The organism is Variovorax sp. Root318D1 (assembly GCF_001424835.1).
Classification (GTDB): domain Bacteria; phylum Pseudomonadota; class Gammaproteobacteria; order Burkholderiales; family Burkholderiaceae_C; genus Variovorax.
In genome coordinates this window covers 627,779-682,976 of sequence record NZ_LMCQ01000012.1, presented here as the reverse complement: position 1 = coordinate 682,976, position 55,198 = coordinate 627,779, and the positions used below count along the sequence as shown (strand labels likewise).

The 55,198-nt window shown below is 66.1% G+C and carries 49 protein-coding genes (1 of these 49 only partly in view); 31 read left to right on the top strand and 18 right to left on the bottom strand.

What is annotated here, in order from left to right:
* Positions 1-250: 250 nt before the first annotated feature.
* Positions 251-1,363, bottom strand: a complete 1,113-nt coding sequence (locus ASC78_RS13280) for a class I SAM-dependent methyltransferase (protein ID WP_055801811.1) — start codon at positions 1,361-1,363, stop codon at positions 251-253.
* Positions 1,364-1,389: 26 nt separating this feature from the next.
* On the opposite strand from ASC78_RS13280, the gene ASC78_RS13275 reads away from it, so the two are divergent.
* Genes ASC78_RS13275 through ASC78_RS13255 form a run of 5 tightly spaced genes read left to right on the top strand, consistent with a single transcriptional unit; the run spans position 1,390 to position 4,889 of the window.
* On the top strand, positions 1,390-2,175 hold the full coding sequence (locus ASC78_RS13275; protein ID WP_055801808.1) for an SDR family oxidoreductase: 786 nt from the start codon (positions 1,390-1,392) through the stop codon (positions 2,173-2,175).
* Positions 2,176-2,183: 8 nt separating this feature from the next.
* The gene (locus ASC78_RS13270; protein ID WP_021005694.1) at positions 2,184-2,558 is read left to right on the top strand and encodes a dihydroneopterin aldolase; all 375 of its coding nucleotides are present in this window, start codon (positions 2,184-2,186) and stop codon (positions 2,556-2,558) included.
* Between the two features lie 53 nt (positions 2,559-2,611).
* Entirely contained in the window at positions 2,612-3,550 is a 939-nt protein-coding gene (ttcA, locus tag ASC78_RS13265; RefSeq protein WP_055801803.1) for a tRNA 2-thiocytidine(32) synthetase TtcA, read from the top strand.
* A gap of 46 nt (positions 3,551-3,596) precedes the next feature.
* The gene (locus tag ASC78_RS13260) at positions 3,597-4,214 is read left to right on the top strand and encodes a DUF4136 domain-containing protein (protein WP_055801799.1); all 618 of its coding nucleotides are present in this window, start codon (positions 3,597-3,599) and stop codon (positions 4,212-4,214) included.
* Positions 4,215-4,235: 21 nt separating this feature from the next.
* Positions 4,236-4,889 (top strand): histidine phosphatase family protein, encoded by a 654-nt coding sequence (locus tag ASC78_RS13255; RefSeq protein WP_055801796.1) that lies wholly within the window; start codon positions 4,236-4,238, stop codon positions 4,887-4,889.
* Here ASC78_RS13255 and ASC78_RS13250 read toward each other — a convergent pair.
* Positions 4,886-8,062 carry an efflux RND transporter permease subunit gene (locus ASC78_RS13250; protein WP_055801794.1) on the bottom strand — a complete coding sequence of 1,059 codons (3,177 nt, stop codon included), beginning with the start codon at positions 8,060-8,062 and terminating at the stop codon, positions 4,886-4,888. The genes ASC78_RS13255 and ASC78_RS13250 overlap by 4 nt on opposite strands.
* The gene (locus ASC78_RS13245) at positions 8,059-9,189 is read right to left on the bottom strand and encodes an efflux RND transporter periplasmic adaptor subunit (RefSeq protein ID WP_055801791.1); all 1,131 of its coding nucleotides are present in this window, start codon (positions 9,187-9,189) and stop codon (positions 8,059-8,061) included. The genes ASC78_RS13250 and ASC78_RS13245 overlap by 4 nt, the downstream gene beginning before the upstream one ends.
* Positions 9,190-9,457: 268 nt before the next feature.
* On the opposite strand from ASC78_RS13245, the gene ASC78_RS13240 reads away from it, so the two are divergent.
* The 7 genes from ASC78_RS13240 to mdoH all read left to right on the top strand — a co-directional run bounded on the left by ASC78_RS13240 (position 9,458) and on the right by mdoH (position 17,362).
* Complete coding sequence (locus tag ASC78_RS13240) at positions 9,458-9,907, top strand: hypothetical protein (RefSeq protein ID WP_055801789.1); 450 nt, start codon at positions 9,458-9,460, stop codon at positions 9,905-9,907.
* A 96-nt stretch (positions 9,908-10,003) separates the two neighbouring features.
* Positions 10,004-11,368: a tRNA (N6-isopentenyl adenosine(37)-C2)-methylthiotransferase MiaB gene (gene miaB / locus ASC78_RS13235; protein WP_055801785.1), complete on the top strand. Its 1,365-nt coding sequence runs from the start codon at positions 10,004-10,006 to the stop codon at positions 11,366-11,368.
* A complete protein-coding gene (locus tag ASC78_RS13230) occupies positions 11,368-12,795 on the top strand; it encodes a sensor histidine kinase (protein WP_055801782.1) in 1,428 nt (475 codons plus the stop codon). Before miaB ends, ASC78_RS13230 begins: the two co-directional genes overlap by 1 nt.
* A gap of 115 nt (positions 12,796-12,910) precedes the next feature.
* Positions 12,911-13,522, top strand: a complete 612-nt coding sequence (locus ASC78_RS13225) for a hypothetical protein (protein WP_443082718.1) — start codon at positions 12,911-12,913, stop codon at positions 13,520-13,522.
* 31 nt (positions 13,523-13,553) lie between these two features.
* Positions 13,554-14,942 carry a sigma 54-interacting transcriptional regulator gene (locus ASC78_RS13220; protein WP_055801777.1) on the top strand — a complete coding sequence of 463 codons (1,389 nt, stop codon included), beginning with the start codon at positions 13,554-13,556 and terminating at the stop codon, positions 14,940-14,942.
* A 193-nt stretch (positions 14,943-15,135) separates the two neighbouring features.
* The gene (locus ASC78_RS13215) at positions 15,136-15,339 is read left to right on the top strand and encodes a hypothetical protein (protein WP_055801774.1); all 204 of its coding nucleotides are present in this window, start codon (positions 15,136-15,138) and stop codon (positions 15,337-15,339) included.
* A gap of 7 nt (positions 15,340-15,346) precedes the next feature.
* Positions 15,347-17,362, top strand: coding sequence for a glucans biosynthesis glucosyltransferase MdoH (gene mdoH / locus ASC78_RS13210; protein WP_055801771.1), 2,016 nt, complete (start codon positions 15,347-15,349; stop codon positions 17,360-17,362).
* A gap of 110 nt (positions 17,363-17,472) precedes the next feature.
* Here the strand turns inward: mdoH and ffh are convergent, their stop codons facing one another.
* Positions 17,473-18,861 (bottom strand): signal recognition particle protein, encoded by a 1,389-nt coding sequence (ffh, locus tag ASC78_RS13205; RefSeq protein WP_055802190.1) that lies wholly within the window; start codon positions 18,859-18,861, stop codon positions 17,473-17,475.
* A gap of 114 nt (positions 18,862-18,975) precedes the next feature.
* Here ffh and ASC78_RS13200 point away from each other — a divergent pair, with 114 nt between their 5' ends.
* The 8 genes from ASC78_RS13200 to ASC78_RS13165 all read left to right on the top strand — a co-directional run bounded on the left by ASC78_RS13200 (position 18,976) and on the right by ASC78_RS13165 (position 29,274).
* A complete protein-coding gene (locus ASC78_RS13200; protein ID WP_055801770.1) occupies positions 18,976-19,785 on the top strand; it encodes a cytochrome C assembly family protein in 810 nt (269 codons plus the stop codon).
* Positions 19,782-20,042, top strand: a complete 261-nt coding sequence (locus ASC78_RS13195) for a PP0621 family protein (RefSeq protein ID WP_055801767.1) — start codon at positions 19,782-19,784, stop codon at positions 20,040-20,042. The genes ASC78_RS13200 and ASC78_RS13195 overlap by 4 nt, the downstream gene beginning before the upstream one ends.
* Positions 20,043-20,058: 16 nt before the next feature.
* Positions 20,059-21,756 carry a two-component system sensor histidine kinase NtrB gene (locus ASC78_RS13190; RefSeq protein ID WP_055802188.1) on the top strand — a complete coding sequence of 566 codons (1,698 nt, stop codon included), beginning with the start codon at positions 20,059-20,061 and terminating at the stop codon, positions 21,754-21,756.
* A 4-nt stretch (positions 21,757-21,760) separates the two neighbouring features.
* Positions 21,761-23,326 carry a sigma-54-dependent transcriptional regulator gene (locus tag ASC78_RS13185; RefSeq protein WP_443082717.1) on the top strand — a complete coding sequence of 522 codons (1,566 nt, stop codon included), beginning with the start codon at positions 21,761-21,763 and terminating at the stop codon, positions 23,324-23,326.
* Complete coding sequence (ampD, locus tag ASC78_RS13180) at positions 23,319-23,930, top strand: 1,6-anhydro-N-acetylmuramyl-L-alanine amidase AmpD (RefSeq protein ID WP_055801765.1); 612 nt, start codon at positions 23,319-23,321, stop codon at positions 23,928-23,930. The genes ASC78_RS13185 and ampD overlap by 8 nt, the downstream gene beginning before the upstream one ends.
* A 350-nt stretch (positions 23,931-24,280) precedes the next feature.
* Positions 24,281-27,193: a ribonucleoside-diphosphate reductase subunit alpha gene (locus ASC78_RS13175; protein WP_055801762.1), complete on the top strand. Its 2,913-nt coding sequence runs from the start codon at positions 24,281-24,283 to the stop codon at positions 27,191-27,193.
* A 178-nt stretch (positions 27,194-27,371) separates the two neighbouring features.
* On the top strand, positions 27,372-28,550 hold the full coding sequence (locus tag ASC78_RS13170) for a ribonucleotide-diphosphate reductase subunit beta (protein WP_055801759.1): 1,179 nt from the start codon (positions 27,372-27,374) through the stop codon (positions 28,548-28,550).
* Positions 28,551-28,746: 196 nt separating this feature from the next.
* Positions 28,747-29,274: a histone H1-like DNA-binding protein gene (locus ASC78_RS13165; protein ID WP_055801757.1), complete on the top strand. Its 528-nt coding sequence runs from the start codon at positions 28,747-28,749 to the stop codon at positions 29,272-29,274.
* A 79-nt stretch (positions 29,275-29,353) separates the two neighbouring features.
* Here the strand turns inward: ASC78_RS13165 and ASC78_RS13160 are convergent, their stop codons facing one another.
* The 7 genes from ASC78_RS13160 to ASC78_RS13130 all read right to left on the bottom strand — a co-directional run bounded on the left by ASC78_RS13160 (position 29,354) and on the right by ASC78_RS13130 (position 35,688).
* A complete protein-coding gene (locus ASC78_RS13160) occupies positions 29,354-30,256 on the bottom strand; it encodes a carbohydrate kinase family protein (RefSeq protein ID WP_055801754.1) in 903 nt (300 codons plus the stop codon).
* Positions 30,257-30,306: 50 nt separating this feature from the next.
* Complete coding sequence (locus tag ASC78_RS13155; RefSeq protein WP_055801750.1) at positions 30,307-31,662, bottom strand: zinc-ribbon and DUF3426 domain-containing protein; 1,356 nt, start codon at positions 31,660-31,662, stop codon at positions 30,307-30,309.
* Between the two features lie 73 nt (positions 31,663-31,735).
* A complete protein-coding gene (gene prmA, locus ASC78_RS13150) occupies positions 31,736-32,620 on the bottom strand; it encodes a 50S ribosomal protein L11 methyltransferase (protein ID WP_055801746.1) in 885 nt (294 codons plus the stop codon).
* A 13-nt stretch (positions 32,621-32,633) separates the two neighbouring features.
* Entirely contained in the window at positions 32,634-33,983 is a 1,350-nt protein-coding gene (accC, locus tag ASC78_RS13145; protein WP_055801743.1) for an acetyl-CoA carboxylase biotin carboxylase subunit, read from the bottom strand.
* A gap of 2 nt (positions 33,984-33,985) precedes the next feature.
* Positions 33,986-34,447 carry an acetyl-CoA carboxylase biotin carboxyl carrier protein gene (gene accB / locus ASC78_RS13140; RefSeq protein WP_055801741.1) on the bottom strand — a complete coding sequence of 154 codons (462 nt, stop codon included), beginning with the start codon at positions 34,445-34,447 and terminating at the stop codon, positions 33,986-33,988.
* Positions 34,448-34,545: 98 nt separating this feature from the next.
* Positions 34,546-35,091, bottom strand: coding sequence for a TlpA family protein disulfide reductase (locus tag ASC78_RS13135; RefSeq protein ID WP_055801737.1), 546 nt, complete (start codon positions 35,089-35,091; stop codon positions 34,546-34,548).
* Positions 35,092-35,688 (bottom strand): hypothetical protein, encoded by a 597-nt coding sequence (locus ASC78_RS13130; protein ID WP_055801734.1) that lies wholly within the window; start codon positions 35,686-35,688, stop codon positions 35,092-35,094.
* Positions 35,689-35,788: 100 nt separating this feature from the next.
* Here ASC78_RS13130 and mpl point away from each other — a divergent pair, with 100 nt between their 5' ends.
* The gene (mpl, locus tag ASC78_RS13125) at positions 35,789-37,192 is read left to right on the top strand and encodes a UDP-N-acetylmuramate:L-alanyl-gamma-D-glutamyl-meso-diaminopimelate ligase (RefSeq protein WP_055801731.1); all 1,404 of its coding nucleotides are present in this window, start codon (positions 35,789-35,791) and stop codon (positions 37,190-37,192) included.
* Positions 37,189-37,698, top strand: a complete 510-nt coding sequence (locus ASC78_RS13120) for a cupin domain-containing protein (protein ID WP_055801727.1) — start codon at positions 37,189-37,191, stop codon at positions 37,696-37,698. Before mpl ends, ASC78_RS13120 begins: the two co-directional genes overlap by 4 nt.
* Here ASC78_RS13120 and ASC78_RS13115 read toward each other — a convergent pair.
* From ASC78_RS13115 to rodA, 4 genes are all read right to left on the bottom strand, one after another.
* A complete protein-coding gene (locus ASC78_RS13115; protein ID WP_055801724.1) occupies positions 37,695-38,813 on the bottom strand; it encodes a 3-deoxy-7-phosphoheptulonate synthase in 1,119 nt (372 codons plus the stop codon). The two genes, ASC78_RS13120 and ASC78_RS13115, sit on opposite strands and share 4 nt — an antisense overlap.
* 220 nt (positions 38,814-39,033) lie before the next feature.
* Positions 39,034-39,570, bottom strand: a complete 537-nt coding sequence (locus tag ASC78_RS13110; protein WP_082517515.1) for a hypothetical protein — start codon at positions 39,568-39,570, stop codon at positions 39,034-39,036.
* A 46-nt stretch (positions 39,571-39,616) separates the two neighbouring features.
* Positions 39,617-41,077, bottom strand: coding sequence for a metalloprotease TldD (tldD, locus tag ASC78_RS13105; RefSeq protein ID WP_055801721.1), 1,461 nt, complete (start codon positions 41,075-41,077; stop codon positions 39,617-39,619).
* 39 nt (positions 41,078-41,116) lie between these two features.
* Complete coding sequence (rodA, locus tag ASC78_RS13100; RefSeq protein ID WP_055801719.1) at positions 41,117-42,271, bottom strand: rod shape-determining protein RodA; 1,155 nt, start codon at positions 42,269-42,271, stop codon at positions 41,117-41,119.
* Between the two features lie 124 nt (positions 42,272-42,395).
* Between rodA and ASC78_RS13095 the strand changes: the two genes are divergently transcribed.
* Positions 42,396-44,474, top strand: coding sequence for a carboxypeptidase regulatory-like domain-containing protein (locus ASC78_RS13095; RefSeq protein WP_157634440.1), 2,079 nt, complete (start codon positions 42,396-42,398; stop codon positions 44,472-44,474).
* A 30-nt stretch (positions 44,475-44,504) separates the two neighbouring features.
* On the opposite strand, the gene ASC78_RS13090 is transcribed toward ASC78_RS13095, so the two are convergent.
* Positions 44,505-46,361 (bottom strand): sensor histidine kinase, encoded by a 1,857-nt coding sequence (locus tag ASC78_RS13090; RefSeq protein ID WP_235505076.1) that lies wholly within the window; start codon positions 46,359-46,361, stop codon positions 44,505-44,507.
* 5 nt (positions 46,362-46,366) lie between these two features.
* On the bottom strand, positions 46,367-47,095 hold the full coding sequence (locus ASC78_RS13085; protein ID WP_055801714.1) for a response regulator transcription factor: 729 nt from the start codon (positions 47,093-47,095) through the stop codon (positions 46,367-46,369).
* Positions 47,096-47,463: 368 nt separating this feature from the next.
* Between ASC78_RS13085 and ASC78_RS13080 the strand changes: the two genes are divergently transcribed.
* The 5 genes from ASC78_RS13080 to mtgA all read left to right on the top strand — a co-directional run bounded on the left by ASC78_RS13080 (position 47,464) and on the right by mtgA (position 52,757).
* On the top strand, positions 47,464-48,057 hold the full coding sequence (locus ASC78_RS13080) for a YqiA/YcfP family alpha/beta fold hydrolase (protein WP_055801712.1): 594 nt from the start codon (positions 47,464-47,466) through the stop codon (positions 48,055-48,057).
* A 65-nt stretch (positions 48,058-48,122) separates the two neighbouring features.
* Positions 48,123-50,186: a ribonuclease catalytic domain-containing protein gene (locus ASC78_RS13075; RefSeq protein ID WP_055801709.1), complete on the top strand. Its 2,064-nt coding sequence runs from the start codon at positions 48,123-48,125 to the stop codon at positions 50,184-50,186.
* Positions 50,187-50,268: 82 nt separating this feature from the next.
* A complete protein-coding gene (locus tag ASC78_RS13070) occupies positions 50,269-51,120 on the top strand; it encodes an energy transducer TonB (RefSeq protein ID WP_055801706.1) in 852 nt (283 codons plus the stop codon).
* 39 nt (positions 51,121-51,159) lie between these two features.
* Complete coding sequence (gene aroE / locus ASC78_RS13065) at positions 51,160-52,017, top strand: shikimate dehydrogenase (RefSeq protein ID WP_055801703.1); 858 nt, start codon at positions 51,160-51,162, stop codon at positions 52,015-52,017.
* The gene (mtgA, locus tag ASC78_RS13060; RefSeq protein ID WP_055801699.1) at positions 52,014-52,757 is read left to right on the top strand and encodes a monofunctional biosynthetic peptidoglycan transglycosylase; all 744 of its coding nucleotides are present in this window, start codon (positions 52,014-52,016) and stop codon (positions 52,755-52,757) included. Before aroE ends, mtgA begins: the two co-directional genes overlap by 4 nt.
* Here mtgA and ASC78_RS13055 read toward each other — a convergent pair.
* Positions 52,702-53,139 (bottom strand): ribosomal maturation YjgA family protein, encoded by a 438-nt coding sequence (locus ASC78_RS13055; protein WP_055802175.1) that lies wholly within the window; start codon positions 53,137-53,139, stop codon positions 52,702-52,704. The two genes, mtgA and ASC78_RS13055, sit on opposite strands and share 56 nt — an antisense overlap.
* 7 nt (positions 53,140-53,146) lie before the next feature.
* On the opposite strand from ASC78_RS13055, the gene ASC78_RS13050 reads away from it, so the two are divergent.
* The 3 genes in view from ASC78_RS13050 to ruvC are tightly spaced (at most 13 nt apart) and all read left to right on the top strand, a layout consistent with a single transcriptional unit that may run on beyond the window.
* On the top strand, positions 53,147-54,013 hold the full coding sequence (locus ASC78_RS13050; protein WP_055801696.1) for a lysophospholipid acyltransferase family protein: 867 nt from the start codon (positions 53,147-53,149) through the stop codon (positions 54,011-54,013).
* Between the two features lie 13 nt (positions 54,014-54,026).
* On the top strand, positions 54,027-55,016 hold the full coding sequence (locus tag ASC78_RS13045) for a phosphatidate cytidylyltransferase (RefSeq protein WP_055801693.1): 990 nt from the start codon (positions 54,027-54,029) through the stop codon (positions 55,014-55,016).
* 1 nt (position 55,017) lies between these two features.
* Positions 55,018-55,198 carry the start of a crossover junction endodeoxyribonuclease RuvC gene (gene ruvC, locus ASC78_RS13040; RefSeq protein ID WP_013539450.1) on the top strand. Its footprint extends 368 nt past the window's final position, so 181 of the gene's 549 nt are visible here — the first part of the coding sequence; it begins with the start codon at positions 55,018-55,020; its stop codon lies off the right edge, out of view.

Genomic DNA, 55,198 nt, shown 5'->3' with positions numbered 1-55,198 from the left:
AAGCCCCTCTGTATGCGCCGAGGAGCGCAGGGTTTCGCGGATCAGGGCTCGCAGCTGTCTGAGCGAAGCGAGTTCTGCGAGACCCCGCGAAACCCGAGCACCGCAGGTTGCCCGCAGCGAAGCGGAGGGTCGCAGACAGTGGGGTCGCCTTTTCTTTGCTTACTTTCTTTTGGCGAAGCAAAAGAAAGTGAGTCGCCCGCCGGGGCGAGTCCCGGCCTCGGGAAGCAAACAAGGCCAACAGCTCAAAGAGTCAGAGCGTATGACTCCGATCCCCCTCCACAAACCCCATTGCATCCCAAGGCTCACCAACAGCAAACCCCACCACCTTGAACAGCTCCCCCATCTCATGCTCATGAATGAGCCGAGCCGCCATTCCCCGCTCCGCAGTAGAGCCCTGCTCCATCCTCGCAAGCAACCCGCAGTTCAGCAGAAACCGCGCCTGGCTCGTGTAGCCCAGCACCTCGAGCCCCGCTTCCTGTCCCGCCAGCGCAATGCCAGTGAAGTTGACGTGCGCCGTGATGTCCTTGTAGCCCACGTCGGACAGCGGATCGCCGTCGGCCTGGTGCGCACGGTGGCACATCACCGTTCCCATGTGGCGCTGCGGGTGGTAGTACTCGCGCTCCGGAAAACCGTAGTCGATGAAAAAGGCCGCACCCTTTACCAGGCGGTCCGCCAGGGTGGCGATGAAGGCCTCGGCCTGGGGATGGATTTCAGTGAGATAGTCGTGCTCGCCCGGCACCTCGAAGGGCGGCCGCAGTTCCGTGGCGCGATCGGCCCAGGTCCAGCCATTGCCGCTTGCATTGCGAACCACGCCGCGCTCATGCCACTGGCCGCCCGCGCGCGCCAGCAGTTGCACCGGCATTGCATCGAGCACCTCGTTGCCAACCACCACGCCCTGCATCGACTCCGGCAGCTCGCCGAGCCAATCGACGCGGTCGGCATAGCGCACCAGCGCCTGCTGCTGCCGCTCGCGCAAGGTGCCCGACAGGTCGACGATGCGGTAGCGCACGTCGCCGCGGCCCATTTCGTCGAGCGCGTGCAGCAACTGCACCGCGAGCGCGCCCGAGCCGGCGCCAAACTCCCAGACCGTGTCGGTGCCAGTCTTCTCCAGCGCTTCGACCACCTGGGCCGCGAGGGCCTGGCCGAACATGGGCGTGAGTTCGGGCGCCGTCACGAAGTCGCTGCCCGAAGACGGCATGTGGCCGAACTTGGCGGAGCTGTTGGCGTAGTAGCCCAGACCCGGTGCGTACAAGGCCAGCGCCATGAAGCGGTCGAAGCCGATCCATCCGCCGGCGCGTTCCACCGCGCGGGCAATCAAAGTATCGAGGGCGATGGGTAAACTGTTTGTCGTCTTTATCGTCACGCCCCGATTCTCCCTTCTCTCTCCGCATGAGCACAGTGCCTCTTCCTCCTGTTACTCCGGCCCCCCGCACCGTCCTCGTCACGGGAGCCGGACGCCGGCTGGGCCGCGAGATCGCACTGGCCCTCGCCGCAGGGGGCTGGCAGGTGGCGGTGCACTACCGCAGCTCGCGGGCCGAAGCCGAGCAAACGGCGGCCGATTGCGCGGGACTTTCGGGCAGTTCGGCAGTCTTCGAGGCCGACCTCCTCGACGAAGGCGCCACCCGCGCCTTGCTGCCGCGCGTGGCGGCGCATTTCGGCGGGGTCGACGCTGTGGTCCACAGTGCGTCCCTCTTCGAGCACGACGACGCGGCCAGCTTCAGCTATGCGCTCATGGAGCGACACGCGCGTAGCAACACCGGCGCGGCCATCCTGCTGGCGCAGGCATTGCGCGACCACCTGGCGCTGCGTGACGCGCAGGGCGCGGTGGTGCACCTGCTCGACCAGAAGCTCTGGAACCCGAACCCCGACTTTCTCAGCTACACGCTCTCCAAGGCTGCACTCGAAGCCGCCACGCCCATGCTGGCCATGGCGCTGGCGCCACGCGTGCGGGTGGTGGGCGTGGCGCCCGGCCTCACGCTGCCGAGCCACATGCTCGACGAGGCCAAGTTTTCGCAGCTGCACAAGCTGTCGCCGCTGGGCCGCTCTTCCACGCCTGCCGACGTCGCGGCCACGGTGAAGTTCGCGCTGGAGAACAACTCGATCACCGGCACCACGCTCTTGGTGGACGGGGGCCAGCACCTCATGAAATTCGACCGCGACTTCTCGCTGATGTGAGCCCCACCATGTCCTCTACCCCCATCGGCCGCCAGACTCTCACCCTGCAAGGGCTTCGCTTCGATGCCAACCTGGGCATCCTCGACCAGGAAAAGACGGCGCCGCAGCCGATCCAGGTCGACGCCGAGCTGCATCTGGGCGCGCAGCCGCTGATGCCGAAGGACGACGACATCTTTCATGTGCTGGACTACCGCAAGGTGCGCCGCATCATCATCGACGAGTGCACGGCCGAGCACGTGAACCTGCTCGAAACCCTCATCGGCAAGCTTGCGCAGCGCCTGCTGCAGCTGCCCGGCGTGGTCGGCGTGCGGGTGAAGATCGCCAAGCTCGAAATCTTCGACGACTGCGAGGTGGCTATCCGCATGGAAGCCGGGGAATGGTGATCCAAGGCAAAATCGGGGCTTCCTCCCCCCGATTTGCCTGAAGCAGCCCACCCATGAACGCCGTCTGGATCGACGAGGCGCCCGTCGCCGGCGCCACCCCCATCGCCACCAACTCGCTGAAGATCGAACGCGAGACGCACAAGCTTGAAAAGCGCCTGTGCCGCGAAGTGGGCCGCGCCATCGTCGACTACAACATGATCGAAGAGGGCGACAAGGTCATGGTGTGCGTCTCGGGCGGGAAGGACAGCTACGCCATGCTGGACATCCTGCTCAAGCTCAAGGCGCGCGCACCGATTCATTTCGACATCGTCGCGGTCAACCTCGACCAGAAGCAGCCCGGCTTTCCGGAAGAAGTGCTGCCCAAGTATTTGAGCGAGCTCGGCGTGGACTTCCACATCGAGAACCAGGACACCTACAGCATCGTCAAGCGCGTGATTCCCGAGGGCAAGACGACCTGCGGTTTGTGCAGCCGCCTGCGCCGCGGCATCCTGTACCGCGTGGCGGACGAGCTCGGCGCCACCAAGGTGGCACTGGGGCACCACCGCGACGACATGCTGCAGACCTTTTTTCTCAACATGTTCTTCGCGGGCAAGCTCAAGAGCATGCCGCCCAAGCTCGTGAGCGACGACGGCAAGCACATCGTGATCCGCCCGCTCGCCTACGTGGCCGAGAAAGACCTGGTGCGCTGGGCGCAGCACCGCGAATTTCCGATCATTCCGTGCACGCTGTGCGGCAGCCAGGAAAACCTGCAGCGCAAGCAGGTCGGCGAAATGCTGCGCGAGTGGGACAGAAAGCATCCCGGCCGCGTGGAGAACATGTTCACCGCGCTGCAGAACGTGGTGCCCTCGCACCTGCTCGACGGAACGCGGCACGACTTCAAGGGTCTGAAGGCCACCGGCGTGGCCGACGAAGACGGCGACAAGGCCTTCGACACGCCTTCTTTCGACCTGCTCTCCCAGGCACCTGCAGCCCTGCGCATCCTCCAGGGCTGAACGGGCAACCCAGGGGAATTTTGGGCCGCGGAGCCCGGAGATCCTCATGAAACGTGCGTTTTTTGCTCTCTTTTTGGCAGCATCACTGAGCGGCTGCGCCACCTCGTGGGTGGTCGACAGCGATGTGAAAAGCTTCTCCTCGCTCGCCGCGGTGCCGCCCAGCGCCACCTACCGCTTCGAACGGCTGCCGTCGCAGCAGGCCGACGCCGCCCAGCAGGAATCGCTCGAGGCGATGGCCGCGGCGGCACTCGAAAAAGTGGGCCTCCGCCGCGACGACGCCAAGCCGCAGTACAGCGCGCAGATCGGCGCACGCGTGACGGTCGGCCTTTCGCCCTGGGCCGACCCGTGGCTGTTCGACGGCCCCTGGGGCGCTGGCTACGGCTACCACGGCTACGCGCGCCGCTGGTATGGCGGCGGCTGGTACGGTGGGCCTGGCTTCATCCCGCCTGCGGCCAACCCCTGGTATGAGCGCGAGGTGAGCATCGTGCTGCGCGACATCGGCTCGAACCGCGTCGTCTACGAAACACGGGCCCGCAACGACGGGCCGTACAACGCGAGCGCGACCATCCTGCCGGTGATGTTCCAGGCCGCGCTGCAAGGATTCCCGAATCCGCCGCAGGGCGAGCGCCGCGTGAACATCGAACTCTCGGCTGCGAAGAAGTGAGCCGCTTCTAGAATCCGGCCGATGGAAGAAATCACCCGCCTGATTGCCGTTCGCCATGGCGAGACCGCCTGGAACGTCGACACCCGCATCCAGGGCCAGCTCGACGTCGGACTCAACGCCACCGGCCTCTGGCAGGCCCGGCGCGTGGGGCAGGCGCTGGCGCACGAAGACATCGGCGCGATCTACGCGAGCGACCTGTCGCGCGCCTGGCAGACCGCGCAGGAGATCGCGCGCCCCCATGGCCTCACGGTGCACCCCGAGCCCGGCCTGCGCGAACGCGCCTTCGGCCGCTTCGAGGGCATGAGCTTCGCGGAGATCGAAGCCACCTTGCCCGACCAGGCCAGGCGCTGGCGCGAGCGCGATCCCGAGTTCGAGCCCGAGGGCGGCGAGAGCCTGCTGGCGTTTCGCGAGCGCGTGACGCACATTGCGTCGAAACTGGCCGCGCGCCATCCGGGCCAACTGGTGGCGCTGGTGGCGCACGGCGGCGTGATGGACGTGCTCTACCGCGCCGCCACGCGCCAGGAGCTGCAGGCGCCGCGCACCTGGCAGCTCGGCAACGCGGCCATCAACCGCATGCTGTGGACGCCCGAGGGCTTCAGCCTGGTGGGCTGGAGCGACACCGCCCACCTGGTGACGGACGAGGACGACGACATCCTCGACGAGACGACGACCTAGGCGTGCGAGGAGGCCGCGTGCCCCGCGGCGGCGCCACCGGCCTCGGCCTTTTTCGCCTCGCCCGGCAGATCGACCATGGGCCCGGTGCCGCTGTAGCGGTCGAGCGCAAGATAGATCGCGGGCGTGATGTAAAGCGTGATCACCTGCGAGAAGATGAGCCCGCCCACCACCGCCACACCCAGCGGCTGGCGCAGTTCGGCGCCGGCGCCCAGCCCCAATGCCAGCGGCAGCGCACCCATCAGCGCGGCCAGCGTGGTCATCATGATGGGGCGGAAGCGCAGCCGGCAGGCCTCGCGGATCGCATCGACCGGCTTCATGCCTTCGGTGCGCTGCGCATCGAGCGCAAAGTCAATCATCATGATCGCGTTTTTCTTCACGATGCCGATCAGGAGCAGGATGCCGATGGTGGCAATCAGCGTCAGGTCGAAGCTGAAGAGCTTGAGTGAAAGCAGCGCGCCCACGGCGGCCGACGGCAGGCCGGCCAGGATGGTCAGCGGATGGATGTAGCTTTCGTACAGCACGCCCAAGAGCACGTAGATCACCAGCACGGCCAGCACCAGCAGCACGGCCTGGCTGGCCTGCGAGCTCTGGAACACCGCCGCATCGCCGCCGTAGGTGGTGATGATCGACGGCGGCATCTTCAGCTCTTCCTTGAACTGGTCGATCTTCGCGGTCGCGTTGCCCAGCGGCACGTCGGGCGCGAGGTTGAACGACACCGTCACCGCCTGCAGCTGGCCCTGGTGGTTGACCGAGGTCGGTCCCACGGTGCGCTGGACGGTCGAGAAGGCCGAGAGCGGAACCAGCCGGCCCGTGGTGCTGCGCACCGACAGGCGCGACATGTCGTCCTCGAACTGGCGGTCGTTGTCGGAGGCCGAGAGAATCACCTGGTAGGTGTTGCTCGCGCCGTAGATGCTGCCGATCTGCCGGTCGCCATAGGCGTTGTAGAGCGCGGTGCGAAGGTCGCCCACGGCCACGCCGAGCACGCCGGCCTTGTCGCGGTCGACCTCGAGCGTGGCTTGCAGGCCGCGGTTCTGCGAATCGCTGGTGACGTCGCGGAACGCCGGGTCGGCGCGCATGCGCTCCATCAGCCGCGTGGCCCAGGGCACCATCTCGCCCGCGTTCACGCTCTGCAGCGTGTACTGGAAGCGCGCCTTGCTCTGGCGGCCGCCCAGGCGCAGGTTCTGCACCGGCTGCATGTAGACCGCAATGCCCGGAATCTCGCGGAAGCGCTGGCGCAGCGACTCGAGCACCACGGCCATCTTGGGGCGCTGGTTGCGCGGCTTGAGCACGGCGAACAGGCGGCCGGAGTTCTGCGTGGCCGTGGGGCCACCCACGCCGACGAACGAGTTCACGTAAGCCACGCTCGGGTCGGCCAGGAGCGATGCGGCCACGCGTTCCTGAAGTGCGTTCATGGCGGTGAAGGAAATGTCCTCGGCCGCTTCGGTGGTGATCTGGATCTGCCCGATGTCCTCCTCGGGAAAGAAGCCCTTCGGAATGGAGACGAACAGCCACGCAGTGACGATGAAGGTGCCGCCGGCGATCAGCAGCATCAGTGCGCGGTGTCCCAGTGTCCAGTCGAGCGTGCGCATGTAGCTGCCATGCACCCAGCGGTAGCCGCGCTCAAAGGCGCGGCCGATGGCGGTGCCGGGTTCCGGATGCCCCTCTTCATGGTCGAGCACGCCGTCCTTGCGGGGCACGTGCTTGAGCAGCCGGCTCGCGAGCATCGGCACCAGCGTGAGCGAGACGACGGCCGACACCAGCACCGCCAGCGCAACCACCACCGCGAACTCGTGGAACAGCAGGCCGATCACGCCCGGCATGAAGAAGATGGGAATGAACACCGCCACCAGCGAGATCGAGATCGAGACGATGGTGAAGCCCACCTCGCGCGCGCCGCGCAGCGCCGCGGCAAAGGGCTCCATGCCCTTTTCGACGTAGCGCATGATGTTTTCGAGCACCACGATCGCATCGTCCACCACCAGGCCCACGGCCAGCGTGATGCCCAGCAGCGAGACGTTGTCCAGGCTATAGCCAAAGGCGTAGAGCAGCGCCACCGCGCCGATCAGCGAGATGGGAATGGTCGCGGCCGGAATCAGCGTCGCCACCAGCCGGTGCAGGAACAGGAAGATCACCAGCACCACCAGCGCGATGGTGCCCAGCAGCGTGAGCTGCACGTCGTGCACGGCCTCGCGGATGGACAGCGAGCGGTCGTTCACCATGTGGATCTCGACCGATTGCGGCAGCTCGGCCTTGAAGCGCGGAATGAGCGCGCGCACCGCATCCACCACCTCCACCGTGTTGGCATTGGGCTGGCGCTGCACGGCCAGCGAGATGGAGCTCTGGCCATTGAAGCTGCTCGCGGTCTTGACCGATTCGAAGCTGTTCTCGATGGTGGCCACTTCGTCGAGCCGCACCGGCGCGCCGTTGCGCTGCCCGACGATCAGCTTGGCGAAATCTTCCGCCTTGGTGAGCTGGCGGTTGGCCTGGATGGTGAGCGTCTGGCGCGGCCCGTCGAGCGTGCCGACCGGCGTGTTGGCGTTGGCCGAGTTCACGGCCTTGGCCAGCTCGTCGAGCGTAATGTTGCGCGCATTGAGCAGGTCGGCATTGGCCTTGATTCGCACCGCAAAGGCCTTGCGGCCATACACGCCCACCTGCGCCACGCCATCGATGGTTGAGAGCGTGGGCGAGATCAGGTTCTCGGCATAGTCGTTGAGCTCGGACGGGTTCATCGACGGAGAAATCAGCGCGATGAACAGCACCGGCGCATCGGCCGGATTCACTTTGCGGTACGAAGGCAGCTGCGTCAGTTCCTGCGGCAGCTGCCGCTGGGCGCGCAGCAACGCGGCCTGCACGTCGACGGCGGCGGCGTCGATGTCGCGGCTGCTCACGAACTCCAGCGTGATCGAACTCACGCCCTGCGTATTGACCGAACTGATTGTCTGCAGGCCTGGAATGGTCGAGAACTGCTTCTCGAGCGGCAGCGCGACCGACGATGCCATGGTGTCCGGGCTTGCGCCCGGCAGCTGGGCGTTCACGTTGATGACCGGCGTGTTGTAGCTCGGCAGCGCCGCAACCGGGATGCTGAAGTACGCAAAGATGCCCGCCACCACGACGGCGGCGGACAACAGCACCGTCATCGCGGGACGACGGATGCAGAGCTCCGAGATGTTCATGCGCGTTCCCGCGGGGTCTGGGTGTCCGTCGATGCCGCGCTGCCCGGCGCAACCCCCGTGGTGCCGGCCGGTGCGGCCTTCTTGTCGACGCGGACCTTGCCGCCCGGGCGCACGTTCTGGCTACCTTCGATGACCACCTGCTCGCCCGGCTCTACACCGCTCACCGCCACCTTGGTGCCGAAGTTGTAGAGCACCTGTACCTTGCGTCGCTTGGCGTCCTTGGCCTCGTCGACCACGTAGAGCGAAGCGCCGTCGGACAGCATCATGAGCGCCGCCGCCGGCACCACGGTGGCGCCGGAGAGGGTGCGCACCGTGATGCGCGTGCCGACGAACTGTCCGGGCCAGAGGCTCTGGTCGGCGTTGTCGAACACCGCCTTGGCGCGCACGGTGCCGATTTGCGGGTCGACCGTGTTGTCGACGAAGTTGAGCACGCCGGTCAGCGGCTCCTTGCGTCCGCTGACGAGCGCCTCGACCTTGGAACGGCTGCGCGCCGCCGCCAGCAGGTCTTGCAGATTGGCCTCAGGCACCGGGAAGCTCACCGCAATCGGGTCGAGCTGCGTGATGGTGACCAGCGACAGCGTGGGCTGCACCAGCGTGCCGGGGTAGATGTTGACGGCGCCGATGCGCCCGGCGATGGGCGCGCGCAGCGTGGCGTAGCCGAGCGCCACCTGCGCCGACTGGACGGCGGCACGGTCGGCAGCCACCGCGGCGCGCTGCGCCTCGAGCTGCGACAGCGTGGCGTCGGTGGCACTCCTTGAAATGAAGTTTTGCGCCAGCAGTTCCTGGCTGCGCTTGTACTGGCGCTCGAGGTCGGCCATGGTGGCCTCGTCGCGCTTTTGCTGTGCGCGGGCACGGGCAAGGTTGGCCTGGTCGTTGCGGTCGTCGAGCGTGAAGAGCAGCTGGCCCTCCTTGACGAACTGCCCCTCTTTCACGTGCACCGCCGCAACCGTGTTGGTCACCTGCGGCCGCAGGTCGACACTGTTGAGCGAGACCACGCTGCCATTGACCTGCACCGTCACCGGCACGTCCTGCCGCTCGGCCGTAGCCAAGGTGACGAGCGCGGGCGGGGCACTGCCCGCGGGCGCTCCGCCGGCCGCGGTGGCCGGCTTGGCGTTCTTTGCCGACATGCGATCGCCAGCCCCGTTCCACCACCATCCCGCGACGGCTACGATCAACACACCTGCAAGGCCGAGAACGAGTTTTTTCTTCATGGATTTTTGAGCACTTTGGGCTGACAGCGGCTATTGGAGCAGCGGTCGGTTCGCAGTGTCCACGAGTGCCGTAAAGATAAGTAAAGCGCCCTGCAAGGCCCATGCACCACCCACTGTGGCAGGCGCCAAGGGGGATTTCACCCCCTCGCTAAAATCGGCGCTCCACAGCCTCTGGATATACCCCATGAACCGCTGCAAGATTCCCACGAATGCTCTCACTTTCATAGCGCTTTGCACAGTAGCTGCAACCCTTTTTTCCGTTGACGCAGCGGCCCAGGCCGACGTGCCCCGGCCGCAGACGCAAAACGAATCGATGGTGGGCGGGCGCACCTTCCCCATCGGCACGCTGCGCGGCAAGTTCATGGTGACCAGTGCGCCCGACGTTGAGCTCGACGGCCACGCAGACCGCCTGGCGCCTGGCGCCCGCATCCGCAGCGAACAGAACATGCTGGTGATGGCGGGCGCCATCGTCGGCCAGAAATACCTCGTGAACTACACGCGGGATGCCGCCGGCCTGCTGCGCGAGGTGTGGATCCTCACGCCGAGCGAGGCGACGGCCAGTCGCGAGTCGCTGAACAAGCCCTTCCTGAACATCTGGCCGTTCACTTCGAACGACACCGTCAATACGCAATGAAGAAGCCGGCGGGCCGTCGCCCGCCGTGCGCGCAGCGAGCAATAGCGCCGCGCTGCATTTCGCCTTTCCCTTAGCGGGAGGCCCAGAGAGCACCCCATGAGCAAAAAAGTCTTTATCAAAACCTTCGGCTGCCAGATGAACGAGTACGACTCGGACAAGATGGCCGACGTGCTGAACGCCGCCGAGGGCTACGAGCCGACGCAGAACGTGGACGAGGCCGACCTCATCCTCTTCAACACCTGCTCGGTGCGCGAGAAGGCGCAGGAAAAGGTGTTCTCCGACCTCGGACGCGTGAAGCACCTGAAGGCCAAGGGCGTGAAGATCGGCGTGGGTGGCTGCGTGGCCAGCCAGGAGGGCGAAGCCATCATCGCGCGCGCGCCCTATGTCGACATCGTGTTCGGCCCGCAGACGCTGCACCGCCTGCCCGAGATGCTGAAGGACCGCGAGCGGCTGGAGCGGCCGCAGGTGGACATCAGCTTTCCCGAGATCGAGAAGTTCGACCACCTGCCGCCCGCGCGCGTCGAAGGCGTGACCGCCTTCGTGTCGATCATGGAAGGCTGCTCCAAATACTGCAGCTACTGCGTGGTGCCCTACACGCGCGGCGAGGAAGTGAACCGACCGCTGGACGACGTGCTGGTGGAGATTGCGGGCCTTGCCGACCAGGGCGTGCGAGAGGTCACGCTGCTGGGGCAGAACGTGAACGCCTACCGCGGGCGCATGGGCGACACGGCCGAGATCGCCGACTTCGCGCTGCTGATCGAATACGTGGCCGAGATCCCGGGCATCGAGCGCATCCGCTATACCACCAGCCACCCCAACGAGTTCACGCCGCGGCTCATCGAGGCCTACGCCAAGGTGCCGCAGCTGGTGTCGCATCTGCACCTGCCGGTGCAGCACGGCAGCGACCGCATCCTGATGGCCATGAAGCGCGGCTACACGGCCATGGAATACAAGAGCACCGTGCGCAAGCTGCGCGCCATCCGGCCCGAACTCGCGCTGTCGAGCGACTTCATCGTCGGCTTCCCGGGCGAGACGGACGAAGACTTCGCCAAGATGATGAAGCTGATCGACGACTGCCAGTTCGACAACAGCTTCAGCTTCATCTTCAGCCCGCGCCCCGGCACGCCGGCCGCCGCGCTGCACGACGACACGCCCCATGCGGTGAAGCTGGCGCGCCTGCAAACGCTGCAGCGCGTGATCGACGGCAACGTGCGCCGCTTCGGCGATGCGCTGGTGGGCACCACGCAGCGCGTGCTGGTCGAAGGGGCTTCACGCAAGGACGCGAACGAACTGATGGGCCGCACCGCGTGCAACCGGGTCGTCAACTTCGAGGGTGATGCGCGCCTGGTCGGGCAGATGGCCGACCTGCGCATCACGCGCTCGCTGGCCTACACGCTGCGCGGCGAAGTGGCCACGCGCGAATCGTCGACGGTGCCGGCTTCCGCCGCGCTCGCCGCCTGATGGCGAAACGGCCGTCGACACGGGGCTCGTTCCAGCAGCTCCTTCTTTTCGCTTTCCTCTTGATCACCGCGCTCCTGGTGGGCGTGGCGCTGCGCTCGGTGTTTCAGTACGACGTGCTCATGACGCAGAGCCGCGATGCGGCCGCGCGTGCGCTGCGGCTTTCGGGCGCGGCCCAGTCGCTGGCCGAACGCAGTGCGGCCATGGAACGTGCCGGGCGCCAGTCGCTGGTGCTGAACGATGCCGTGCTGCGGCGCCGTTTCGACGATGCCGCACGCGAGGCGCACCAGGTGCTGGAACGGCTCGAGAGAAACGGCCTCGCGCCCACGGGCATCGAGATGTGGCGAAGCCAGCTCGGCGTGATCGAGGGTCTGATGAGCGGCAGCTCCGATACCGCGCTCTCGCGCGAGAACAGCATGGCCATCCAGTTCCGCGATCTCGACTCGCTCAACACCAACATCGCGCAGCAGGCCCAGTTCCTCATCGAGATGCAGAACGACGCGCTCGCCAAGCGCATCGAGAACGCGCGCCGCCGCCTGATGCGCGAGGTGGTTGCGGCGAGCGTGCTCGCGGTTTCTCTGGCGCTGGCTTTCGGCATCTGGCTCGCACGCCCGTTCAAGCGGCTCGAACACGCCATCGTCGGCCTGGGCCAGAACCGGCTGGACGAGCCCATCGACATCCGCGGTCCGGCCGACGTCCGGCGCGTGTCGCAGCAGCTCGAATGGCTGCGCCTGCGCCTGACCGAGCTGGACGCAGACAAGGCGCGCTTCCTGCGCCATGTGTCGCACGAGCTCAAGACGCCGCTGGCCGCGCTGCGGGAAGGCGTTTCGCTGCTCGAAGACGGCGTGACGGGCCCGCTGAACCCGGCCCAGCTCGAAGTGGCGCAGATCCTGAACCAGAACACCGTTTCGCTGCAGGGCCAGATCGAGGCGCTGCTGCGCTTCAATGCCGCCGCCTTCGAAGCGCGCGAACTGCGCCGCGAACGCACCGAACTGCTGCCTCTGATCGAGGAACAGATCGAGGCCCAGCGGCTGCAATGGCAGGCCCACGGACTGCGCGTTCGGGCCGAAGGCGAAGCGTTGGCGCTCACGGTGGACCGCGTCAAGCTGGGTACCGCGGTGGCCAACCTGCTGTCCAATGCCATCCGCTATTCGACGCCGGGCGGTGTGATCACCATCGCGGTATCGAGCACGGCGGATTCGGCGTGCATCGATGTCAACGACGCCGGCCCGGGTATTGCCGAAGGCGACCGCGACAGGATTTTCGAGCCGTTCTACAGGGGCGAGCGCCAGCCCGAGCACGCCGTAAAGGGCACCGGCATCGGCCTTTCCATCGTGCAGGAGTACATTGCTGCCCATGGAGGCCGCATCACCTTGCAGCCAGGCGGGCCCGGCGCGCGCTTTCGCATCGAATTGCCGCGCACGGCCTGAATCCATCCTGAAGCTCCGCTACCCCGGGCATCCACTGAAACACCGCCTCTTGTCTTTTTTTCAACCCATGTTTTTTCCGTTCGTCCGCAGTTCGACCCTGTCCGGGGCGGTGGCCATGCCTTTCGTCCTGCTGCTGGCCGCCTGTACGACGCAGCCCAAGCCACCCGCCGAGGCGGATGCCGTGCCACCGCCGCCCGCGGCGCCGCGCGTGGTGCCGGTAGAGGCCGAACCCAAGGCCCCCGCCACCCAGCCGGCATCGCTTTTCACGCTGATGACCCAAGGCCCTGTGGCAGCCGTGCTGGCCTACGCAGACAAGGTCCGCCCGCTGGGCGGCGCCGAGCTGAATGCCGAAATCACCCGCGCCGGCGATCCGGGCGATTCGCCCACCGCGCAGATGCAGCTTGCGTTGCTGCTGGCGCAGACGCGCGTTCCGGCCGACCTGGCGCGCGCCCTGGGCCTGCTGCAGCGCGTGATGTCCAACCCCTCGCCCGAGGCCCAGCCGCTGCAGCCGCTTGCGCGCGCGCTGGCCGCGCGCTACGTGGAGCAGCGCCGCGTCGAGGACGACCGCGACAAGCAAGTGCAGCAGCTGCGCGAGAGCCAGCGCCGCATCGACCAGCTCAACGACCGCATCGAAGCGCTGCGCGCCATCGAGCGCAGCTTTGCGCGCCCCAATAACGCGCCGGTGCCGACCTTGCCGGCACCCGGCGGAGCCAAGCCAAACCCATGAACATCCAGCGACCGCGGAAAGAGTCCCTCCGATGAGCACGACCGGCGCACGCCTGCTGGTAGTCGACGACGATCCGGACATGCTGCGGCTGCTCTCGATGCGGCTGAGTTCGGTGGGCTACCAGGTCACGGCCGTGACTTCGGCCGAGACCGCGCTCACGCAGCTCGAGATCGAGCATCCGCAACTGGTGCTCAGCGACGTGCGGCTGCCCGGGCGCGATGGGCTCCAGCTGTTCGACGAGATCAGGAAGCGGCATCCTTCGCTGCCGGTGATCCTGCTCACGGCCCACGGCACCATTCCCGACGCGGTCGAGGCCACGGCACGCGGCGTGTTCACCTACCTCACCAAGCCCTACGACGGCCGCGAGCTGCTGGACAAGATCGCCCAGGCGCTGGCGCTCGGCGCTCCGGCCAGCACGCCTGCCAAGGCCGGCGACGAAAGCTGGCGCGCCGAAATCGTGAGCCGCAGCAACCGCATGTCCGAGCTGCTGGCCGAGGCGCGCATGGTCGCCAAGTCGGACGCCTCGGTGCTGCTGCGCGGCGACAGCGGCGCCGGCAAGGAAATGCTGGCACGCGCCATCCACCGCGCCAGCGCCCGCGCCGACAAGCCCTTCGTGGCCGTCAATTGCGGCGCCATTCCGGAGGCGCTGCTCGAGTCGGAACTGTTCGGCCACATGAAGGGCGCCTTCACCGACGCCCATGCCAACCACAAGGGGCTGTTCCAGCAGGCCGACGGCGGCACGCTGCTGCTGGACGAAATCGGGGACATGCCGCCTGCCCTTCAGGTCAAGCTGCTGCGCGTGCTGCAGGAGCGCGCGGTGCGTCCGCTTGGCGCCAGCCAGTCGATCGAGGTCGACGTGCGCATCATCTCGGCCACCCACCGCGACCTGGACGCGGCCATGGCGGCAGGCCAGTTTCGCGAAGACCTTTATTACCGGCTCAACGTGGTCACGCTCACGCTGCCGCCGCTGTCGGCCCGGCGCGAAGACATTCCGCTTTTGGCGAACCACTTTCTGCAGAAGCTGTCGACCAAATACGGCAAGCGGCTGTCCGGCTTCGCGCCCGAGGCGCTCAAGGCGCTGGCCACCGCGGCCTGGCCCGGCAACGTGCGCCAGCTCTACAACGTGGTGGAGCAGGTCTGCGCGCTGTCGAGCTCGCCCCTGATTCCGCTGGCGCTCGTGCAGCGGGCGCTGCGTGTGCCGACGGTCGAGGTCCAGACCTATGCCGAGGCCAAGCAGCGCTTCGAGCGCGACTACCTCGTGGGCCTGCTCAAGCTGACCGACGGCAACGTGGCCGATGCCGCCCGGCTGGCGGACCGCAACCGCACGGAGTTCTATCGTCTGCTGCAGAAGCACGAACTCACGCCGGGGCACTTCAAGGCCGACGCTGTCGCTCCCGGCAGCGAGCCTGTCGCCGAGTAGCGACGCCCCTAAGGCGTTGATTTAAAACGATATTTTCCACCAGCCTCCAAGCCTTGTCGGGATTCGGCGACAAAAACAGGGGTTTCGGGGCCTTCCAAATGGCCCCAGCCGCCAAAACTGCATCCAGATCGACATAAGTCATTGATCTGAAAGCGTTTTTCCATGCTGGCACAGGGTTTGCCCCTGTAAAGGCATGACAGCACTCACCAGCCCATCTTTCGCACTGCGCCAGCAGCGCGACGGCCTGCGTCAAAAGCAGTTTTCCCTCTCGCGGCCCCGTGCCGCGGGTCATTCGGCGGCCGCGCTCGCAAGTGCAGGCGGCGCCGAACCGGATTGCGTCATCAAGCGCTTTCCTGCCATTGGCGACACCCCTTCCCTCGACAAGCAACGTTGGTAAATCACACATGAAGCCAAACGACTTCTCCCAACTGAACGTGCTGACCGAAGCCGACTTTTCGCACCGCAGCCCGGTGCGCGAAGAACGCCATCCCAATGCCGTGACCGCTCCGCCGGTCAACCGTGGCTCCATGGCGCCCCGCCCCTGGCGCGGCTTCTGGAACAGCCTCGGCACCGCCGTGCTGGTCAAGCTTGGCGCCGGCAGCAAGCCGGAAGCCGAGACCGCCGAAGCCGGCGCACAGGTCAAGCAGCCGTGGCAGCGTGCCGCGGCGCAGCGCCGCTTCGCATTCATGGCACTCACGCTGCTGAGCACCGTGATCGCCTCCGCGCTGTTTGCCGGCGTGCAACCCGACTACGACAACGTCTGGCTCGAATACGGCCAGATCGGCCTGTACGGCCTGCTCTCGGGCTGGGTCGTCACCGGCTTCGTCACCGCACTGATGGGCTTCTACGTCTCGGTGCGCGGTGACAAGCACGCGCTCTCGGTCAAGCAGGTGGCCCACCACCCGATGAACCCCGAGGCACGCACCGCGATCATCATGCCGATCTGCAACGAAGACGTTGCCACGGTGTTCGCTGGCCTGCGCGCCACCTGCGAATCGGTTGCCACCACCGGCCACGCGAAACAGTTCGACGTGTTCGTGCTGTCCGACAGCTACAACCCCGAGACCGCCGCCGCCGAGCGCGCTGCCTGGGAAGATCTGCGCGCCGCACTGGCCGACAGCCCGAATCAGCCGCAGGTCGAGGTGTACTACCGCCTGCGCACCCGCCGCACGCACCGCAAGGCCGGCAACGTGGCCGACTTCTGCCGCCGCTGGGGCAAGGACTACCGCTACATGGTCGTGCTCGACGCCGACTCCGTGATGAGCGGCGACTGCCTGACCTCGATGGTCAAGCTGATGGAAGCCAACCCGACCGCCGGCATCATCCAGACCGCCACGCAGGCCATCGGCCACGTGACGCTGCATGCCCGCGCGCAGCAATTCGCCTCCCGCGTGACGGGCCGCCTGTTCACGCTGGGCATGCAGTTCTGGCAACTGGGCGAATCACACTACTGGGGCCACAACGCGATCATCCGCGTCGAGCCCTTCATGAAGCATTGCGCGCTGGCTCCCATCAAGGGCACCGGCGGCATGTCGGGCGGCATCATGTCGCACGACTTCGTCGAAGCCGCGCTGATGCGCCGCGCCGGCTACAACGTGTGGCTGTGCGCCGACTTGGTCGGCAGCTACGAACAGCAACCGCCGGACCTGCTGGCCGAACTGCAGCGCGACCGCCGCTGGTGCCAGGGCAACCTGCAGAATGCCCGCCTGATGGCCGAGCCCGGCATTCACCCGGTGCACCGCGCAATGTTCGTGACCGGCACCATGGCGTATGTCTCGGCACCGCTGTGGCTTGCGTTCCTGACGCTCGGCACCGCGCTGTGGCTGAGCGGCTCGAGCCTGATCTCCAGCTGGAGCGTGCTGCCTGCGGAACTGGCCGGCCTGTGGGTCTGGACCCTGTGCCTGTTGTTCCTGCCCCGCGTGCTCGGCATCGCTGCCGTGCTGATGCGCGGCGAGCAACGCCAGTACGGCGGCCTGTGGGGCCTGGTGAAGAGCTCGGTGCTCGAAAGCGGCCTTGCCATCGTGCAGGCGCCGGTTCGCATGCTGGCTCACTCGCTGTTCGTGCTGGTTGCCCTCACCGGCATCAAGCTTGAATGGAAGTCGCCCCCGCGTGAAGCCGCTGCGGTGCCATGGAAGGTTGCCGTGTCGCAGCTCGCTCCCATGAGCATCGTGGTCGGCGCGCTGGCCCTGGGCGTCGCAATGATCGACCCGAGCGCACTGATCTGGCTCATGCCTGTTGGCCTGCCGCTGCTGCTGGCGATTCCGCTCACGGTGCTGACCAGCCAGATCGCTTTGGGCACGTCGCTGCGCGACCGCGGCTTCCTGCTGATTCCCGAGGAATCGCGTTCGCCGGCCGTGCTGCGCCGCGCCTGGATGCACGCGCTGCGCCTGGCGCGCCCCGCGGCGCTGGCTACCGCCTGATGATTGGCTGATGCGCTGAAGCTCAGCGCAAATAAAAAAAGCCGGCCACTGGGCCGGCTTTTTTCATGGAGCGGCTGCCAGGCAGCAGCCATCTCTCTCTATATATATAACTAGAAGGGCAGCTTGGGGCCGCCGGGACCACCCATTCCGCCCATCCCCTTCATGCCGCCCATGCGCTTCATCATCTTCATGAGGCCGCCGCCCTTCATCTTCTTCATCATTCCCTGCATCTGCTCGAACTCGTTGAGCAGGCGGTTCACTTCCTGAACCTGCACGCCGGCGCCGGCCGCGATGCGGCGCTTGCGCGTGGCCTTGAGAAGCTCGGGCTTGCGGCGCTCCAGCGGCGTCATGCTCTGGATGATCCCTTCCTTGCGGCGGATGTCGCGCTCGGCACGGGTCATGTCGGCCTCGGTGGCCTTGGCGGCCATCTGCTGCGGCAGCTTGTCCATCAGGCTCGAGAGGCCGCCCATCTGCTTCATCTGCTGCAGCTGGCCGAGAAAGTCGTTCAGGTCGAAGCCGGCGCCGCTCTTGACCTTGGCCGCGAGCTTCTGCGCCGCCGCCACGTCGACGCCGGCCGTGACCTGCTCGACCAGCGCGACGATGTCGCCCATGCCCAAGATGCGGCCGGCGTGGCGCTCTGCGTCGAACACTTCCAGGCCATCGATCTTCTCGCTGGTGCCGGCAAACTTGATCGGCACGCCCGTCACCTGACGCACCGACAGCGCCGCGCCACCGCGCGAATCACCGTCGGTCTTGGTCAGGATGATGCCGGTGAGCGGCAGTGCATCCTTGAAGGCCTTGGCGGTGTTGATCGCGTCCTGGCCCTGCATCGCATCGACCACGAACAGGGTTTCGACCGGATCGAGCGCACCGTGCAGCTGCTTGATCTCGGTCATCAGCACTTCGTCGATGGCCAGGCGGCCTGCCGTGTCGACCAGCAGCACGTCGAAGAAGTGGCGCTTGGCGTGGTCGAGCGCGGCGCGCGCGATGTCGAGCGGCTTCTGGTCCGGCGTGCTGGGGAACCACTCGGCGCCGGCCTGCTTGGTCACCATCTTGAGCTGCTCGATGGCGGCGGGCCGATAGACGTCGCCCGACACGGTGAGCACCTTCTTCTTGCGCTTCTCGATCAAGTGCTTGGCCAGCTTGGCGGTGGTGGTGGTCTTGCCCGCGCCCTGCAGGCCGGCCATCAGGATCACCGCGGGCGGCTGGGCCGCAAGGTTGATGTCGGAGATGCCCTCGCCCATGGTGGCGGCGAGTTCGCGGTTCACGATGCCGACCAGCGCCTGGCCCGGCTTGAGCGAGCCCAGCACTTCCTGGCCGAGCGACTTCTCTTTCACCCGCGCCACGAAGTCGCGCACCACGGGCAGCGCCACGTCGGCCTCGAGCAGCGCCATGCGCACTTCACGCAGCATGTCCTGCACGTTGCTTTCGGTAATGCGCGCCTGGCCGCTCATCGTTTTGACGAGGCGGGAAAACTTTTCTGTGAGGGCGGTGGCCATGAAAGAGATGCCTTGCTGCCCGCCGCGGCGGGTCATTGGAAGTCGAAACTGGAGATCGGCCGGTTACTGCGACACGAAGAAAGTGCGCACGCCTGGGGGAGATAAACTCTACCGATGATTTTAGCGATCCCCTCCCCCCTCGCGGTGGCGCTGGGCATCGCCACCGCGGCTGCCTACGGATTTGCCGCTGCCGCTGGTGCCCGGCTGAGCCGAAAAGCCACCCAGTGGGCCCTCGGGCTGGCATGGCTGCTGCATGCCGCGGTGCTGGGCCACGGCCTGGTCGGCAGCCAGCCGCACTTCGGCTTTGCGCCAGCGCTCTCCGTCACCGCCTGGCTGGTGCTTACCGTCTATGCGGTCGAAAGCAGCATGTACCCGCAGATGAAGGTGCGTCGTGCGCTGGCCTGGCTGGGGGCGGCCGCCGTGCTGCTCGGCGTGCTGTTTCCGGGCACGCCGCTGCACGTCTCGGCATCGCCGTGGCTGCCGCTGCACCTTGCGCTCGGCATCGCGTCCTATGGTTTGTTTGGCGCCGCGGTGGTCCATGCCTGGCTGATCACGCGGGCCGAGAAGCAGATCCGTCTGGCCACCGAGCCGCAGGCCGGCCTGCCGCTGCTCACGCTCGAGCGGCTCACCTTCCGCTTCGTGATGGCTGGCTTCGTGCTGCTTTCCGCCACGCTGCTTGCTGGCTTGCTGTTCAGCGAAACGCTGTATGGCGCGTCGTTCCGCGGATGGAAGTGGGACCACAAGACGGTGTTCTCGGTGCTGGCCTGGATCAGCTTTGCGGTGCTGCTGATCGGCCGCGTGCGCTTCGGCTGGCGCGGCCGCACGGCGCGGCGCGTGCTTTACGCCGGCTCCGTCCTGTTGCTGCTGGCCTACGTGGGCTCGCGCTTCGTGCTCGAAGTAGTGCTGGCGCGCGGCATGTCATGAAATACCTGCTCGTTTTCGCGGTGCTCTGGGTGGCCATCTGGCTCTGGCGCAGGAACCGCCGGGAGGAAATGCGCGAGGCCGAGCGCGAACAGGCAGCAGCCCGTGCCCAGCGTCCGCCCGCCGCGCCGGCGGCTCCGCAGGCCATGCTCCGTTGTGCCCATTGCGGCTTGCACCTGCCCGCGAGCGATGCCATCGCGGGTCCGGGCGAGGCGGTCTATTGCAGTGCTGCGCACCGCCAGGCCGCCGAGCGCGGCTGACGGAACAGCCCGCTCCATGAGCTCTTCCCTCTGGCCGCGAGGCGAGGCCGCTACCGACTGGGATCTGCTCGAGCCGGGCGGCAGCGAAAGCGCCGCGCTGCTGCGGTTGTGGCGCGGCTTCATGGCGGCACGCTGCTTCGTTGCGCTTATCCTGGTGCTGCTGCAGGGCGTCGCCATGGCGCTCGGCCAGACGATGCAGCCGCTGGCCATTGCACTGTCGGCCGGCTATCTGGTCGCCAGCTGGCTGGGCGCCCGCTACGCGCATTTCACGCCTCCCATCCGTGGCTTTGCGGCGCTGTGGTTCGTCACCATCGGCATCGACCTCGGCACCTTCACCGCGCTCCAGGTGCTCCAGGGCGGCAACATCAATTACACGCCGCTGTTCGCGCTGCCCGTGCTGATGAGCGCTGTGCTCGGCACGGTGACCGTAGGCCTGGGCACCACGGCCACGGTCACCCTGCTGCTGCTGGCCGACGCGGGGTGGCACTGGCTGCAACAACCGGGCGATTCCTCCACCCGCTTCGTGCAGGCGGCGCTCACGGGCACCGGCCTCTTCGTGGTGGCCCTGCTGGCGCACGAGTTGGCGCGCCGGCTCGCACGCGAAGAAGAAACCGCGCTGCGCAACCGCAGCAGCGCGCAGATGCAGGCGCAGGTCAACGACCTGGTGATCGAGACATTGAGCGAAGGCGTGCTGGTGATCGACGCCGAAGGCATGGTGCATGCGGCCAATCCGGCGGCCGATGCCATCCTCGGACAAGGCTTGGCCCGGCTCGCCTTGCCGTTTGCGCTGCATGCGCAGCCGGCCTGGCATGCCCTGGCGGCACTGGCACGCCAGACTTTCGCGCGCCGCGCGCCGCAAAGCGAGGAGATTCCGGTAGCGCAAGCGCGTGGCGCCGCGCGCGAGGTGCGGGTGCGCACGCGGCTCACGCCCACCAGCGACCAGCGCGTCGACAGCCTGTGCGTGATGTTCCTGCAGGACCTGCGCGAACTCGAGGCCCGCATCCGCACCGAGAAGCTTGCCGCAATGGGCCGCATGTCGGCCGCGGTGGCGCATGAAATCCGCAACCCGCTGGCCGCCATCACCCAGGCCAGCGCACTGCTCAACGAAGACCTCACCGATCCCGCGCACCGCAAGCTGACCAGCATGGTCCAGCACAACGCGCAGCGGCTCGCCCGCATCGTGGACGACGTGCTCGACGTTTCGCGCGCGCGCCAGCAGCGCGTGCTCTCGCTCGGCGAACAGGTCGCGCTCGATCCCGCCGTGCGGGCGCTGGCCGAAGAATGGGTGCGCCACACGCAGCGCAAGGGCGTGCTGATCACGCTCGATGCCGCCGACAGCGAGGTCCGCTTCGACGTCGAGCACCTGCGCCGCCTGCTGGTGAACCTGCTCGACAATGCGGCGCGCTATGCCGGCAGCCGGGACGGGTCGATCCAGGTCGTCACCACCATGCAGCGCGGCACATCCGGACGACCCAGCCTGCAGGTGTGGAGCGACGGCGCGCCACTGGAACCCGCCGTGCAGCGCCACCTGTTTGAACCTTTTTTCTCATCCGAGAGCCGCTCCAGCGGGCTCGGCCTTTTCCTTTGCCGCGAGCTATGCCGGCGCCATGGCGCCACCATCGGCTACGAGCGGCGCGCGCTGGTGGCGGGCGGCCCGGAGGGCAACGAATTCTTCGTCAGCTTTGCGCCGAGCGAAAACCGGCTGACACAATAGCGCCGTGAGCACTCCTCCTTCTAACCTGCAGCGTCCGGCCAACATCCTGGTCATCGACGACGAACCCGACCTGCGCACGCTCTACGAGCTGACCTTGCTGCGCGAGGGCTACCGCGTCGAGGCTGCCGGCAGCGTCTCCGAAGCCTGGCAGCACCTCGAGGCCGGGCACTTCGATGCGGTGATCACCGACATGCGGCTGCCCGACGGGCAGGGCATGGAAATCATCCATCGCATCCAGAAGAACCAGCGCAGCGAGCGATGCGTCGTGATGACGGCCTATGGCTCGGCCGAGAACGCGGTCGAGGCACTGAAAGCCGGCGCCTTCGACTACCTCACCAAGCCGGTCGACCTGAAGCAGTTCCGCGCGGTGGTCGCTTCAGCCGTGCAGGCGCAGCAGGCGCCCCCAATCAAGGCCGTGCGCGCGGCGCCTGCGGAAACGGGCGAACGCACCGATGTGCCCACCGTTCCAGGCAGCGGCGTTGCGGCGCTCCAGCGGCTGGTGGGCGATTCGGAGCCGATGCGGCTCGTCAAGTCGCGCATCGCCAAGGTGGCGCGCGGCATGGCGCCGGTGCTGGTGCGTGGCGAATCGGGCACCGGCAAGGAACTGGTGGCGCGCGCCGTGCACGCCTGCAGCCAGCGCAGCGAAGGCCCGTTCATCGCGGTCAACTGCGGCGCCATCCCCGAGAACCTGCTCGAGGCCGAGTTCTTTGGCGCTCGCAAGGGTTCCTACACCGGGTCGTCGCAAGACCGCGACGGCTACTTCCAGGCCGCGCGCGGCGGCACGCTGTTCCTCGACGAGATCGGCGACCTGCCGCTGGCCATGCAGTCCAAGCTGCTGCGTGCCATCCAGGAGCGCAGCGTGCGCTCGATCGGTTCCACGCAAGAAGATGCGGTGGACGTGCGCATCGTGAGCGCCACCCACAAGGACTTGCACGCCGAGGTCCAGACCGGCCGCTTCCGGCAAGATTTGTTCTACCGGCTCAACGTGATCGAGATCGCGGTGCCCGCCCTGCGCGACCGGCGCGAAGACCTGCCCGCGCTTTGCGCCGCGCTGCTCGCGCGCATTGCGCAGGATGGCGGATTGCCGGTGCCCCACTTGTCCGCCGATCTGCTGCGCCGCCTGGCGCAGCACCCACTCGATGGCAACGTGCGGGAACTCGAGAACCTGCTGCACCGCGCCGTGGCGCTCAACGACGGCGACGAGCTGCACCTCGATCTGACGGCGGGCGGACAGCCTGCCGCGGCGCCGGCAGATTCGACCGCTGCGGCCACCGCGCCTTCGCCCCTGTCGTCTTCAGTGGCCGATGGCGAATCGCCTCCAGCACCCGCTCCGGCCGCAAGCGCGGTGGCGGAGCCCAGGCCCGCCGCCCTTCCCTCCGATCTGCAGGCCTACCTCGACCAGCAGGAGCGCGAGATTCTCGTGCGTGCGCTGCGCGAAAGCGGCTTCAACCGAACGGCAGCCGCGGCGCGCCTCGGCATGAGCCTGCGCCAAATCCGCTACCGCATCGCGCGGCTGGGCATCACCACGCCCAACGGCGACGAAGGTGCTGCCAGCCCGACCGATGACTGACGCACCAGCCAACGCGGGCAGCCACGACGACGGCCTCTGGCACGCCGGCTGGTACCGCTTCGCCAAGACGCTGCGCTCGCCGAATTTCGGCCCTCGGCCCGCGGGCGCGCAGACCGACCTGATCGTGCTGCATTCGATCAGCCTGCCGCCGGGCGAATATGGCGGCGATGCGGTGCAACAGCTCTTTGCCAACCAGCTCGACTGGGATGCGCACCCCTACTTCCAATCCATTCGCGGCCTTAAGGTTTCCTCGCATTTCTATGTGCGGCGCAACGGCGAGCTGTGGCAGTTCGTGAGCTGCGACGACCGGGCCTGGCATGCCGGCGCGTCGTCATGGCGCGGCCGCCAGAACTGCAACGACGATTCCATCGGCATCGAACTCGAAGGGCTGGAAGGCGAGCGTTTCGAAGAGCCGCAATATGAGACGCTGGCCAGCCTCTCGGCCGCGATCGCGCAGCACTACGCCATTGCCCATATCGCCGGCCATGAGCACATCGCGCCGGGCCGCAAGCAGGACCCTGGCGCCGGCTTCGATTGGCAATTGCTGCGCGCGCAACTCGGTTGGGACACGCGAATGTTTCCCGAGCAGGCGATCCCGCGCTAATTTTTTTTATCGCGCGGCGCCCTGCGATGCGCTGCGCTTGCGCCGCATCGGCGCGGCCGATGCAGATGCGGGGCGTAGCAACCATGCGCCTTGCAGGCCCAAATTGGCTCGCAAGCCACGCCCCATGCGGCCTGCGCGACCATAGTCCAGTATTCATGGGGCACCGATGGCCATGTGTGATCGGTAGAGAAATACCCGTAGGGGTTAAACTTCGTCAAAACACTACCTGTAGTGGCTTGTGGACCCCCGAGACCCTAGATATAGTGTCTTCCGTCCGGCCAACAACGCCGGCGCAACGCCCGACCAAGGCGCTGCCACCCAACAAGAATTGCCATACCGAGAGGAAGCGAATGCAAACATCCCTGAACACCCCATCGACCCCGCGCGCCGTTCCCTCCACGCCGCAGCAGCAGCGCGACACCGTGGGCTCCACCACCGCCCAGAACCTCGCGAACTACCAGATCATTCGCCGCAACGGCGCCGTGGTCCCCTTCGAGCCCAACAAGATCGCCATCGCGATGATGAAAGCCTTCCTGGCGGTGCATGGCACCCAGGGCGCGGCATCTGCCAGCGTGCGCGAAACGGTCGACACCCTCACGCAAGGCGTGATCCGCGCCATGGTCCGCTCGCGTCCGGGCGGCGGCACCTTCCACATCGAAGACGTGCAAGACCAGGTCGAGCTCGGCCTGATGCGCGGCGGCCACCACGAAATCGCGCGAGCCTACGTGCTGTACCGCGAACGCCGTACGCAGGAGCGCTCCAAGCAGGGCGCGCAGGAAGCACCGGCCGCGCCGATGCTCCATGTGCTGGACGGCGGCGAACGTGTGGCGCTCGACCTGAACGAGCTCAAGGGCCTGATCGAATCGGCCTGCGAAGGCCTGGGCGATGGCATCACCGCCGCGCCCATCGTCGCCGAGACGATGCGCAACCTGTATGACGGCGTGCCACTCGACGAGGTCTACAAGGCCTCGATCCTGGCTGCGCGTACGCTCATCGAGAAGGACCCGGACTACACCTTCGCGACCGCCCGCCTGCTGCTGCACACGATCTTCAAGGAGATCATCGGCCGCGAAGTCATGCCCGCCGAGCGCGCACAGACCTACGCTGATTACTTCCCGCAGTTCATCAAGAAGGGCGTCGAGAACGAACTGCTCGACGAAAAGCTGCTGCAGTACGACCTGCCCCGCCTGGGCGCCGCGCTCAAGGCCGAGCGCGACAACCAGTTCGACTACCTCGGCCTGCAGACGCTGTACGACCGCTACTTCCTGCACGTGCGCAAGTCGCGCATCGAGTTGCCGCAGGCTTTCTTCATGCGTGTGGCCATGGGCCTCTCGCTCGGCGAAATCGACCGCGAAGCGCGCGCCATCGAGTTCTACGAAGTGCTGTCGTCGTTCGACTTCATGTCGAGCACGCCCACGCTGTTCAACGCCGGCACGCTGCGCTCGCAGCTGTCCAGCTGCTACCTGACCACCGTGCCTGACGACCTCGACGGCATCTACGAGTCGATCAAGGAAAACGCGCTGCTGTCGAAGTTCGCGGGTGGCCTGGGCAACGACTGGACCCGCGTGCGCGCACTCGGCAGCCACATCAAGGGCACCAACGGCGAATCGCAGGGCGTGGTGCCGTTCCTCAAGGTGGTGAATGACACCGCCGTGGCGGTGAACCAGGGCGGCAAGCGCAAGGGCGCCGTCTGCACGTACCTCGAAACCTGGCACCTCGACATCGAGGAGTTCCTGGAGCTGCGCAAGAACACCGGCGACGACCGCCGCCGCACGCACGACATGAACACGGCCAACTGGATCCCTGACCTCTTCATGCGCCGCGTGATGGAAAAGGGCACCTGGACGCTGTTCTCGCCGTCGAACGTGCCCGACCTGCACGACCTGTTCGGCGCCGACTTCGAGAAGGCCTACGTGGCCTACGAAGAAAAGGCCGCGCGCGGCGAGATCAAGCCCGCCCGCACCATCCAGGCGTCGGACCTCTGGCGCAAGATGCTCACGATGCTGTTCGAGACCGGCCATCCCTGGATCACGTTCAAGGATGCCTGCAACGTGCGCTCGCCGCAGCAGCACGCCGGCGTGGTTCACTCGTCGAACCTGTGCACCGAGATCACGCTGAACACCAGCGACACCGAAACCGCTGTCTGCAACCTGGGTTCCGTGAACCTGCTGCAGCACCTGAAGGACGGCAAGGTCGACCACGACAAGCTCAAGAAGACGATCGCAACCGCGATGCGCATGCTCGACAACGTGATCGACATCAACTACTACGCCGTGAAGAAGGCGCGCGACTCGAACCTGCGCCACCGTCCGGTCGGCCTGGGCCTGATGGGCTTCCAGGACGCGCTGTACGAACTGCGCATTCCGTACGCCTCGCAAGAAGCCGTTCAGTTTGCCGACGAGTCGATGGAAGCGATCTGCTACCACGCCTACTGGGCATCGACCGAGCTGGCCAAGGAACGCGGCAAGTATTCGAGCTACAAGGGATCGCTCTGGGACAAGGGCATCCTGCCGATCGACACGCTCGAGCTGCTCGAGAAGGCCCGCGGCGGCTACGTCGAGGTCGACCGCTCGGCCACGCTCGACTGGGACGCGCTGCGCCAGAAGATCAAGGCCGACGGCATGCGCAATTCGAACTGCGTGGCCATCGCACCGACCGCGACCATCTCCAACATCATCGGCGTCGACGCGTCCATCGAGCCCTGCTTCGGCAACCTCTCGGTCAAGTCGAATCTGTCGGGCGAGTTCACCGTGATTAACCACTACCTGGTGCGCGACCTGAAGCGCCTGGGCCTGTGGGACGACGTCATGGTGATGGACCTGAAGCACTTCGACGGTTCGCTGCGCCCGATCGACCGCGTGCCGCAAGACGTGAAGGCGCTCTACGCCACCGCGTTCGAAGTCGAGACCACGTGGCTGGTCGAAGCCGCCGCGCGCCGCCAGAAGTGGATCGACCAGGCGCAGTCGCTCAACATCTACATGGCCGGCGCATCGGGCAAGAAGCTCGACGACACCTACAAGCTCGCATGGCTGCGCGGCTTGAAGACCACCTACTACCTGCGCACGCAGAGCGCGACGCACGCCGAAAAATCGACGGTGCAATCGGGCCGACTCAACGCGGTGTCGTCGGGCAGCGATGCATCGTCGGGCATGAGTGCACTCGAGGCTGCGGCAGCTGCAGCGAAGGCGCAGATGAGTGCGATGCCTGCGACCGACATCGCGTTCTGCGGCGTCGACGATCCGACTTGCGAAGCATGCCAATGACGCGCGAGTGAAGTCAGAGAGGTGCATGCACGACGCGCGAACTCTCAGTCGATCACGGCATCGACTGACATCGCGCGATGCATGAGAGCAACATAACAACCACATAAATGGAGCGCGACGTGAACGAGCACTTTGCAACTCACATCGTTGCTCCGATAATTGAGCATTGGATTTTTCTATGTTGACCTGGGACGAAGAAGTCAAGCCCTCCTTGCCAAAGGATATGCAACAAGGATTGCAGCAACACCACGCATCGACCAGCGGCATCACCGCAGGCCGATCGGTGGACGCTCCGACTTCGTCGATTGCACAGCAGCCCACAGCAGCCCCCGTCGCCGCACAGCGCGTCAAGGCTTCCGACAAGCGCATCATCAACGGCCAGACCGACGTCAACCAGCTGGTGCCGTTCAAGTACAAGTGGGCCTGGGAAAAATACCTGGCCACCTGCGCCAACCACTGGATGCCGCAAGAGGTGAACATGACGCGCGACATCGCGTTGTGGAAAGACCCGAACGGCCTGACCGAAGACGAGCGCCGCATCGTCAAGCGCAATCTCGGTTTCTTCGTGACCGCCGATTCGCTGGCCGCCAACAACATCGTGCTGGGCACCTACCGCCACATCACGGCGCCCGAATGCCGTCAGTTCCTGCTGCGCCAGGCTTTCGAGGAAGCGATCCACACGCACGCGTACCAGTACATCGTCGAGTCGCTCGGCCTGGACGAGAGCGAGATCTTCAACGCCTACAACGAAGTGCCGTCGATCCGCGAGAAGGACCAGTTCCTGATCCCGTTCATCGACGCCATCAGCGACCCGCTCTTCAAGACCGGCACGCACGAAACCGACCAGACGCTGCTCAAGTCGCTGATCGTGTTCGCCTGCCTGATGGAAGGCCTCTTCTTCTACGTCGGCTTCACGCAGATCCTCGCGCTGGGCCGCCAGAACAAGATGACCGGCGCCGCCGAGCAGTACCAGTACATCCTGCGCGACGAGTCGATGCACTGCAATTTCGGCATCGACCTGATCAACCAGCTCAAGCTCGAGAACCCCGGCCTCTGGACCCCCGAGTTCAAGGCGGAAATCAAGGCCCTCTTCATGAAGGCCGTCGAGCTCGAGTACAAATACGCCGAAGACACCATGCCGCGTGGCGTGCTCGGCATGAACGCCTCCATGTTCAAGGGCTACCTGCGCTACATCGCCAATCGGCGGGCACAGCAGATCGGCCTCGAAACGCTCTTCCCGAACGAGGAAAACCCGTTCCCCTGGATGAGCGAAATGATTGACCTGAAGAAAGAGCGCAACTTTTTCGAGACCCGCGTGATCGAGTACCAATCGGGCGGCGCGCTCTCGTGGGATTGAATCTTTCCGACAAGAATTAATGAATTCAAGAATTGCCCTTGCCACCGATCGCGCCGAAGAGCGCGGCATGGATGAGGGCTCAGGTGTTCATGGTGCTGGAGCACAGATTCCAACGCCATGAATCGCTTTGCGCTACCAACGTGCGCGGAGTGCTTCAATAGGTTGATTTTTTCAACTTGATCAAGGAGAAATAGAAATGGCAACTGCAAAAAAAGCGCCGGCTAAGAAGGCCGCTGCAAAGAAGGCTCCGGCAAAGAAGGTCGCGGCCGCTAAGAAGGCTCCCGCCAAGAAGGTAGCTGCGAAGAAGGCTCCGGCCAAGAAGGTCGCAGCCAAGAAGGTAGCCGCCAAGAAGGCGCCTGCGAAGAAGGTAGCCGCCAAGAAGGCAGCTCCGGCAAAGAAGGCCGCTGCCAAGAAGGCTCCGGCGAAGAAGGCCGCAGCGAAGAAGGCTCCTGCCAAGAAGGCGGCGGCGAAGAAGGCTCCGGCGAAGAAGGCCGCTGCCAAGAAGGCCCCTGCGAAGAAGGCTGCCGCCAAGAAGGCTCCTGCCAAAAAGGCTGCGGCCAAGAAAGCCGCGAAAAAGCCCGCTGCCAAGCCTGCCGCTGCTGCCAAGAAGCCTGCTGCGAAGAAGGCCGCAAAGGCAGCACCTGCCGCAGCGCCTGCTCCTGCAGCGCAAACGACGCTGAATCCGCAGGCAGCCTGGCCGTTTCCGACGGCCAGCAAGCCCTGAGTTTCTCAGCGGCCTTGACGGCAAAAAGCCCGGCACCTCACGGTGTCGGGCTTTTTTTATGGGCGCCTGATCCAGCGGCTCAGAGGCCGAGCGCCTGCCTGTCGATCTGGTAGTTTTGCGGCCCGCGTTGCGCGATCTTGAGCGCACCAATGCGATTGCCCAGCGCTGCGCACTGCGCGAGCGGCCATTCCTTCTCGAGACCGAACAGCAGCGCGCCGCGCCATGCATCGCCGCAACCGGTGGGTTCGACCACCGCGGTGGGCGTCACGCCCGGCACATGCTCGCGCTCGCCGTCGGTCCAGACCTCGCACCCCTCGCCCGCCAGCGTGACCACCAGGCCGCGCACGCGCTTCGAGATCTCGGCCAAGCTCCAACCCGTGCGCTGCGACAGCATTTTCCCTTCGTAGTCGTTGACGACGACCCAGCTCGCCAGTTCGACAAAATGCTTGAGCGCATCGCCGTCGAACATCGGCAAGCCCTGGCCCGGGTCGAACACGAACGGGATGCCGGCGGCGGCAAACTGCTCCGCGTGCTGCAGCATGGCTTCGCGGCCGTCTGGCGCGATGATGCCAACGCGGATGTCTTCGCGGGCGACGATCTTCGTGAGGTGCGCCTGCTGCATCGCGCCGGGGTGGAATGCGGTGATCTGGTTGTTGTCGACGTCGTTCATGATCATCGCCTGCGCGGTGAAGGTGTCGTCCAGCTGGCGTACGAACTCGGTGCTGATGCCCAGCGCGCGCATGCGCTCCAGGTAGTCCGCACCATCGCTGCCGAGCGTGGCCATCGGCAGCGCCGTGCCGCCCAGTGCGTTGAGGCTGTAGGCGATGTTGCCGGCGCAGCCGCCGAAGTCACGCCGCAGGCCCGGCACCAGGAACGACACATTGAGGATGTGCAGCTGGTCCGGAAGGATCTGGTCGGCGAACCGGCCCTCGAAAGTCATGATGGTGTCGAACGCGAGGGAACCGCAAATCACTGCTGCCATGGGTGAACCGTTGGATTGAAATGGATGAAAAAGCGGAACGCGAGTCCGGCCTAAGGATAGAACGCCTCGACGCGGTAGCCGGCAATGGGCGGCAGTGTTGCCGCCTCGGTGGCGGACAAGGCCAGCGGCAACGACGCAGCTTGGTCGGAACGGGCCGGAAGCACCGCGGGCGCGCCATAGTCGGCGGCCGTCAACACGCGGCGCACCACGGCGCGCTCCTGCGTGTCGAGCAGCGAAAGCTCAACCGCCGGCATGGCCAGGGGAACGCTGGCGCCGTTGCGAAGAGTGAAGCTGAGCCGGTAGTCGTTGTTGCCGGTCTTCTCGCGCGCGAAGGCGGCGCCCTCGATCACGATGTCGCCGATCTGGCGCAGCGCCGTGAGCTCGCAGCCGGTAAATCCGCACAGCGCGGCAAGGGCCGGGCGCAGGTTCGGCTGGCGGGCCACGATGCCATCGCGCTCGTGGCGCAAAACTTGAACGATCAGCAGCAGGACGGCAAGCGTCGCAAAAATCCACAGCCAGCGCCGCACCGCGCCACGCTGCCAGACCCCCCCGGCACCGGAGATCGGCTTCTCGCCGTCGAAAAGAGGAAGCCGCTCGGAATCATCTACGTCGTCGCGAACTGAGGGGAGCGGCAAGAGACTTGGATCGGGCTCGCTCGCCTCGCGCACCATCGACGCCGACGCCTTGGCGGCGCTGCGCTCGTCCCGCGCCTTGGCGCCGGCGATCTTGGCGGACTTGATGCGCGCCCGGCGTAGCGCCTTCTGCATTTGCACCTGGTCGCGGTCCAACACAGGCTCGTGCTTCTCGTTCTCGTCGCTGGCCGAGGCCACCAGTTCGCGGGCCTTGAGGCGCAGGGCCGGCAAGGGAGGGGCCGGCGGCGGCGGGGGCGAAGGTGGGGCCGCAAGATTCAGGTCGATGTTCGGAAACGGCGGCAACGAGCTGGGCGGCGGACGCCACTCGGGTTCGTTGGCCTCGAAGTCGGACCACAGCTCATCCGCCACGATGCCGTGTGCCGGCAAGACCGAAGGTGAAGCCGAAGCCGAAGCCGAAGCCGAAGCGGATGCGGGCGCTGGTGCAGGTGCCGCCAGAGATTCGGACTCGGGCCCCGTAGCGGAGACTTCGGATGCTTCGCGGCCCTCGGGCTCTTCGTCAAAGAAATCCGCGTCATCGACCGTATGCCGCGACTCCTCGGAAGCCGGCCCTGGTTTGGCGGCCGGCGCTGCAGCAGGCGGTGGCGACACCGCAGCGGCCGCCGGGGCGGCGTCGGGTGCCTCGTGCAGATCGAGTGTGGCGTCGAACACGTGGCTGCAACGGCCGCAACGCACCCAGCCATCCGAGATGCGGAGCTGGTCGCGAACCACCTTGAAGGTGGTGGTGCAGGCGGGACAGCGCGTGACGAGGCTCATGACCGGGCGATTGTAGGGTTGGGCCCTCGCCGCGCCAGCGGAATCAGAGCGACACGAAAGGCCCGCTGCGTCCTCAGCAGCGCGCCGTCATGAGGATCCAGCCGTCCTCGCTGTCGCTGACCTCGAGCGTGGCATACGGCGCATAGGCCTGCTTCAGCTCGTCGGCCTGGCGCTCGAGGATGCCGGCCAGGACCAGCGACCCACCAGGCGCCACGTGGCTGCACAAAAGCGGCGCAAGCACCTTGAGCGGCGTGGCCAGGATGTTGGCCAGCACCGTTTCGTAGCGACCCTTGGCTGCTTCGGGCAGGCCTGCGTTCAGGCGCACGCCGTTGGCTTCGGCGTTGAGACGGGTCGACGAAACGGCCGCTTCGTCGATGTCGACCGCATCGACGTCGGGCGCGCCGAACTTCGCCGCGCCAATCGCAAGGATGCCGGAGCCGCAGCCGTAGTCGAGCACACGCTGGCCGGCGAACGCGCCCTGCTTGGCGATCCAGCGCAAGCACATGCGCGTGGTGGGATGCGTACCGGTACCGAAGGCGAGCCCTGGGTCCAGGCGGATCACCTGCTTCGCCTGTTCGGGTGGCTCGTGCCAGGTGGGGACGATCCAGAACTCGGGCGTGATTTCGACCGGCGCGAATTGCGACTGCGTGAGCCGCACCCAGTCTTGGTCGGGCACCGGGGCCACGCCAAGCACTTCGCAGCCGTCAAAGAAGTCTTGCAGCGCGAGTACCGACGCCGCCTCATTGGCAAGCGCTTCGTCGGCAAACAGCGCGATCACGCGCGAACGCTGCCAGCCTTCCTTGGGCGGCGGCATGCCGGGCTCGCCGAACAACGCCTGCTCGGCATCGGTCTGGGCGTCGGCGTCTTCGACCGACACGCTCAGCGCATCGAGTGCGTCGAGCGCATCGCCGAGCATCTCGACCCGGTCTTCCGGCGCCATGAGGCGTAGTTCAAACATGCCGTGGTGCCGTTCAGCGCTTGTGCGCCGCCAGCCACTCTTCCAGATAGTGGATGTTGGTACCGCCACTCATGAACTTGGCGTCGACCATCAGCTCGCGGTGCAGCGGGATGTTGGTCTGGATGCCTTCGATCACGGTCTCGTTGAGCGCCGTGCGCATGCGGGCCATGGCCTGCTCGCGCGTGTCACCGTAGACGATGATCTTGCCGATCATCGAGTCATAGTTCGGCGGCACGAAGTAGTTGGTGTACGCATGCGAATCGACGCGAACGCCAGGGCCGCCCGGCGGGTGCCACATGGTGATGCGGCCCGGCGACGGCGTGAACTTCCAGGCGTCTTCGGCGTTGATGCGGCATTCGATGGCGTGGCCGCGCATCTCGATCTGGCGCTGCGTGAACGGCAGCTTCTCGCCCGCCGCCACCATGATCTGCGTCTTCACGATGTCGATGCCGGTGGTGAACTCGGTCACCGGGTGCTCCACCTGTACGCGCGTGTTCATTTCGATGAAATAGAACTCGCCGTTTTCGTAGAGGAACTCGAAGGTGCCGGCGCCGCGATAGCCGATTTTCTTGCAGGCCGCGGCGCAGCGCTCGCCGATCTTCTCGATCAGTTTGCGCGGAATGCCCGGCGCCGGCGATTCCTCGATGACCTTCTGGTGACGCCGCTGCATGGAGCAGTCGCGCTCGCCCAGATACACCGCATTCTTGTGCTTGTCGGCCAGGATCTGGATCTCGACGTGGCGGGGGTTCTGGAGAAACTTCTCCATGTACACGGCCGGATTGTTGAACGCAGCGCCGGCCTCCGCCTTGGTCATCTGGATCGCGTTGATCAGTGCCGCTTCGGTGTGCACCACACGCATGCCGCGGCCACCGCCGCCGCCCGCCGCCTTGATGATGACCGGGTAGCCGATCGCGCGGGCAATGCGCTTGTTGGTGGCGGCATCGTCGGAGAGTTCGCCTTCCGAGCCGGGCACGCAAGGCACGCCGGCCTTGATCATCGCCTGCTTGGCCGAGACCTTGTCGCCCATCGTGCGGATGTTGTCGGGCGTGGGGCCGATGAACTGGAAGCCGCTCTGCTCCACCCGTTCGGCGAAATTGGCGTTCTCGCTCAGGAAACCATAGCCGGGATGAATCGCCTCGGCGTCGGTCACTTCGGCCGCCGAGATGATCGCCGGCATGTTGAGATAGCTGAGCGACGACGGCGCGGGGCCGATGCAAACGGCCTCCTGTGCGAGCTTGACGTACTTCGCGTCGCGGTCGGCTTCCGAATAGACCATCACGGCCTTGATGCCGAGCTCGCTGCAGGCGCGCTGGATCCGGAGGGCGATTTCCCCCCGGTTTGCAACCAGGATCTTCTTGAACATGGTCACTCGATGATGAACAGCGGCTGGCCGTATTCGACCGCCTGACCGTTTTCGCCGAGGATCTGGGTGATCGTGCCGGACTTGTCGGCTTCGATTTCGTTGAGGATCTTCATCGCTTCGATGATGCAGATGGTGTCGCCCTCGTTGACCTTGCTGCCGATCTCCACAAAAGCCGCCGCGCCGGGGCTGGACGAGCGGTAGAAAGTACCCACCATCGGCGACTTGACGGCGTGCCCGGTGGGCGCAGCCTCGGGTGCTGGCGCATTGGCAATCGCGGGAGCTGCCGGGGCACCGGCAACGGGCGCCGCTGCGGCGGGTGCCGCCACGGTCTGGACATATTGCACGGGGGCAGCACCGCCGCCCTTGACGATGCGAACCTTGCCTTCGGTTTCGGTGATTTCCAACTCGGAAATATTGGATTCAGACACCAAATCGATCAGTGTCTTGAGTTTGCGCAGATCCATGAGGCTCCAGTGCCGACTTTGCCGGTCATTAGGATGTAACTGGGCTAAAAATCGTCGATCTTTAGCGATTGGCGGCGAATGCCGAGGTGTATCTGATTCTAACCGTGAACCAGTTCACGCCGCCAAGTGTCCAGATCGGCGGGTTCCAGCTTGCCCATTTTACGTGCCGCCACGGCTCCGTTGCCGTTCAAAACCAGCGTGAAAGGCAGACCGCCTGCAGTATTTCCGAGGCTTTTCACCAGCTCGGTTCCCTGAAGACCAGCCAATCCGGTGGGATAGCTGACGGGTGTTTTCTGTAGAAATTTGCGGACAGCGCTCGGTTGATCGATCGCCAATCCGACAACTTGCCAACCGTTCGCACCATTTTCACGGAAGAAGCGGTCGATCATCGGCATTTCCTCCACACAAGGAGGGCACCAGGTCGCCCAAAAATTAAGGAGCAGCGGCTTGCCGCGCAAATCGGCAAATACCAATTCCCCGCCCTCGGGACGTTCGAAACGCTGTGTCCAGAAGGCGGCATCGAGGGCTTCGCCCTTCGTGCCGCTGCCGCGCTCACGCCACCACGCGCCGCCCAGGCCTGCGGCCGCGGCCGCGACTGCCACGCCACCGTAAAGAAGGCGGCGCCGTGTGGGCGAAGAACTCATTCACTTGTCCTTTTCTTTTTCAATCAGCCGGCGCAGCGCGGCCAGGTCGCCACGCGGCACCCGGCCCTGAGCGTCGGGCCGAAGCGCTCCACGCAGATCGTCGAGGTCGTACACCAGCAGGTGCACGCCGATCTCTTCACCCAGCGCGCGGCTCGCGGCGTGCACGCTGAGCGCTTCCACGTGCTCGCCATGAAAGCCGGTCACCATCCGCGGTTCGTAGTCCACGTGATGGTCGATCAGTGCAATTTCGGCGGACTTGGAATCATCGCAGAACAATTGAATATAAATGTCTGACAACCGGGTGGCGGTGCCGTGCCAGACGGCGCCTCCGATGTGCGGTCGGAATGCAGCCATGCGCTCCATCCACTCGAGCGCCAGCAGCCGCAAGGCATGCAGTTCCTGCGGCTGTGTGTCTGCGCAATAGAGCGCGATGTAGTCGCGGACCTCGGCCTCGACCTCGTCGTTATTGGGCAGCGAGGTGCGCGACGACAGGCCCAGGTCGCGGAGCGCTCTGCGCTTGGCCGGGCCGTACTCCAGCCCCTCTTCGACAACGAGGCGGGCTGCTGCAGCGGCAATCTCACGCTTGGACGCGTCCATCGAGATATTTTGCCCGCAGATGACGCCCTTCACACGAACATCAGTACAAAGGGCAGGCCTCAGGCCGAGGCGGCGCAGGCGGCCTCCCTAGAATCGCCGGATGCACATTCATATTCTTGGCATCTGCGGCACGTTCATGGGCGGATTGGCCGCCTTGGCGCGCGAAGCAGGCCACCGGGTCACCGGCTGCGACGCCGGCGTGTACCCGCCCATGAGCGACCAGCTTCGCTCGCTCGGCATCGACCTGATCGAAGGCTTCGCAGCCGACCAGCTCGCACTTTCGCCTGACATGTTCGTGGTCGGCAACGTGGTGTCGAGGGCGCGGCTTCCCGACGGCACGCCAAAGTTTCCGCTGATGGAAGCCATCCTCGATGCCGGCAAGCCCTACACCAGCGGTCCGCAGTGGCTGGCCGAGCACGTGCTGCAAGGTCGCCACGTGATGGCGGTGGCCGGAACCCACGGCAAGACGACGACCACCTCGATGCTGGCGTGGGTGCTCGAACAGGGCGGAAAGGCGCCGGGCTTCCTTGTGGGCGGCGTTCCGCTCGATTTCGGCGTCTCGGCACGGTCCGGCGGCGGGCAGGCCTTCGTCATCGAGGCGGACGAATACGACACCGCTTTCTTCGACAAGCGCAGCAAGTTCGTCCACTACCGCCCGCGCACCGCGATTCTCAACAACCTCGAGTTCGACCACGCAGACATCTTCGACGACCTTGCCGCCATCGAACGCCAGTTTCACCATCTGGTGCGTACGGTGCCGGGCACCGGCCGGCTGGTGGTGAACGCAACCGAAGAAAGCCTGCAGCGCGTGCTGGCCCAGGGCTGCTGGAGCGAGCTCGCGCGTTTTGGCGCGGGCGGCGAATGGCAGGCCGCCGGTACGCACGATGCGTTCGAGGTGCTGCGCCGGGGTGAAACGGTCGGCCGGGTCGAGTGGGAACTCTCCGGCCTGCACAACCAGATGAACGCGCTGGCCGCCATTGCGGCCGCCGAGCATGTGGGCGTGGCGCCGGCCGATGCGGCCCGAGCGCTCGGCACGTTCAGGAACGTCCGCCGCCGGATGGAGCTGCGCGGCACCGTCGAGCGCAGCAGAGGCGCGATCACCGTCTATGACGATTTCGCCCATCACCCGACCGCCATCCGCACCACGCTCGAAGGCCTGCGCAAGAAGCTCGATGCCGCGGGCAAGCGGGACGAGCGCATCCTTGCCGCTTTCGAACCGCGCAGCAACACGATGAAGCTGGGTGTCATGGCGGCGCAGCTGCCGTGGAGCCTGGAGTCGGCCGACCGGTCGTTCTGCCACACGGCCGGGCTCGACTGGGACGCCGCCGCGGCCCTCGCGCCGATGGGCGACCGCGCTCAGGTGGCCGGTGCCATTGAGCCGCTGGTTGCGCAGATCGTGGCTGCGGCCCGGCCCGGCGACCACATCGTCTGCATGAGCAACGGCGGCTTCGGCGGCGTGCACGACAAACTGCTTGCGGCACTTCGCAGCGCGCCGGCATCATGACGGCCATGCGCGCGCGGGAATTGATCGAGAGCCTGAAGCTGCAGCCCCACCCTGAGGGTGGCTGGTACAGCGAGGTGTTCCGTTCCGCGGCGAGCGTAGTTCCCACCGACGGCCGCGCGCCGCGCAGCGCGCTCACCAGCATCTACTTTCTGCTCGAAGCGGGGCAGCATTCGCGCTGGCACCGGGTGCAGTCGGACGAAGTCTGGGTGCACCTGGAAGGCGTGCCGCTGGCGTTGTGGACCTGCGATGCCGCGCTGCGCACCGCGCCGGCGCACGTGCGGCTGGGCCCGGTCGATGCGCACGGCACGCGGCCCCAGCACGTCGTGCCGGCCGGCCAGTGGCAGGCTGCCCGCCCGATCCAGGGCCACACCAGCGGCGACTACACGCTGGTCGCCTGCATGGTCGGCCCGGGCTTCGACTTTGCCGACTTTTCCCTGGTGCCGCCCGACAGCGACGAAGCCACTGCCATGCAGCATCACTGGCCCGAACTGGCCGGGATGCTTTAACCGCGGCGCTGCTTGATCGCCTGCGACAGGGTGTCCAGCACCTGCACCGAATCGTCCCAGCCGATGCATGCATCGGTGATGCTCTTGCCGTATTCGAGGCCCGAAAGCTGGTCCTTGCCCGGCGAGAACTTCTGGGCGCCGGCTTGCAGATGGCTTTCGACCATCACGCCGAAGACGCGGTTCGAACCCCCGGCGATCTGGTTGGCGATGTCCTTCGCCACGTCGATCTGCTTCTGGTGCTGCTTGGAGCTGTTGGCGTGGCTGCAATCGACCATCAGCGTGGGAGGCAGCTTGGCGGCCTCGAGATCCTTGCAGGCAGCTTCGACACTCGCGGCATCGTAGTTCGGCGCCTTGCCGCCGCGCAGAATCACGTGGCAGTCGCGGTTGCCGTTGGTCTGCACGATCGCGACCTGGCCATTCTTGTGCACCGACAGGAAGTGATGCCCGCGCGCCGCCGCCTGGATGGCATCGGTCGCGATGCGGATGTTGCCGTCGGTTCCGTTCTTGAAGCCGATCGGTGCCGAGAGGCCCGAGGCCAGTTCGCGGTGCACTTGGCTTTCGGTGGTGCGCGCGCCGATGGCGCCCCAGGCGATCAGGTCGCCGATGTACTGCGGCGAGATCACGTCGAGAAACTCGCTGCCCGCCGGCAGACCAAGGCGGTTGATGTCGATCAAAAGCTGGCGCGCGATGCGCAGGCCCTCGTCGATGCGAAAGCTCTCATCGAGGTACGGGTCGTTGATGAGACCCTTCCAGCCGACCGTGGTGCGCGGCTTCTCGAAGTAAACGCGCATCACGATCTCGAGCGTGCCGGCGTATTTTTCGCGCTCGACCTTCAGGCGGCGGGCGTATTCGAGCGCCGCGGCCGGGTCGTGGATCGAGCAGGGCCCCATGATCACCAGCAGTCGGTCGTCCTTGCCGGCCATGATGTTGTGGATGTTGCGGCGGGTGCCTTCGATCAGCGTTTCGACCGGCGTGCCGCGAATCGGGAAGAAGCGGATCAGATGTTCAGGAGGGGGCAGCACGTTGATGTCCTTGATGCGTTCGTCGTCGGTCTTGCTGGTTTTTTCGACGCTCGCATACCAGCTGTCGCTGGTCGGGGCAGTGTTCGTGCTCATGGTGTTTTCCTTGTGTGAAGATCGTCAGGGCATAAAAAAACCGCCGGGGCTCGAGGCGCCGGCGGTTTTGGGAGGGTGTTCGTTTGCTTTACGCGCTCGCCTCTCGTCCGCCGGAAACCGGGAACCAAAAGAAAGCAAAAAAATAAGCGCGGAGGGCGGACATGTGGGCGAAATGTAGCACGGAAAACAGGAAGCCCGGCGAAAGCCCGGCTTCCGAAGGTCAGCGGTAGCCGGATTCGTTGGGGTTGTGGATGATCCAGATCAGGTTGCCGCCCGAGTAGTCACCCATGCCGCCACCCGCGAAAACCAGCCGGCCCTGGCCCTTGTAAGTCATCTCGTAGCGGTGGCGGTCGCCGCCGAAATAGAACGGGATGAAGGCCTTGCCCGTGACGTAGGCGCCCTGGTCGGTCGGCTGGCCGGCAATGTCGGTGACCTGCCTGGCGCTCATGCCGATCTGCAGCCGATTGAACCTGCTGTTGCGCGTCGGGTTGCCGGTGATCTCGCCTTCGTAGCCGTTCAGGCCCTTGACGGTGCGGCCGCTGCCGGCTTCGACCTTGGAGGAATCGACGACGTTGCCCTGGGCGTCCATGCCGGTCTTGGCCCCTGCGCGGGCCGGTGCCGCAGGCGCGGCAGCGGGCGCGGCCGCGGGTTGGCTGGCGCCCGAACCGCCGCGCGATGCGCAGCCGGCCGTAGCCAGCAATGCCGCGGCAACGGTCGCAGCCCACAGGGCCGCAGACGAATTGATCCTGATCCTCATCGAATGCTCCTCTTTGTAAAAATTTGAGGAGCGGAGCTTAGCAAGCTCAGGCCGTGCCGCCTACGGTCAAACCATCGATTCGCAAGGTGGGTTGCCCGACGCCGACGGGCACGCTCTGGCCTTCTTTTCCGCAGGTGCCCACGCCGGAATCGAGCGCCATGTCGTTGCCGATCATCGTTACGCGCGTGAGCGCGTCCGGGCCGTTGCCCACGATGGTCGCGCCCTTCACCGGGTATTGGATCTTTCCGTTCTCGACCCAGTAGGCTTCGCTTGCGGAGAACACGAACTTACCGCTCGTGATGTCGACCTGCCCGCCGCCGAAGTTGGTGGCGTAGAGGCCCTTCTTGATGCTGGCCACGATTTCCTTCGGGTCCTTGTCGCCGCCCAGCATGTAGGTGTTGGTCATGCGCGGCATCGGCACGTGCGCGTAGCTCTCGCGGCGGCCGTTGCCCGTGGGCTTGACCTTCATGAGGCGCGCGTTGAGCGAATCCTGGATGTAGCCCTTGAGAATGCCGTCCTCGATGAGCACGTTGCGCTGGCTGGCGTTGCCTTCGTCGTCGACATTGAGCGAGCCGCGGCGGTCGGCAATGGTGCCGTCGTCGAGCACGGTGACGCCCTTGGCCGCCACGCGCTGGCCGATGCGGCCTGAGAACGCACTCGAGCCCTTGCGGTTGAAGTCGCCCTCCAGGCCGTGGCCGATGGCCTCGTGCAGGAGGATGCCGGGCCAGCCGGAACCGAGCACCACGGTCATTTCGCCGGCCGGGGCCGGACGCGCATCGAGGTTGGTCAGCGCGGCCTTCACGGCATGGTCGACGTATTCGGCAATCTGCTCGTCGGTGAAGTAGGCCAGTCCGAAACGCCCGCCGCCGCCGCCCGAGCCGACTTCGCGCCGGCCGTTCTGCTCGGCAATCACGGTGACCGACAGGCGCACCAGCGGCCGCACGTCGGCCGCCAGCGTGCCGTCCGCGCGCGCCACCAGCACCACGTCGTATTCGCTCGCGAGGCCCGCCATGACCTGCGCCACGCGCGGATCGCGCGAACGGGCCAGCTTTTCGACCTTTTCGAGCAGCTTGACCTTGGCCGTGCTGTCGAGCGTGGAAATGGGATCGATGCCGCTGTAGAGCGAGCGGCTCGAGGCGATCTTGCGCGTGGCCGTCTTCACCCGGCCGGTGCGGCCCGCGGAAGAAATGGAGCGCACGGTGCGCGCGGCATCGAGCAGCGACGCCTCGGAAATGTCGTCCGAATAGGCGAAAGCCGTTTTTTCGCCGCTGACCGCACGCACGCCGACGCCCTGGTCGATGCTGAAGCTGCCGGTCTTGACGATGCCCTCTTCCAGGCTCCAGCCTTCGCTGCGGGTGTACTGAAAGTACAGGTCGGCGTCGTCCACCTTGTGCGCGGTGATCTCGGCCAGGGCCTTGCCCAGGTGCGATTCGTCGAGGCCGAATGGCGTGAGAAGAAGCTGTTGCGCCGTGGCAAGGCGCTCGATGGTGGGTTCGCGAGAGATCATGAAGGGATTATTGCTCGCTCCCACGCTTTGCGTACGTCGCTAATTCTGGGCGAGCTTGCGGGCTCTGGCGATGGACATCAGGATGCCCAGGCCCAGGCCCAGCGTGACCATGGCGGTGCCGCCGTAGCTGATGAACGGCAGCGGCACGCCCACCACGGGCAGGATGCCGCTCACCATGCCCATGTTGACGAAGGCATAGGTGAAGAAAATCATCGTCACCGCCCCTGCCAGGAGCCGGGAGAACAGCGTCGTGGCACTGGCCGCGATGGCCAGCCCGCGGAAGATCAGCAGGATGAACGCCGCGATCAGCGCGAGGTTGCCCACCAGGCCGAATTCCTCGGAGTAAGCCGCAAAGATGAAGTCGGTGGTGCGCTCGGGGATGAATTCCAGGTGCGTCTGCGTGCCCTGCATGAAGCCCTTGCCGCCCACGCCGCCGGAGCCGATGGCGATCATTCCCTGGATGATGTGGAAGCCCTTGCCCAGCGGGTCCTTGCTCGGGTCGAGCAGCGTGCAGACGCGCTGCTTCTGGTAGTCGTGCAGCACGCGCCAGTCGACGCCGTCGACGCACAGTTGCGACTCGAAACCCACGATCAGCGTCACGGCAATGGCGCCGATCACCACCGGCGGAACGATCAGCTTCCACGACAGCCCAGCGAAAAAGATGACCGCCATGCCCGCCGCGAGCACCAGGAGCGAAGTGCCCAGGTCCGGCTGCTTCATGATGAGTCCCACCGGTACTGCAAGCAGCACCGTGGCCACCACGAAGTCGAGCGGCCGCAACTGGCCTTCCCGGCGCTGGAACCACCACGCCAGCATCAGCGGCATCGCGATCTTGAGAATTTCACTGGGCTGGATCACCACGCCGATGTTGATCCAGCGCGTGGCGCCTTTCTTGGTGATGCCGAAGAGCGCCACCGCCACCAGCAGTGCCACCCCCGTGGCATAGAGCGGCACCGCGAAGAGCATCAGCCGCTGCGGCGGCACCTGGGCCACCACGAACATGATGAAACCGGCCAGCAGCATGTTGCGGCCATGGTCGGAAAAGCGCGAGCCATGGTCATAGCCCGACGAATACATGGTGAGCAGGCCGGCAAAGGCCAGCAGCAGGACGGCAAAGGCCAGAAAGCCGTCGAAGCCCTGAAAAATGGGCGCAATACGGCGCGCCAGGGAGGGCTGATTGAACACGGCGGACATGGGGGCGGATTATCCCGCGTTCCGGTAATCGTCCACGTTCTGCGTCGGAAGAAATCCCTCCCAAAGAAGTCGCAATCATGGCATTGCCCTACATTCGAAGAACAAATAAATAAGGGAGGAATCCATGAAGTTCGAGCTTCTGCGTCCGTCTTTGGCCGCTCTGTGTGTCGTCATCTCCGCCTGCGGGGGAGGTGGAGGTGGCAGCGCCGGCACGGGAATTCCGGTTTCACCAGGCAGCGCCTCGTCCGCCGGTTCTTCCTCGCCCGAGCCTGCCCCGCTCGCGCTCAGCGGCACTGCCGCAACGGGCACGGCATTCAGCGGCGCAACGGTCACAGTTCAGGACCAGACAGGCGCGTCGGTCTGCACTACCCAGACCGACGGCCAAGGCCTCTACAGCTGCACCCTGCCTTCGACGGTCAAGGCACCCTTGACCATCACGGCCCAGCGGGAAGAGCAGTTTCTCTACGGCACGACGGCCACTGCCGGCGGCACTGCCAACATCACGCCGCTGACCACTGTGATCGTCTCGCAGCTCTCTCCCGATGGACATCCCTCCAAGCTCGCTGCTGCCGTCCAGGCCAATGCCGAAGCAGTGACCGATGCGCGCCTTCAACAGCGGTCTGCCGCGTTGACCGAGGCACTGAAGCCGCTGCTTGTCGCCCTGGGGCAAGAGAACCTCGATCCGATTGCCGGTCGGTTCAGCGCCGACGGCACCGGGCACGACAAAGTGCTCGACGCGATCTCGGTCAGCGTGCGACCCGACGGCAACGCAGCCAACATCGAAATCACCGTCAAGCGCCAGTCTCCCGCCACCGACGATGCGCCGGTCTCGATCATTTTCCGCAGCAGCGACGCCAGCGTTCCGACCTTGCCGCCGAGCATTACACCCGACCAGCTGGCCAACATCCCCTCGCCGGTTGCGTTGATCGATCTCTTCGATCGCTTGAACACCTGCTACCGGTTGCCTCTATCGCAGCGTGTCAAAGCGCCGACCGACTCGACCGCGATCACCGGCGGCCCCTCGGACGTGATCGCACCGGCATGCCGAGAGCTCTTTGCCGGCGACGACCCCTCCAACTACCTCAACAGCAGCTTCGGCGTCGGACGCGATGCCAGCAACCAAGGCTCCTTCACGACGCTGTTCCGGCCTGAAGCTACCGGCCGCACGTGGGACCGCGGGACCTTCGAGTTCTTCCGCGGGAACGGCGACCTGACCTTGAGCTATCGCGCGACGGACGTGGGAGACAGTGTCACCCACGGAACAATCACCGCGCGCAAGATCGGCACCAAGCTCAAGCTCGTGGGCGACGGCCACCTCTATGCCGCGAGCGTGCGCCCCGTGTCCGCCTACCGTGACATGATCAACTCCCCGGCCTTCAGTTCCCATACCACTGGGTATGCCGTCCCTATCCGCAACCGACTGTTGAACGGCGTGCCGGTCTTCAGCAAAGTCATCGTGACCTCGCCGCTGAACAGCGTGTTGACTTTCGTGCCGCAGCCCGGCCTGTCGATCCTGGTGTTGACCAAGCCAGACGGCACGCCGATTCTCAACAACGGCATCCTGCTGCGCGGCATTTATGAAAACCCGTCCACCCTTGGTCGATTGGTGAGCAGGGAGCCCAATATCGGCCTGCTCGATCCGGAGTACACCGACCCGCAAATCAGCCAGCTTCAGGACCAAAGCCTCTGGAAATTCGAGTTCGTGCATGCACAGGCAGGCGTACCCAATGTGATCCAGTACGAACGCAACCTGTCGCGCCCACAGACGATCGGTGAGATCCGCCAGCAGCCGTTCTTCAACCTGACGCCCGCCATGCGCTCCGACCTGACGACACGCACGAGTGCGAACAACGGTCTGCTCTATCCGGCGAACAGCGTAAGCCAGCCGAACGTCTTGAACATCAGCGCACCCGGCAATCTGGATGCCTGGACCGTGCCGCTCGGCGTCCAGGCACCTTCGAGCTTGACCGCTTACGGTTTCACGAAATCGGGCAGTAGCTTCAACGACAGCGCTGCGCTGACCTCCACCACACGCAAGACAATGATCGACTGCACGGCCGCAGCGCAAGGCGACACTCACTGCGACAGCCTTGCCAGCAACCAATTCGCCGAGGGAAGCCGAGTGCACTTCATGGCGTTCGAGGCGACCACGGCACGCGCACTCGGCATCACTCGCTACGTCATGTTCTACAAGCAGTGGTAAGCAGGACAGGGGATCCGCAACGGTCCCTTTTCACGCAAAGTCCAGCTGAACGACCGTGCGCCCCGCTCGGCTTTTGAGCGCCAGCCGTGCGCCGACTGTGGCGGCGCGCTCCGAAAGCGCCCTTGGCACGCGCGATGCGTCGAAGCCCTGCCCGTCGTCGATCACGCGCAGCTGCACGGCGCCGTCCAGGTTTTCGGCCTCGATCCGGAGCGTTTTCGCGTGGGCGTGCTGCAGCACGTTGGAGATGGCCTCGAACAGCAGGAACTGCAATTGCCGCATGCCCTGCGCGTCGAGCCGTTTTACCGCGGGCACCTCGTCCACCGCCCACTCGAATGCGATGCCGGCGGCCGCGAGCCGCGGCTCCAGCCGGTAGCGCAATGCCGCCAGCAGGGCGCCGACGTCGCCGGGCGGCAAATGGATCGAATCGATCGACAGCTTGAGTTTGTCGAGCGAATCGCGCAGCGTGCGCAGCAGTTCATCGGAACTCGCCTGGCCCGATTGCAGCTGCCGGATCGCCGAGCTGATGTGCGAGCCCACGCCGTCGTGCATGTCGCGCAGGATGCGTTCGCGCTCGTGGGTGCGCGCCTGGTCGCGCGCCACCTGCTCCAGCGCGGCGAAGGTGGACGCGAGTTCGCGCTCGCGCTGCGCCACGCGCTCGGCCAGGGTCGCGACCCAGCCACGCGCCTCGACGCTCGCGGCGTGGAAGCGCCGCAGCACGATCAAGAGCAGCGCAATGCCGAAGAAGACGGACGAATAACGCACCCAGGTGGTCTCGCCGTAGGCATCGCTCAGGCGGATCACGAGCCAGTCGCGGGTGCCGAAGCCCAGCGTCACCAGCGCCGCGGCCGCCACCAGCAGGCGCCCCACGTTCGGCCGCTTGACCGTCGCCACCGCAAAGGCGCCGACGAACAAGGTAACGACCACGATTTCGAGCGCGAGCCAACCGGTGAGCCAATAGGGTTGCTCCCTGTGCAGCGCCATGGCACTCGACGCGAAGGTTCCGGCCACCACGGCGGCCATCGGCCAGCGCAGCCAGCGCATGCGCGGGTTACCGTCCCAGCCGGCCAGGTGATAGCAGAACATCATGGCGGACGCCGCCCAGCCGGCATAGCAGGTGGCCATGAGCACACCCCAGATTCCCCAAGGAAGAGGCGGTTCGGCAATCACGCCGTCGGCCACCCGCAAGGCCCAGCAGAACTCAGCCAGCGCGGCCCAGAAATAGATGCCGTCGCGCCGTCGCCGTCCGTCGGCATCGGTATCGACTTGCGTGAGCCACAAGGCCAGCGCGATGCCGCCGACGATGAGGCTGAAGGCGGTCAGCAGCACCGACCCGGTGAAGCGCCAGGCATAGGCGCTCTGGAAAAGCTCGGTGCGCACCGGCGTCGCGGGCCCGATGGTCACGCGCGAAAGCCCGGCGCGGCGGGCGCTGTCGGCGCGGATGCGAATCTGCAGGCGGTTGTCGCCCGCCTTCAGCAAATGCCCTGGCACCGGCACATAGATGGGCGCCTTGGCGTAGTCGGCGCCGTTGCCCCGGGACAAGTCGCCAAAGGCCTGCAGCAAGGCGTCGTTGAGCCGCACCTCGAGAACGTTGCCGGCGCGGGGAATGAAGATGCCCCAGGGCGTCGCCGGCTCGGCCGCGAGCGCGAAAGGCAGCGCGAAATCCGCAAGGCCCGGGCGTCCGGCGTGCCGTCGATCCCAGTGGTAGGACAGCTCGACGGGCGCCTGGTGCGTGACGCCGTCGATGGTGGTGGTGACGGTGCCGCGCCGCAGTTCGATCGGGCTCTCCGCCGGTGCAGCCGCTGCGAAACGCGCCGCGACCAGCAGCATCACCGCGAGCCCCATGGCGAGAAGGACCCGTGCCGGGCCTCCGAATATGCGACCGGCCACGCGGTTCAGCCCGGGTGGGACAGCAGGCCGAGGCGCGTGGCCTCGAACACGGCCTCGCTCTTGGAGTGCACCGCCAGCTTGCCGTAGAGATTCTTGATGTGCGTCTGCACCGTGTGAACGCTCAGCCCCTTGAGCCGCGCAATCTCCGCATAGGAGAAGCCGCGCGCAATCAGCGTGAGCACCTCGTGCTCGCGCGCCGAGAGCAGGCTCGGCGCCGCGTTGTCGGCGGCTGCCTCAGGTGCGGCCACGGTGGCGGGGGTGCCCGCCAGTTGCAGACTGCGGTATTTGGCGAGCACGCGCCGCGCGATCATGGGCGAGATCGGCGACGCGCCGGCCTTCATCTCGACGATGGTTTGCGCAATGTCCTCCGGCGCGGCGTCCTTGTGGATATAGCCGACGGCACCGGCCTCGATGCTGGAGAGCACGTTTTCCTCATCGCCGAAGACGGAAATCACCAGCGGCTCGCAGCCGGGAAAGCGCGCCACGGCATCGCGGATCACGTCCAGGCCGCTGCCGTCGGGCATGCCCAGGTCGACCAGCAGCACGTCGGGAATGGTGGCGGTCTGGGCCAGCCAGGTCAGTGCCTCCTGCACCGTGCCTGCGCTTCCGAGCCAGAACAGGCTGGGACTGCGCTGCACGCTGGCTTCGAAGAAGGAGCGCGCGCGGCTGTCGTCCTCGACGACGAGCACGCCCCAACGGCGTGTCGTTCCCGCATCCAGAGCCTCGATGTTCATGGGCCGAGCATAAGCCTCGGCGCCCGCTCGAAGGGCCGCAAAGCCTCCCGTTTTCATGGGATGCCCCGCGCGCTCTCGGATCGCGAAACTGGAGTTGAGCTCGTCACCCATGCCGTTCGACCGGAAACCGCCGTCGGTGCAAGTTGAATACTTTCGATTTCCTGAGGGCAGACCCAAGCAAATTCAGCAAAGAAAATTCCCGCGATCCGGAGACCACAGTGGTACACCGTCACGTTCCTGCAAGCAGCCCGCATCCCGGAGCCCTGGGCTCCGGAGGGCATCTTGTGCGCACGGACCTCATGCAAAATTACCCCGCTCCTTCTATCAAGGAGTTGGTTCGACCGCACCACTTTCAGTCTCCACCACGCATGGACCCGCAAACCACTCATCTGTTGTACCTGCACGGATTCCGCTCCTCGCCCCGTTCGACCAAGGCGCGGCTCATGGCACAGCGCGTGGCACGGGAGCATCCCAACCTGCAGTGGTGGTGCCCGCAGCTGCCTCCTTCTCCGCGCGAAGCCATCGACATGATCATGAAGGGCATTGCGGACTGGCCGCGCAAGTCGATGGCGGTGGTGGGCTCCTCGCTCGGCGGTTTCTATGCCACCTATGTGGCGGGCATGACGCGATGCCGCACAGTTCTGCTCAACCCGGCAGTGCATCCCGCGCGCGACCTCGCGCTCTACATCGGCGACCAGACCACCTGGCAAGATCCGGCCGAGCATTTCTACTTTCGGCCGGAGTACATCCAGGAGCTGCGCACCATGGAAGTCGGTGCGCTCACGCGCCCGGAGCGCGTGCTGGCCATCATCGCCAAGGGCGACGAGGCGCTCGACTGGCACGAAACCTCGGCGCGCTACCCCGACAGCAACATCAAGCTGCTCGAGGGCGGCGACCATGCGCTGTCGGATTTCGAGGAAAACCACCTCGACGACGTGATGGCGTTCATCAATCCCATCTGACGCTCCTGCAAGACGCCGCGGAAGCGGCCAGGCCTGGGGGTGTCCAAGTCTGGGACAATCCTGGCATGTTTGTATTGTTTGAAGAAGCCGGCAAGTACCTCGGCGGCCGCGTGCTGTCGGAGGCCGAAGCATCGGCGCAGGTCGAGCTCGACACCGGCAAGCGCGTCAAGGTCAAGGGCGCCAATATCGTCCTTCGTTTCGAGAAGCCGGCGCCTGCCGAGCTGATCGCAGAAGCGCGCGCCCTTGCCGCCGCGATGGACCTCGATCTGGCCTGGGAATTTGCGCCGGAGGGGGAGTTCGGCTTCGGCGATCTTGCATCCGACTATTTCAGCGACAAGCCCACGCTTGCGCAGCAGGCCGCCGCGCTGTTCGCGCTTTTCGAGGCGCCACACTACTTTCGCCGCGCCGGCAAGGGGCGCTTCAAGAAGGCGCCCGCCGAGATCCTGCAGCAGGCGCTGGCAGCCATCGAGAAGAAAAAGGTCATCCAGGCACAGATCGTCGAGTGGGCCGGGCAGTTGGCCGAGGGCGTGTGCCCGCCGCCGATCCGCGAGCAGCTCTACAAGATCCTGTTCAAGCCGGACAAGAATGCGCCCGAATACAAGGCCGTGGTCGATGCCGCGCGCGCCACGCAGCGCCCGCCGCTCGATTTGCTGGAGCGCGCCGGCGCCATCGACTCGCCCTACCAGTTCCACTGGCGCCGCTTCCTGTTCGAGAACTTCCCCAAGGGCACCGGGTTCCCGGCGCTCGCCGCACCGGCCATCGTGGACGACCTGCCGCTTGCCGTGGGCGTAGAGGCATTCTCGATCGACGATTCGCAAACGACTGAAATCGACGATGCGCTGTCGGTGCAGGGCCTGGGCAGCGGCACCGTCACGGTGGGCATCCACATCGCGGCGCCCGGCTTGGCGCTGACGCCGGGCAGCCCTATCGACCAGGTGGCGCGCAATCGCATGTCCACGGTCTACATGCCGGGCTACAAGATCACGATGCTGCCCGACGAGGTGGTCAACGCCTATACGCTGCTGGAAGGCGGCGATCGGCCCGCGGTGTCGCTCTATGTGCGCTTCGACGAAGCCACGCTGGAGCTGCAATCGAGCGAGACGAAACTCGAACGCGTGCCCATCGTGGCCAACCTGCGGCACGACCAGCTCGACAGCGTCATTACGCAGCCCTGGCTCGAAGACGCCTCGTTCACGAGCGGGAACACGCCCGAAGCCGCAGCGAAGCTGCGCGCTCCGCTCTCTTTCCTGTTTCGTCTCGCGAAGCAGCTCAAGGCCCAGCGCGAAGTGGTGCGCGGCAAGCCCGAAAATTTCAACCGGCCTGACTACAACTTCCGCCTCGTCGGCAACGAAGGCGAGCCGAACGGCAACGAGCAGGTGCAGATCACCACGCGCCAGCGCGGCGCGCCGCTCGACTTGATCGTGTCCGAAGCAATGATCCTGGCCAACAGCAGCTGGGGCGGCTGGCTCGGTGAACTCGGCGTGCCCGGGCTCTACCGCAGCCAGGCCAGCCTGGCGCCCGGCATCAAGGTGCGCATGGGCACCCGGGCGCTGCCGCACGCGGGCCTGGGCGTGAAGAGCTATGCCTGGAGCACCTCGCCGCTGCGCCGCTACACCGATCTCGTGAACCAGTGGCAGATCATCGCGGCCGCGCGCCACGGCAAGACCGCCGCACTGGCCGCGCCCTTCAAGCCGAAGGATGCCGACCTGTTCTCGATCCTCTCGGGCTTCGACGCCGCCTACGCGACCTACAACGGCTACCAAGGCGGCATGGAACGCTTCTGGACGCTCAAGTACCTGCAGCAGCAGGGCATTACCGAGCTCGAGGCGACCGTCATCAAGGACATCCAGAACGGCGCGCTGGTGCGTGCCGACACGCTGCCGCTGGTGTTTCCGGTCGCGGGCCAGCAGGAGCGCGGTGCGCGCCTGCGCGTGAAGCTCGGCGAGATCGATGAAATCGCGCTCGACGTGCACGGCACGGTGCTCGAGCGCCTCGATGCGCCCAAGGCCGATGCCGCCGCCGAGGAAGAAGAAAGCGGCGACGAAGAGCTGGAAGAAGTCGCGGGCCCCATCGCCATTGCCGTCGACCTGACCGACAGCGAGGCGGCACCCGAGAACACGCCGGCATGAGCACCGCCCGGCCAACCGAAAGTGCCCAGCACCGCAGCCCGCAGGGCAGAGGCCATTCAATCAGCCTGGAGGACCGTCGTCCATGAACTTCAGGGATCTGAGCACGCTGCAGATCGCACTCGGCGTGTCGGTCATCGTGCATGCAGCGCTTCTTGCGGTGCGCTTCGTCGACCCTGAATCGTTCAACCGGGTCTTCAGCGAAACGCCGCTCGAGGTGATCCTGGTCAACAGCAAGACCCATGACAAGCCCGACGCCAAGACGCGCGTGGTGGCGCAGACCTCGCTCGCGGGCGGTGGTGACCTCGAACGGGGCCGCGCCACCAGCCCGTTGCCGCCGTCGAGCTTCACCGCTGTGGGAGATTCGATCGAAGAGGCGCGGCGCCAGGTCGAGGCCATGCAGGCCCAGCAGATGCAGCTGCTCGCGCAACTCAAGCGCGACCTCGCCGCCATGCCCGCACCCGAACCGCGCGCCTCGGGCGATCCGAAGGAAGCCGTGGCGCGCGAGGAAAAGCGGCGCCAGATGGTGGAGCTGCTGGCCGAGATCGAACGGCGCGTGAACGAAGAAAACGCACGGCCCAAGAAGCGCTACCTGAGCCCCTCCACGCGCGAAGCGGCCTATGCCATCTACGTGGACACGCTGCGCCGCCGCATCGAGCTGCGGGGCACCGAGAACTTCCCCACCGCGGCCGGCAAGAAGCTCTATGGCGAGCTCAAGATGACGATCACCATCAATCACGACGGCAAGCTGCTCGACACCGTGGTGGATGAAAGCTCGGGCGACACCACCCTGGACCGCCGCGCCAAGGCCATCGTGCTCAGCATCGGCAACTTCGGCAAGTTCACCGGCGCGATGCGAAAAGAAACCGACCAGATCGTGCTGCAGTCGCGCTTCAAGTTCACGCGCGACGAGACCATCGAGCTCTCCTCCCAATAAGCGGCAGAAGCAACCGCGACAACAGCGAATCACGGCGCCATGGACCTGTACTGCGTAATGGGCAACCCCGTCGAGCACAGCCGCTCGCCCCGCATCCATGCCCGGTTTGCCGAACTCTGCGGCCAGCAGATGAACTACAGCCGCCGCCTCGTGCCGATTGGCGCTTTTGCCGAAGGCGTTGCAAGCTTCAGGCGCGAGGCCGCCGAGCGCGGCGACACGGCGCGCGGCTGCAACGTGACCGTCCCCTTCAAGTTCGACGCCGCCGCCATTGCGCAGCACACCAGCGAGCGCGCCCTGCTCGCTCAAGCGGTCAACACGCTGCGCTTCGAAGCCGACGGCAGCATCCATGCGGACAACACCGACGGCATCGGCCTCGTCAACGACATTGTGCGCAACGCCGCCGTGCCGCTCGCAGGTTGCGAGCTGCTGCTCATCGGCGCGGGCGGCGCGGCCGCTGGCGTGCTCGGGCCGCTGCTCGATGCGGGAGTCTCCCGCATCGTGGTAGCCAACCGGACTGTCGGCAAGGCGATGGCCCTGGTACAGCGCCATGCCGCCCTGGCCCTGCAGCGCGGCGCCGCGCTCGAAGCCTGGGCGCTCGACGAGGTGCCCGGCAATTTCGACGTGGTGGTCAATGCCACCGCTTCCAGCCTCGCAGGCGACGGGGTGCCGGTGCGCGCGCAGGTGCTGCGCACGGGTGCGCTCGCGGTCGACTTGATGTACGGCCCCGCCGCCGCCGGTTTCATGGCCTGGGCCGAAGCGCACGGCGGCGTACCGCGCGACGGGCTGGGCATGCTGGTCGAGCAGGCGGCCGAGGCTTTCGAGATCTGGCGCGGCGTGCGCCCGCCCGCCGCACAGGTGCTGGCCGAACTGCGCGCCTCGCTCGCCGCCGGCCAATGAGGGGCCTGCTGCGCCTGGTCGCCTGCCTGCTGTTGGCGGGCCTGGCGATGGAGCTCTTCTTCGTGGCGCGCATCGCGGCCATGGCGGTGGTCGATCCGCAGAGCACCGCATTCCAGCGCTCCGAAGCCTGGCAGATCGCCATTCACCAGGGCAGCAAGGGCGCATGGCGCCAGGAATGGGTGCCCTACACGCAGATCAGCGACAACCTCAAGCGTGCCGTCATCGCCAGCGAGGATGCCGATTTCATCGACCACAACGGCGTGGAATGGGAAGCCATCGAGCGCGCGCGGCAGCGCAACGCCAAGGCCGAGGAGCTTGCCGCCCGTCGCGCGGCGCGTGCCATTGCCCGCGGCAAGCCGGTGCGCCCGGTGCAATTGCGAGGCGGCTCCACCATCACGCAGCAGCTCGCGAAGAACCTGCTGCTCTCCGGCGAGCGCACGCTGCTGCGCAAAGGCCAGGAACTGGTGCTCGCCACGCTGCTCGAGGTGCTGCTCGACAAGCGCCGCATCCTCGAAATCTATCTCAACAACGTCGAATGGGGCGAAGGCGTGTTCGGCGCCGAGGCGGCGGCGCAGTACTACTTCAGGAAACCCGCTTCGCGCTTGAGCGCCGGCGAGGCTGCGCGCCTGGCCGTGATGCTGCCGAGCCCGAAGTTCTTCGAGCGCAGGGTCGGCTCGTCCTATCTCAACGGGCGGGCTTCGACCATCGTGGCGCGGATGTCGGCGGCCGAGCTGCCCTGACGGCGCCGCACACCGCCTCGATGGCCAGCACGGCCGCGAAGCCGATCACGTAGGCCAGCACATCCCACCAGTCGGCTGTGCTGCCGAGCACGATGCGCAGGGCACGGTTCGGAATGTGCAGGTGCCAGGCCGATGCCAGGAACTGCCCCAGTTCGACCGCCAGGCCCACACCGAGCGCCGCCAGCGCCAGCGGCAGCACGCGCGCGGCAACGAAGCTCTTGAAGACAAGATAGACCCACGCCACGGCCAGCACGTCGCCGAAGAAACTCCGCAACCAGCCCCAGCGCGCGCCGACGGTAGCCAGCAGCACGAGAACAAACAACAGGGCCACCGCCCACACCAGAGAAAGAGGATCGAAACGCCATCGCATGCCCCGTATCATCGCGCCCATGCTGGCAAAGCTCACGGGTTGGTTGTTGTTGGGGGTCGTCCGCTTGCTCACGGGGGCCCAGGCACGCTGGTATGGCTGTCCGCCGAAGGCCGAGCAGCGCATCTATTTCGCCAACCATCAGAGCCACGCCGACCTCGTGATGATCTGGGCCGCGCTGCCCGAAGAGTTGCGCAGCATCACGCGGCCGATTGCGGCGCGCGACTACTGGGCCAACACACCGTTCAAGCGCTGGATCACGACCGAGGTGTTCAACGCGGTGTATGTGGAGCGCGCGGCCACGGCGCCGGCGGGTGCCACGTCGCCACCCGCGCCGCCAGAGCCCGAGGCTCCGCCAACACCTGCGCGCAACGTCGCTGCAGCGCAAGCCGAGCGAATCGAACCTTCCATGGAGCCGCTGCTGCCGATGACGCCGTTCCTGGTCGATGTCACCCCCGAGGCGGTTGGCGAAGTGCAGGGGCGGCTCGACCTTCCCGCACCGCCACCACCCCCTCCTCCCCCACCGATTCAGCCGCCGGCCATGGAAGCAACGGAGCCGCCCGCGTCCGATCCGCTCGCACCGCTGGTGGAGGCGCTGCGCAGCGGCGACTCGATCATCATCTTTCCAGAAGGCACGCGCGGCCACACCGGGGAGCCGCAGAAGTTCAAGTCGGGCCTCTACACGCTCGCGACCATGTTTCCCGAGGTGGTGCTGGTGCCGGCCTGGATCGACAACGTGCAGCGCGTCATGCCCAAGGGCGAGATCGTGCCGGTGCCGATCCTGTGCTCCGTCACTTTCGGCGCGCCGATTCGCGTCGAAGAAGGCGAAGAGCGCCGCCCTTTTCTCGATCGCGCGCGTGCCGCCGTGATCGCATTGCGCGACGTCTGAGCGGAACCTTGCGATGAACCAGTTCCTGCGCAGCCTCACCCCGACCCAGCAAGTCGCGACCCTGTTTCTCATCGTCTTCGGGCTGCTCGTGATCGCCAGCACAACGGCGCTCTTGCTGAGCTTCAGGGAACGCCGCAACCCAGTGCACGACGCCACGTGGCAAGCCGAGCTGGCGCACTACCGAAAACTGCTGGGCACCACCTGGTTCATGGTGATCGTGTTCTGGGTCGGCTGGGCCTTGGGCGAAACGGTGGCCACCGTGCTGTTCGCACTCATCGCCTTCTTCGCGCTGCGCGAGTTCATCACCCTCTCGCCCACACGCCGCGGCGACCACCGCAGCCTGATCCTGGCATTCTTCGTTGTGTTGCCGATCCAGTTCTGGCTCGTGGCCACCGCGCGCTTCGACCTGTTCACCGTGTTCATCCCGGTCTACGTGTTCCTTGCGATCCCGGTCGCGAGCGCGCTGGCCGACGACCCCAGCCATTTTCTCGAGCGCAACGCCAAATTGCAGTGGGGCATCATGGTCTGCGTCTACGGCATGAGCCATGTGCCGGCGCTGCTGCTCCTGAGCTTTCCGGGCTATGAGGGCAAGAGCGCCTTTCTCGTGTTCTTCCTGGTGTTCGTGGTGCAGACCTCGGTGCTGGTGCAGCACGTGATCTCGCGCCGCACGCAGCGCAAGCCCTTCGCGCCCAACGTGAGCCGCAGCTTCAACTGGACCAGCTGGGGCATCGGCATCGGGGTGGCCAGCCTGGTGGGCGCGCTGTTCTCGTTCATCACGCCTTTCAAGTTTGGCCAGGCGCTCGCGGTGTCGGTCATCGCCTGCATCGCGGGCTCGATGGGCCACCTGGTGATGAAGGCGCTCAAGCGCGACCGCGGCATTCCCAACTGGGGCAAGAAGGGCGCGGGCGTCACGGGTGCGAACGGCCTGCTCGACCGCGTCGATGCGCTGTGCTTCGCCGCGCCCATCTTCTTCCACTCGATCCGCTGGTACTTCAATCTTTGACATGCGCATCCTCGGCATCGACCCCGGCCTTCTGACCACCGGCTTCGGCGTGGTGGATGCGGACGGCCATGCGCTGCGCTATGTCGCGAGCGGCACCATCAGCACGCGGCACCTGGGCAGCGGCAATCTGCCGGCGCGCCTCAAGGTGCTGTTCGACGGCATCGCCGAAATCACCGCGCGCT

Coding starts and splice junctions, on each gene's coding strand:
- ASC78_RS13175 (WP_055801762.1), top strand. CDS start 24,281: ATGCAAACATCCCTGAACACCCCATCGACCCCGCGCGCCGTTCCCTCC.
- ASC78_RS13225 (WP_443082718.1), top strand. CDS start 12,911: ATGCCTTTCGTCCTGCTGCTGGCCGCCTGTACGACGCAGCCCAAGCCA.
- prmA (WP_055801746.1), bottom strand. CDS start 32,620: ATGTTTGAACTACGCCTCATGGCGCCGGAAGACCGGGTCGAGATGCTC.
- aroE (WP_055801703.1), top strand. CDS start 51,160: ATGGACCTGTACTGCGTAATGGGCAACCCCGTCGAGCACAGCCGCTCG.
- ASC78_RS13195 (WP_055801767.1), top strand. CDS start 19,782: ATGAAATACCTGCTCGTTTTCGCGGTGCTCTGGGTGGCCATCTGGCTC.
- ASC78_RS13045 (WP_055801693.1), top strand. CDS start 54,027: ATGAACCAGTTCCTGCGCAGCCTCACCCCGACCCAGCAAGTCGCGACC.
- ASC78_RS13245 (WP_055801791.1), bottom strand. CDS start 9,189: ATGTCGGCAAAGAACGCCAAGCCGGCCACCGCGGCCGGCGGAGCGCCC.
- ASC78_RS13055 (WP_055802175.1), bottom strand. CDS start 53,139: ATGATACGGGGCATGCGATGGCGTTTCGATCCTCTTTCTCTGGTGTGG.
- ASC78_RS13190 (WP_055802188.1), top strand. CDS start 20,059: ATGAGCTCTTCCCTCTGGCCGCGAGGCGAGGCCGCTACCGACTGGGAT.
- ASC78_RS13160 (WP_055801754.1), bottom strand. CDS start 30,256: ATGGCAGCAGTGATTTGCGGTTCCCTCGCGTTCGACACCATCATGACT.
- mpl (WP_055801731.1), top strand. CDS start 35,789: ATGCACATTCATATTCTTGGCATCTGCGGCACGTTCATGGGCGGATTG.
- miaB (WP_055801785.1), top strand. CDS start 10,004: ATGAGCAAAAAAGTCTTTATCAAAACCTTCGGCTGCCAGATGAACGAG.
- ASC78_RS13255 (WP_055801796.1), top strand. CDS start 4,236: ATGGAAGAAATCACCCGCCTGATTGCCGTTCGCCATGGCGAGACCGCC.
- ASC78_RS13165 (WP_055801757.1), top strand. CDS start 28,747: ATGGCAACTGCAAAAAAAGCGCCGGCTAAGAAGGCCGCTGCAAAGAAG.
- ASC78_RS13115 (WP_055801724.1), bottom strand. CDS start 38,813: ATGAGCACGAACACTGCCCCGACCAGCGACAGCTGGTATGCGAGCGTC.
- ampD (WP_055801765.1), top strand. CDS start 23,319: ATGACTGACGCACCAGCCAACGCGGGCAGCCACGACGACGGCCTCTGG.
- ASC78_RS13220 (WP_055801777.1), top strand. CDS start 13,554: ATGAGCACGACCGGCGCACGCCTGCTGGTAGTCGACGACGATCCGGAC.
- ASC78_RS13240 (WP_055801789.1), top strand. CDS start 9,458: ATGAACCGCTGCAAGATTCCCACGAATGCTCTCACTTTCATAGCGCTT.
- mdoH (WP_055801771.1), top strand. CDS start 15,347: ATGAAGCCAAACGACTTCTCCCAACTGAACGTGCTGACCGAAGCCGAC.
- ASC78_RS13080 (WP_055801712.1), top strand. CDS start 47,464: ATGGACCCGCAAACCACTCATCTGTTGTACCTGCACGGATTCCGCTCC.
- mtgA (WP_055801699.1), top strand. CDS start 52,014: ATGAGGGGCCTGCTGCGCCTGGTCGCCTGCCTGCTGTTGGCGGGCCTG.
- ASC78_RS13070 (WP_055801706.1), top strand. CDS start 50,269: ATGAACTTCAGGGATCTGAGCACGCTGCAGATCGCACTCGGCGTGTCG.
- ASC78_RS13135 (WP_055801737.1), bottom strand. CDS start 35,091: ATGAGTTCTTCGCCCACACGGCGCCGCCTTCTTTACGGTGGCGTGGCA.
- accC (WP_055801743.1), bottom strand. CDS start 33,983: ATGTTCAAGAAGATCCTGGTTGCAAACCGGGGGGAAATCGCCCTCCGG.
- ASC78_RS13250 (WP_055801794.1), bottom strand. CDS start 8,062: ATGAACATCTCGGAGCTCTGCATCCGTCGTCCCGCGATGACGGTGCTG.
- ttcA (WP_055801803.1), top strand. CDS start 2,612: ATGAACGCCGTCTGGATCGACGAGGCGCCCGTCGCCGGCGCCACCCCC.
- accB (WP_055801741.1), bottom strand. CDS start 34,447: ATGGATCTGCGCAAACTCAAGACACTGATCGATTTGGTGTCTGAATCC.
- ASC78_RS13120 (WP_055801727.1), top strand. CDS start 37,189: ATGACGGCCATGCGCGCGCGGGAATTGATCGAGAGCCTGAAGCTGCAG.
- ASC78_RS13075 (WP_055801709.1), top strand. CDS start 48,123: ATGTTTGTATTGTTTGAAGAAGCCGGCAAGTACCTCGGCGGCCGCGTG.
- ASC78_RS13085 (WP_055801714.1), bottom strand. CDS start 47,095: ATGAACATCGAGGCTCTGGATGCGGGAACGACACGCCGTTGGGGCGTG.
- ASC78_RS13260 (WP_055801799.1), top strand. CDS start 3,597: ATGAAACGTGCGTTTTTTGCTCTCTTTTTGGCAGCATCACTGAGCGGC.
- ASC78_RS13230 (WP_055801782.1), top strand. CDS start 11,368: ATGGCGAAACGGCCGTCGACACGGGGCTCGTTCCAGCAGCTCCTTCTT.
- ASC78_RS13110 (WP_082517515.1), bottom strand. CDS start 39,570: ATGAGGATCAGGATCAATTCGTCTGCGGCCCTGTGGGCTGCGACCGTT.
- rodA (WP_055801719.1), bottom strand. CDS start 42,271: ATGTCCGCCGTGTTCAATCAGCCCTCCCTGGCGCGCCGTATTGCGCCC.
- ASC78_RS13275 (WP_055801808.1), top strand. CDS start 1,390: ATGAGCACAGTGCCTCTTCCTCCTGTTACTCCGGCCCCCCGCACCGTC.
- ASC78_RS13170 (WP_055801759.1), top strand. CDS start 27,372: ATGTTGACCTGGGACGAAGAAGTCAAGCCCTCCTTGCCAAAGGATATG.
- ASC78_RS13270 (WP_021005694.1), top strand. CDS start 2,184: ATGTCCTCTACCCCCATCGGCCGCCAGACTCTCACCCTGCAAGGGCTT.
- ASC78_RS13130 (WP_055801734.1), bottom strand. CDS start 35,688: ATGGACGCGTCCAAGCGTGAGATTGCCGCTGCAGCAGCCCGCCTCGTT.
- tldD (WP_055801721.1), bottom strand. CDS start 41,077: ATGATCTCTCGCGAACCCACCATCGAGCGCCTTGCCACGGCGCAACAG.
- ASC78_RS13155 (WP_055801750.1), bottom strand. CDS start 31,662: ATGAGCCTCGTCACGCGCTGTCCCGCCTGCACCACCACCTTCAAGGTG.
- ASC78_RS13215 (WP_055801774.1), top strand. CDS start 15,136: ATGACAGCACTCACCAGCCCATCTTTCGCACTGCGCCAGCAGCGCGAC.
- ffh (WP_055802190.1), bottom strand. CDS start 18,861: ATGGCCACCGCCCTCACAGAAAAGTTTTCCCGCCTCGTCAAAACGATG.
- ASC78_RS13095 (WP_157634440.1), top strand. CDS start 42,396: ATGAAGTTCGAGCTTCTGCGTCCGTCTTTGGCCGCTCTGTGTGTCGTC.
- ASC78_RS13050 (WP_055801696.1), top strand. CDS start 53,147: ATGCTGGCAAAGCTCACGGGTTGGTTGTTGTTGGGGGTCGTCCGCTTG.
- ASC78_RS13200 (WP_055801770.1), top strand. CDS start 18,976: ATGATTTTAGCGATCCCCTCCCCCCTCGCGGTGGCGCTGGGCATCGCC.